The organism is uncultured Turicimonas sp. (assembly GCF_902477955.1).
Taxonomy (GTDB): domain Bacteria; phylum Pseudomonadota; class Gammaproteobacteria; order Burkholderiales; family Burkholderiaceae_F; genus Turicimonas.
The window spans coordinates 1-57671 of the sequence record NZ_CABSJB010000010.1 but is presented as its reverse complement, the minus strand read 5'-3'; the positions used below and the strand labels follow the sequence as shown (position 1 = coordinate 57671).

The window sequence follows — 57671 nt, the reverse complement described above, 5'->3', positions numbered from 1 at the left end:
TTGTGCTGTAAGGCGCGAAAAAGTCCTTGTGCACGTCCATTCTGGAATTCTTTAGGAAGGCAGATCCTTTTAACTTCCGAAGGTAGGAAGTACTCCTGCTTCTTATCAATAATCTCTGTAATCAAAAAAAATTTCGAAACCGTTCTCTATTAATAGCGGAATTTGGTGGAAGATAACTTTTTCAGTGCCGCCATTAAAGTAGCGATGATAAAAGATCCCTACTCTTTTTATTTTCTTTGGTTTGCCTTCAAAGATTCTGCTTTCGGAAATTTTTTCTGCAAGTTCGAGTTGGTTTGTTTGATATCGTCGGATTAATTGTTCAATAACTTCTTTTATTAATGACGGATTGAGAAGAAGTAAATCAAAAGCACTATTTGAATCAGGATATTGGACGAGGTCGAACCGGCTAATGGTGGCATCAATAAGGCGGAAGCTCAATGCAGATAACATAGCTTCGTATTTTGAAAGTTGTTGTTCTTTGGTCAGAAAATCTCGGAGGTAATTTGGAATAAAGAGTATCTTAGCTTGTTCTTTAAATTTGTCGAGATTTGTTTCAGAAGTGGAGATGCCTGAGCCGATCCTATAACTGTATAGGGGTTCAGTTTTGATGGACTTGAAGGTTGAGGAAAAATAAGAAATAAGAAACAGCTGATAACAATCAGTTCCGCAACAAAGAAAAGGTTCTTCAAGAAATGGGAGTGTTTTGTGGACCGTAGCCGTGCGATAGATTTTGTCAGCCATTCCCCAGCCAATTTGAGCTTTGTTGTAAATTGCGTCCAATATCAGATATGGAGAATGAATAGAACCTTGCCATTCTTTTCTAAAATTCAAATAATTTTTAATTTTTTCTGGAGTTGCTCCGAAACACTCCATGTCAAAACGAAGTATATCCACGTCATGATGGTTAGCTAACTTAACTTCAATTTCAAGAACTCTATTAAACGGCAGCTTATCATCAGCATCCAGACAGATGCACCATTTTCCCGTAGCGAGGGCGAAAGCTCTTTTTCGAGTTACTAAGGTTCCGGCTGGTTTCTGATGTATGACGACAAACCTTTTGTCGACCGCGGCGAAAGCATCGCAAATGGCACCGCTTTTGTCATCGCTGCCGTCGTCTATAACGATAAACTCTGCTGCTTGATGTGTTTGTTCATGGAGAGTTTTTAAGCAAGCTTCTAAATATATCTCACTGTTATGAACCGGAACAATAACTGAAATATCCATAATATTTGTAATAAGAAAGATGATTTCTGATATGTTAGAGCTCGAAGATAAAAAAATTTTCTTTACGCCCTAAATTACGTGCAAATACTTAAGTTTCCCATATGCAGGACTTGTTAAACTAACTCCTGCACGATCAGTAAAGTGTCTTAATATTCAAAATTCATCAATTAAAATCTGCCTCTTCTAGGTGCTATGAGAAAAACTGTTCTCTGGGAAAATTTCCGATTAAGTTGGTTAAGCCCAGCCGGAGGCTTGGAAAAGGACAAACATGGCAAGCAATGAGTTTATATTAGTTGGAGCCGCAGGTTATATTGCTCCCAGGCATATGGCAGCAATTCAGTCTACAGGAAGTGAGCTTATTTATGCATGCGATACTTCAGATAGTGTAGGGGTTTTGGATCGTTACTTTCCTAATTGCAAATTTGTTTTATCGATGGAAGAGCTTGATAAGGCATTACAGGATCCTACCCTTTGTAACGTCAAAAATAGTTCTCTTGGATCGCGTTTTTTAACTATCTGTACACCTAATTATCTTCATGTTCCTCATATTTCATTTGGATTGTCCCATGGATTCAATGTGATTTGCGAAAAGCCTCTTGCGCTGACAACTAACGATTTGCTGGAGATAGAACGGTTGGAGAGAAAGTATGCACGTAAAGTCTATTGCATTCTCCAGCTTCGTCTTCATCCGCACATCCAAGAATTAAAGAAGAAATTAGATGGGCAATTTGCAGACGAGGAACTAAAGGAGAAGCTCAAGGTTTCTCTTAAATATGTTACCTCCAGGGGACCCTGGTATAAAAAAAGTTGGAAATATGATGTAAGAAAAGCCGGGGGAATAGAAACTAATATAGGAATTCACTTCTTCGATATGCTCATTGAGCTCTTCGGCTTTCCGTCTTCTTACTCTATCGGGGAGAAAACGTCCGAAAGATTGCAGGGTTCGTTGATAACGCCTCGGGCGGAAGTTGATTTTTTTCTAAGCATTAAAAAAGAGGATCTTCCGGAGAAAACCAGAGAAGCCGGAGAAGTTTCTTATAGAGAAATGACGTTAAATGGTCATTCTGTGGACTTCACAAAAGGTTTTACAGACTTGCATACGAAAAGCTATGAAGAAATACTTGCAGGGCGCGGTTTCGGCTTGGAAGATGCTTGGGCAACGGTAAGTTTATGTGAAAGTATCCGTCTTGGTCATAATCTTGGGGAAATTTACGAAAAATGAATGTCCCCATATTTCGACCTGAGTGCGTATGTCACGGAGTGTCTGAAAAATTTAGACAACGTCTTGACAGTCTCATTTCTCGAGGAGCTTTTATACGAGGAGAGGAGGTGCATGAGTTAGAAAATACTCTCACGAACTATCTCGAAACTTATTCGGTACTGACAACGGCAAATGGGACGGATGCTCTAATGGCATCCTTGATGGCCCTAGATTTGAAGCCGGGGGATGAAGTTATCACGCCGGCATTTGGTTTTCCTGCAGCGGTTGAAATGATGTGCATCCTTAACATTAGACCAGTTCTTATTGATGTTAATTGGAACACATGCAATATGGAGCCAGCACTTTTAGCTGGCGCTTTATCTTCGAGGACAAAGGCGATACTTCCAATTCATCTATTTGGCTCGGCAGCTTCGATGAATGAAATTATGCAGTTTGCTGAGGCGAATGACTTGCCTGTGATCGAGGATGCAGCACAATCTTTCGGCAGTGAATGTTTCGTTGGAGGGAAAAGAAAAAAATTGGGGACGATAGGCGATCTTGGATGTACTTCGTTCTTTCCAACGAAAAATCTAGGATGCTGGGGCGATGGAGGGGCTATTTTTGTCAACAGAGAGGAAGATGAATTGGTTCTTAAAATTCGTCGTATTTTGAGTCACGGTCAGAGTAGAAAATATTTTCATGATGAAATTGGATTCAACTCTCGTCTTGACACTATTCAAGCATTGGTTTTGCTTCAGAATATGTCCACTCTAAATGCTGCATTCACAAAAAGAAAGGAGATCGCCCAACGTTACCTGTCGGAATTTCAAAAAATCTCAGAAATCGAATTGCTTTTAGATAGCGGAGGATTGGAAGTTCTTAACTTGTTCACAATAAAGGTTGACCAAAAACAGAGGGATGCTCTCAAAGATTACTTATTGTCTCATGGAATCAGCGCTCGGGTTTATTACCCGCAGGCAATTCATCGTCAATCGGCATATTCTTCTTTTATTAGAAAGGGCTCGGATCTGCATGTTTCTGAACAATTAGCTAATGTTGTTTTGTCGCTTCCATGTTTTCCTTCAATGACAGAGCTTGAACAGGAGAAAGTGATAGATACTGTCAAACATTTTTTTAGGTGTTAATGTGGCCTATGTAAAAATTCATCCTTCATCAGTTGTAGATAGGGGAGCAGAGATCGGGGAGGGGACTGTTATTTGGCATTTCTGTCATATATCAACAGGTTCAAAAATTGGTACGAACTGTTCATTAGGACAAAATGTCTTCGTGGCCCCAAATGTAAAAGTTGGCAATGGAGTAAAAATTCAGAACAATGTTTCACTTTTTTCGGGAGTTGAAATAGAAGACAATGTTTTTTTGGGTCCTTCTTGTGTTTTTACCAATATTCTTATCCCTCGTTCTGAGATTAATCGGAAACATGAGTTTAAAAAGACTCTTATCAAAACTGGAGCCTCGATAGGTGCGAATGCCGTAATTTTGTGTAATAACGAAATCGGGCGATATGCTCTTGTGGGTGCCGGTTCTGTAGTAACAAGATCTGTTAAAGATTTTGAGCTTGTTGCCGGAAATCCTGCCCGGCATAGAGGATGGGTAGATCGATTCGGCAATAAATTAGAATTTGATAATAACGGCTGGGCAAACTATCCAGATTGCACTCATAAGTATTTCTTAAAAGATAATTCAGTAGAAGAATATGCGAACTGAAGAGTTGATGTTAAAGACTAAGTGTTCTCCCAAAATAGCTGTAATAGGTTGTGGTTATGTTGGTCTTCCTTTGTTCATCGAATTTTCAAAAGTTTTAGATGACGTTGTGGGTTTCGATGTTGATCAGGGAAGAATAACAGCGTTACGGGGGGGGGTAGACTGTAATAGTGAGTTTGGTGACAAAATTCTTTTGAACCTGACTGGACGGCTAGAGTCAGATGTGAGTGAGCTTATGGATAGGGACGTTTATATCATTACTGTTCCGACTCCGGTGAATGAGAATAATAAGCCAGATTTGTCTTGTCTTTTATCTGCAACTAGGTTAGTCGGTGAAGTGATGAAAACCGGAACCTGCGTTGTTTATGAGTCAACGGTATATCCCGGATGCATTAGAGAAGTTTGTCTTCCTTTGTTAGAGCAGGTCTCGGGATTAAAAGTCGGAAGTGATTTTCTTCTTGGGTTTTCACCTGAACGGATCAACCCCGGAGATAAGCAGCATACGCTATCTACCATCGTAAAGGTAGTTTCGGGCATTGACGAAAAAAGTCTTGTCAACATATCAAATCTCTACAAATTAATTGTTCGGGATGTATGTCTTTCATCATCAATAGAGGTAGCCGAAGCGGCTAAGCTGTTGGAAAATATTCAAAGGGATGTCAATATAGCCCTAATGAACGAGATATGGTCTTGCTTAACAAGACTGGATATTTCAACAGACGAAGTACTTCGTGTCGCTTCAACAAAATGGAACTTTATAAAATTTCATCCGGGGTTAGTTGGTGGACATTGTATAGCTGTTGATCCCTATTATCTAATAGAGAAAGCACAAGAGAAAGGTATTGTTCTTCCTTTAGTAAAACAGGCTCGCGTTACTAACGAAAGTATCATTTTCTCTCTCTATCGGAGAATTTTGCAAATTCTCCAATTTCCCTATGAAGGTAAAAGAGTTTTGATAAAAGGACTCTCCTTTAAACCGAACGTTACAGATTTGAGGAACAGTAAAGTTCCGGCTTTAAAAATTCTCCTTGAAGAAGTAGGGGTTCTAGTTGACGTTTACGATCCTCTAGTTTCTCGTGAACAAGCAAAAGAAGCTTTCAATATTGATCTATCGAGAATTGAAGAAGTATCTTCAGTTGATTATAACCTCGTCGTTTCTCCGTACGACCTGTCAATTACGACTAACCCATAAAAGACTTGATAAAAGGCCAAAAGCCAAAAAGTATAGGTATGCAACAATCTAATATGAATCACTAATGTCCAAAGTAAAATTGTAAGGTTCCCATGACTGTGATGAAGAGTTTTTGATGAAGGTGACAATAGGCTCATCAATCATTCACAAAGAATCTGCCATGAGCCAACCAGACTGTACTCTTCGCTTTCCCTCTACGACCATTGAGGCAGATCCCTGAGCCTTCAGCACTGCCATCGGTTGAAGAGTCCGTAATTCAACCAGATTTCTAGGGTTAGAATTGAAGGAGACAAAAACACCAATTTCGGCCGTTTAAGTGTCTCAAAAAAGGTGTGTTCATTTTGAGGGTAATTTACGTAGTCGCATAACATGCATTGAAAAAGGTGAATACTCAATAGCTTCAGAAATAAAATTTAAGCCGTTTTCGTTTGCTAGTACATGATTCTAAAAATTCGTTATCAATTACGTAAAGGCGTGCTCAATATCTTCTAGATTCCACTTCCACCTGTACACAATGGGATCATTGTTGATGTGTTCAAGCCATCTGGTTATATGTTCAGTCAGCTCCTCCTTTGACTTAACTCTAAGCCCTTTCAAACAGGTTCGAGCCATTTTCCCAAAGAAGGCCTCTACAAGGTTGAGCCACGAGGCGTGTTTGGGCGTAAATGTAAATTTAAATCTGTTGGGAACGGTCGCTAAATAAGCTAATGTTTCTTTCGAACGGTGAGCTGAATGATTATCTAGTATGATATTAATGGTTTGAGCCTCAGGATAACGGGCGTCCATGGCCTTGAGGAAATCTATAAAATCCGATGATTTGTGAGATTCTTTAACCAGTCCATGCACCGTTCCGGTAATTAAGTCTATCCCTGCCAATAATGAGATTGTGCCGTGTCTAACGTATTCATAGTCTCGGCGAACAAAGCCATTATTTTTATGTGGACTGCGGTCCGGATGCAAATTTTCAATGGCCTGAATTCCCGACTTTTCGTCGTAAGAAATAAAAACCTCAGAACTCAAGAGTTCGCACTGCTCAGCGTGTCCATATCTTTTCGATAATTGCGTTATCCATTCGATTCTTTTATAGAGCAACAGAACCTTCTGAGCTTTATATTCAAATTCTTGGTCTTTCTTTTCAAGGTAGTATCTGATGTTATGCGGCTTTAATTCATTGGCATTTAACAAATACCAGATCGTTGAATCGGCGACAGTACGTAAACGGGGAAAGTTCATTTGTTCGCAGTGCTCCCGGACGTATTGAGACAATGCCGAATTTGACCATAGCTGCATGACCGGGCCGTCCGGTAAATCTTTAGGGTTAGTGCAGGCCAATCCCAAAATCCAAGCGCGCTCTTCTCGGCTGAGCTCTTTAGGGCGTCCGCTGCGTGCCGCATCACTAAGAGCTGCGTCGAGACCGGCTGAGGAAAAACGTTTAATAATTTTATTGACGACAGGACGGGTCACTTTCAGTTCTTCGCTAATTTGGGTGTTGCTCTTGCCTTCTGCGGCTAAAAAAATCATTTGAGCCCTCTGGTAGGCTCTGAGTTCCTGTTTGCGGGAAGAAAGAATTTCACTCAAAGTTTTCCTGTCCAAGTCGCTTAGGGAGGGAACGTACTTTCGTCTTCTGCCAGCCATAAATAAACTCCATATTTATGACCAATTATAATCCATCGCCTAAAATAGATAACAGATTTTTAGAATTATGTATTAGATTAGCAATTTCTCCGCAATCCAAACGGCACTCCTTTCTTTTCTCCTCTTCAACTCGCTCTCTCCAGTAAGACTGTCCGTCATCTCCAATTAGCCGTTCAATATCAAGGTTCAACTTCTTTGACTCAAGATAGAGTTCAAGAATGCCTTTAGATAATCCTTTGAAAAAGTAAACAACGCTTAATGCCTGATGAACTGCTATATTCTGTTTATTCTCCTTACGGTTCTTCGTAATAATAAGATTGCTCGATTCCTTTAAAAATCATTTCCCGATCTTCCACATCTTCAGTTAACGCCTGTTGAAGAAGGAACCGAAGTTCCAAGTCATTAATCGGGCTTCGTTCCATCGCTTGAAGATAAAGTGTTTTATCAACCTTCTGCCAATCAACAACTTTTCCCAGACGCTTTTTCAAAATTTGGTCAAGCCATATGCGGGTTGATCGACCATTTCCCTCCATGAAGGGATGAGCAACATTCATTTCTACATACTTTGAAACTATCTCTTCAAATGACCCTTCCGGCATTGTTTCGATCTTTGACAAAGCTTCTACAAGGTACAAAGCATTAGCAAACCTGAACCCACCTTTAGAAATGTTCTGTTGTCTCACCTCTCCGGCAAAGTCGTATAGGCCTTCAAACAGATATTTATGGATCTCTTGCAAACCTTTGAAGGTTCCTACTTCTATTGTTTTTATTGCGCCCGTAGAAAACAGCAATTTAGCTTTCTCGAGACTGTTTCTATCAATTTCTCTCACGTAAATCCTCCAATTGGTGATGAGCCGCACTTTGAATCATTGCAGGAATTGCCGTTTTTAAAGTTTCTCTGGCTTCTTCTGCTATTTTCTTGCCTCTTCTGCACAGTGATACAAAGAAACGATCGCCTTTTACGTCTCGATCGGGGGAAGGGGGATTTTCACTCGGTACATGTCCTCGAAAGTGAAGCTTTCTCTGACACTTCTCCATGAATTAAACCTTGCGTAGCGATCAAACTCAGGCCGCTTAAATTACAGGAAAAGGTATTCGGGAAGAAGTCGAGTCCCTTTCTTTACCTTAAAAGTATAAATAAAAAATCCGAGCTTTCTACTCTCGGATTAAATCGGTTCTGGTGGAGGCGGCGAGAATCGAACTCGCGTCCAGAAGTTATCAACAACAGCCTCTACGTGCGTGTCTAATTCATTTTAGTTCTCACTGTTATCTCTGCAAATTAGCGATGCCGGACAACAGCCAGTTGCTGAACTTCGCCAGCTTCGTCACAACTCCAAAACTGACTAGCTTTTATAGTATGTCGCTGCCGCTGCTTTCGCAGCCCGATCTAAAAGCGAACCGGTTGCAGCGTCTCGCCTAATTAAGCGGCGAGAGCGAAACGCTCATCGTTGGCGTTTAATTTTTCGTAAGTGGTTTAGCGAGGGACTCACACCTCGGCACGCGTCCAATCATCTCATGACCCCTGTCGAAACCAGGTCGCCCCCACGTGCTAATATTTCAGTATATTTTATGTGGGGGTATCTGTCAAGTTATTTTTATTGCTGGAGTTCGAGTTTAACGCCAGCAGTATTTCCGGCATTGTCAATGACATCACCGGCCACCACGAACAGACGGTCAGGTTTGATCTTTTCTTTGTTAATCAGATAATTTCTGACGGCTTCTGCTCTTCTTGTTGCTAATTCCTGCAGATCTTGCGTCGGTACTCTGATGTTCTGCATTAAGAAGTCCATCATTTCCTGAGGTTTATCTGTCTTCGGCTTATTCGGAGCATCACTTTCTTTGAAAAGATTCCTAATGGCTTGGTTCATTTGAACCGGCGTCAATTTCTTCGCATCCGTAGAACTTGTACTGTCACGGTAAATTGAGAAGATCATTTGTCTCATTAAGCGTTTTTCTTTGAGACCTTTTTCATCCAGAGCAGTATTGCCGATGCCGGTAATTTGAATCTTGATGCCTGGTCTTTCAGTCATGGCTTTGCCGACAACGGCAAGAGCTTTTTCAGTCTGATCGTTCAAACGGGCTGAGCCGGTTACGAAGACAAGATTATTCAAATCAAGATTTTCTCCTCCGAACATCGAGCCGATAAGAGCAAACGGGGCCGTTACAGCTTTCGTAATTAAGTTGACGATTACCTTGACGATAATGCCGCCAACAGAGAATTCAGGATCATTCAACGAACCAGTGACCGGAAGGTTCAAATCAATTTGCCCGGATCTGTCCTGAAGCAGAGAGACTGCTAAGCCCACCGGCAAAGTTTCTTTTGCTTTCGGGCTGACGGCTCCGAATTCAAGTTTGTTAATTACGATGTTATTGGTGGATGTCAGTTCTCCATTGTCAATTTTATACGCCCCTTTGTATGTCACCTGGCCTTGTTTAATCGGATAGCCGGTAAATTCAACTGAGTAAGGCGAGAGGATCGGCATATTCAGAGAAGTGACCGAACCGTCTAAGTTTAGAGATAACGATTTAGCAAACGGAGCAATGGAGCCTTTCGCACTCATCGGCGTTCCGTTAAGGTTACCGGTGACATCTAGATTAGCCGGTGTTCCTTTAGCAGTCGTAAAGTCTGTGAGACTTCCTTTAAGAGCTGATAAGTGAAGAGTGAATTCAGGTTCCATTGCGCTGTCTTTGTAGAAGACAGATCCATTGTTAATGGATATCTTGTCCAGGGTAATGCTGGGAAGTCCGGACGAAGTGCCTGAGGCTTTAGAATTGCTTGTCTTAATCGTCGCTTTTGCGGAAGACGCTGTTTTCACAGGAGCTTTGCTCTCTGACTTAACCAGAGTCTCGATATTGAATTTGCCCTTGGCACTCTTTGCAATATAGAAAGAAGGAGAAGATAAGGCAATGTTCTTAACGACAAGGGATAGCTTTGAGTCACTTGAGAAATTAATTCCCGTTACTTTTAGATCTTGCCACTTAGCAAAGGGTGTTCCTTGTGCATCCGTCAGGTTAATGGAAGTTGCTTCAGAATTTCCATTGAAGGTAATCTCTGGAGCTGATCCTCCTAATTTCACCGCAACATCACCTTGACTTGTCAATTGACCGTTGACGACGTGGGCATTTGTAAACTGCTTGATATAAGGAGTTAACTCAGCGAGATGGAGTCCTTTAACCGATTCCTTCAGGTTAAGTTTGAACGGAGATAGGTTGAAGGATCCGGATGCATTCAAGCTTCCGCTAAGAGCACCGAAAGATGCTGTAAAGGCTGAGGACGTGCCCGGCTGACTAGACAGTCCCGAAACCGTAGCTGCAAGGTTAGAAATGGTCTTGCTGAAGTTAACGGTCTGATCATTAAATTGAATCTGGCCGTTGGAGACCGTGGTTTTGCCAATATTCCAAGAAACCGCGGGAGCCGGTTCGGCTTTAGCCGCAGTCTTAGGATCGGCGGCGTGTGCGGTTGAGGGCGTGCTCTTAGTCAGCTTGTCAAAATTAAACGTACCGTCGGAGAACCTAATAACGTTCACAGATGGCCCTGCCAGTGCGATATCTCCCAAAGCAACGGAAATATTCTTTCCGCTCTTCACATCGATATTGCTGACATTCAAGGAATTCCACTTAGCGACCTGAACATTGTTAGCATCGGCAACGGCGACGGAAGACGCCCCCGCGCTTCCTGTAAACCCAATGTTAGGGATTGCCTGACTCAAATCAAGAGTAATCTTGCCTTGATTAGAAAGTTTGCCGTCATTAATCTTGGCAGCCACGAAGGGACTGATGTACGGCATTACTTTAGGAATATTCAGATCTTTTGTGGTTTCTTCAATGTTGATTACCAATGGCGTGAGACTTACGTCACCTTTTGCTTCAACATTTCCGTCAAGAACATTCAAATTAGCTTCAAAGTTAGCTTTGCTTCCTTTTTCTCCGTTAAGTGAAGAAACGGTTGCATTGATATTAGAAAGGTTCTGTTGGAATTTAACCGTATTGTCAGTGAAGTTAACTGTTCCGTTTACAACGGAAATCTTATCGAAATTCCAATACCAGCCGGGAGCGGCGTTTTCAGAAGTTTGAGTGTTTGCCTGAGGCTCAGAAGCAAGTTGTTCGGTTGCTTCAGCCGAGGACGCCGGCTGATCGGAAGCAGATGGCGTTCCTGAGTCAGTAGATTGTGCAGCAGGAACTGATTGTCCAACGCTTGTCTTGACGTCGGATTCTGCATTTGATTGAGTTTGCTGAGGAGTCGAGACGACTTCTTCAGCCTTCTGAGCCGCGGTGTCCGCCCGAACATCAGAAGACTGAACCGCAGGCTGATCTGTCTGAGGAGCCGGGCCCGCAGCCTGAGGTTCTGCAGAAACCTTTGGTCCAGCTTCAGCGGCCTGAGGGGCTGGCAGCGCAGAGCTGTTCGATTCTGTGGTTTCCGCAGCTGCCGACGCTGTCGGAGAAGTTTCTGCCTTTGCCTCGGCAGGTTCAAGTCCAGTTGGGGCCACCGCTTCAGTAGTATTAGGTGCCTCTGAAACTTTTGAAGTCCCTTCCGCTGCCGCAGGGTCAGCCTTATCCGTTGTTTGAGCTGAAGCAGGACTCAACAGATAGTTAACAAGGTTTACAGCGGCAGAAGTGCTAGTCACGGAGCCGTGTGATGCCTGAACCGATGCAATTCTGGCATATGAAGGAGTTGCCTCAAGCTGAGAAAGCGGTGTGACAGTTTCTCTTATTTCTCCCGGCGGAATAAACGTTGCTCCGGGAACAACCGTTTCTTGTGCCGGTTCGGAAGGCGTTGCTGCAGGTGTCTTAGGAGCCGGCTGAACCGGCTGCTGCGTTTGAACGGAAGAAGAGGTTCCCGGTAGAGCAGACTGCGGAATGTACTCGATTGTTTCTCTTATGACGTTGCTCTGAGGAGCGGGGACCGCGGATTCTGCCGCACTAACAACAGGATGCGTCGGAGCTGTCTGCTTGGACACAGCCTTCGGAGCGGGTTTGGGCTCTTTCTTAGGTGAAGTCTTTACGGCAGGTTTTGGAGCCGATTTAATTGTTTTGTTTTGAACTGCAGAGTGGTCGGTCTTTGCGGCAGCTTCTGCTTTTTGTGTTGCCGGTTGGGTCGATGTGGCAGAGTCAGCTGCAGCAGGTTCCTTAGCTGTCGGGACGGAAGTTTTACTCTTCACAGGTTCCGCTGCCTTTGTATCCTGCTTGGTTTCGGTCTTGGCTACATCATTGGAAGCAGGCTTAGGTTCCGCATCGGAAATAGCTTTTTGCTGGTCTTCAGGACTTGCTTTTTCGTCAGCTTTGACAGCAGGTTCTGCCTTTTCTTGCGCTTCCGGTGTGGCTTTAGGAGTAGGTTGAGTTCCACCGGATTCATTACCGACAATAGCCGAGGTTTCGGTCTTTTCTGCCTCAGAAGTTGGCTTAGTCTCCGGTTTGCTTTCCGGCTTTGCGGTATTCTCGGAAGCTGGTTTAGCTGTTAGATCGGAAGTAGGTGTTTCGTCAGCTTTTGCTGCTGGCTCTGCCTTCTCATTTGCATTGGCAGAAGCAGGAGAAGTTGCAGTTTCTGCAGTTTGTTTTGCTGTAGAAACGTCAGCAGCTTTCATTGGGGCTGCAGCAACAGGTTTATCTTCCGGCTTAGCTTCAGTCTTGATGGTATCTGCGGCCTGGGTATCGGACTTATCTTGGGAAATCTTCGTTTCTGACTGAGCAGCAGGCTCCGGTTTTTGTTTTGTTCCTTCGAAAGCAGCTTCAACATTTTCTTTAGTTTGAACTTTAGCTTCCGAAGTTGGTTTTGATGCTTCGGCGGCCTTTGCAGCAGGGGCTGTTTCATTATTCTCGGTTGCTGCCGCAGAAGCCGTGGATTCCGGTTTAGCTTCAGCCGTGACAGCCTCTTCGGCAGAAACCTTGGATTCGGGCTTATCAGTTTGGGCAGAAGTTGTTTCTTGGGCTTCTTTCGCTGTTTCTTCGGTTGCGGCAGGAGCCTGATCTTGAGATTTAGCCTTGGAAGAATCATCTTCCTTGATAATGTTCTGAGCCAAAATCGCGAGATTTAATCCGTCGGTATTTCTTGTCACGACAACGTCAGGATCCGTAACTCTGATTTCGCCGAAATCGAGACGTTGGGCAAAAAGCGCAAATTCTTTCAGATTTGCATCAATCCTCTTAACCTTCAAGACGTCATACGGTTTATTGACATCGTCCTGAACAACAAGATTATTGATTGTGATTTGACCCTTGAGACGCAAATGCTTAACTTCATGGATCTTGGCGTCTTCATTCGCAAAAGCTAAGTTAAGTTTTGCATCTGCCGTGCCGCCGACGATGTGAGCATTCAGCGGAACTGGGTTAAAGGAAGCGGCATTGGAAAGATTCAGCGACTTCAGCTCAAAATCAACCCCCGTCTTCTTCGAAATCGAGAAGGGAAGGCTCTGAGCATCAATAGATAAAGGTTCGCCGTCAAATCTAAGAGACAGTTTCGGAGTAATCGGATTTTCCGCCTGAGTCTCAAAGTTAGAAATCAAAGGAAGCGCGAATTGAAGATCCGTTATCTCGTCTACTTTTCCTCTGAATTTATCGTCAAGTTTGACGCCGGAATTAATAATCTCGAAGTTGTCAATACTGAACTTCTGAGGACTTTTGTCCTTGTCCTCTTCTTTTGGCTCTTCGGGCTGATTAACAAACTTATCAATAATGTCCGAGAAATTAAATGTTGCTAATCCGGTGCGAACGATGTTGGCTTGAAGCTGGTCAACTTTGAAATGCTGAACCAGAGGAGCAAGCTTGAAAAGTGAGGTCCATTTCAGCTTTGTATCGATTTCTTTGATGTGGAGAAGGGCGTCAGGGGTACCTGATTTCTGAACATTCAGTCCTTTGACGTTTAAATGCAGAGTAAACGGATTAAATTCCACTTTCTCCGTTGTGACCTCACGATCAAGCAAAGGATCAACGTATTTTTTGAGTGCCCAGTTAGTGCTCGCTGGGATGGCCCAGAAACCGCCGGCTGCATAAACCAAAACTAAGCCGGCTGCTATACCCCCGGTAATATACAGTTTCTTGCCCATGACAACCCCTTATTATTTTTCTAACAAAAGATTGTCTTAAGTATGGCAAATTAGGGGATCTGAAAACGAATTAGCTCGCTCGGATTGCGCATGATTAAATCGGCTCCCCACTCTTCAATCGGATAGGTTTTTCCGAGATATCCCCATTGGGCCGCAATGCTAAAGCACTCAGCAGAGTTGGCTGCCGTAATATCGCGTTTATCGTCGCCGCAATAAATACCCTTGGTGATGTCTTTACCGACTTTTTCTGTCGCGTAAATCAAGGGCAGAGGAGAGGGTTTTCTTTCCGGAAGCGTGTCTCCGCACACGACCACATGAGGATGGATTCTCAATGCCTCGATAAGCGGATAAGTAAAACGTTCATGTTTGTTGGTAACAACACCCCAAACGATCGAATTATCGTCAAACCAGTTCAAAACTTCTTGCACTCCGGGGAAGAGGCCGCTGTGGTCAGCTAAATGATCCTGGTAGTAATCTAAAAACTCCTTGACTATCTCTTCATAACCCGGAGAGCCTGGATCCATGTCAAAGGCGGCTTTAATCAAACCTCTGGCTCCGCTGGAGGCGGTCACCTTGAGTTTATCGTAGGGGACGGGAGGGAGGTTTCTTACCAGACGTAAATGATTGGCCGCTGCTGCAAGGTCAGGAGCAGAATCAACCAACGTACCGTCAAAGTCAAAAAGAAAGATTTCTGGAGTCATAAAAATAAAGGGACCCGGAGGTCCCTGTACGCATTAGTTATGCATTACTTTGCTGGACGTGTACCAACAACTTCGATAACAGCGCGGCGGTTAGGCTGCAAGCAGTTGATCAACTGTTGGAATGTCTTGATTTCGCCAGCCTTGGATGGGTTCGGGCAATCAACAACCGGATCAGCCTGACCTTTACCTTCAGCGTGGATGCGGGCAGCTGGAACACCGTTTTCAGCCAAGAAAGCCTTAACAGCGTTAGCACGGCGATCAGAGAGCTTCAAGTTGTAAGCAGCACCGCCGATACGGTCAGCATAGCCGTTGATCATAACAACGTCGAGGTTCAAACCAGCCATACGGCTTGTGAGTTCCTTGAGCATTGCCTTGCCTTCAGGTTTAAGAACAGCTTTGTCGAAAGCGAAGAGTGTGTCAGCAGAAAGGACAACTTTTTCAGCGCCGGCTTCACATTTGATGATGTCTGTATCGCAGTCGCAGTTCTGGCCGAGAGCGCCCTGAGCTTCAGCAAGAGCAGGTGTCCAGTAACCAGTGCGAACGCACAAACCGTAGGCTGTCTTCAATGTCTTGCCAGCGGCCTGAACGTAAGGATTTGCAGGCGCATCAGCTGAACAAACTACGCCGGAAGCAGCCATTGCGAGGGAAGCAATAAGCATTCCGATTTTTGTCTTTGTATTCATCATTTTCCTCTTTGATGCAGATAAAACAACATGATACGGCATTTTTATAGGGAACGGCCGTAATCAATATCGAGTGTACCAAACGGCGCACTAAATTAGCCGCCCATAGTATCTCACACTCACTATTTTGCCACGACATAGCGTTTCTTTCCGAGAGTCGTGCCTCCGTTCCGTGAATTTCGAAAATTACTGTTGTTTCTAAACAACAGTAAAATTTTTCCATCCAAAACATCTTGTTTGTAATTGTGTACTAACGAAACATTTTGGATCTGCCTCGACCTCCAAAACGGGCAACGCTTGAGAAGCACCTATGCCGAAAACAAAAGAGTCAGCACTTTTTTTGATGCCAACTAACGGAAACGGATTGTAACGCTTTTGGAAATTAAAAGTAGCAATTATGTTTGTTGGCAAATAGGAAGAAAAGTGATATTAGAGTCTTAATTCCTTGAATAGGAAGAAGATTCTTTTACAAAGAGCGGTTGTTGTGCCTAGTAAAGTTTTGCTTCCGAAAAACTGTTTCAAAACTCTTATTGCGAATAATTCTCACTTTATAAAAATGCCCGAATTGACGGAATTCGATTCAATATTTGAAATCATTTAGGCGTCATAAGGCCGAATCTTTTCTATCTCTTCTTCCAATTTCTCTTTTGCTTTTTGAATGTCGTAGATCATTTGAGCTTGCAGCCAAAATGAGTCATCAAGTCGAAAGAATTTGGAAAGCCTTAAGCCTGTGTCTATAGAGATAGCTCTTTTGCCTTGAATAATCTCGCTGATTCTTGTTTGACTGATTTTTGTCTCTTTAGCTAATCGGTAAGCCGTGATTTTGAGCGGATCTAAGAAAGACTGCTTCAAAATAATTCCTGGGTGAACAATTCGACCATTCATAAATACTTACTCATAACGATACTATCGCAAGACGATATTATAAAAACAAAATAATGCTATTTTTGAGCGATTTAAAGGCTTATCTAAATTAAAATCTACGGATTCACTATATCTGTATATAAGTAAGAAGGAATATTTAGATGGCCAAGTCACCTAAAGATAAAGACGATATCCGCGACATTCTCGAGACTCATTACGAGAAAGTAAATCTGACCGACGAGATGCAGACCTCTTATTTGGATTACGCCATGAGCGTGATCATGGGACGTGCTCTGCCGGATGTCAGAGACGGTTTAAAGCCGGTGCACCGCCGTGTGCTTTATGCCATGAGCGAACTCGGCAATACTTACCGCAGTCCGTATAAAAAGTCAGCTCGTGTGGTCGGTGACGTCATCGGTAAATACCATCCTCACGGCGACGCAGCTGCGTACGAAACTATCGTCCGTATGGCCCAAGACTTCTCCATGCGTTACTGCACAGTCGACGGGCAAGGAAACTTCGGTTCGGTTGATGGTGACAGCCCGGCTGCTCAGCGTTATACCGAAGTCAGAATGACCCGTATCGCTTCCGATATGCTTGCCGGCATTGATCAAGAGACCGTTGACTTCGTGCCGAACTACGATGCCAGCGAAGTGGAGCCGACCGTTCTTCCGACCCGAGTGCCTACACTCTTGATTAACGGTTCTGCCGGTATTGCCGTGGGTATGGCTACTAACGTTCCTCCTCATAATATTGTTGAAGCCATTAATGCTTGTCTTTTAGTACTTGACCGTCCTGACTGCACTATCGATGAAATCATGGAACTGCTTCCGGCTCCTGACTTCCCGACAGGCGGCATCATTTACGGTTTAGGAGGCATTCGCGAAGCCTACAGAACCGGCCGCGGCAAAGCTATTATCCGTGCTAAGACGGAAATTGAAGAAATCGAAGGCACCGATAGAGAAGCCATCATCGTTAAAGAAATTCCGTACCAGGTTAATAAGAGCCAGATGCTGGAAAAAATCGCCCAGCTCGGTTCAGAAAAGAAGATTGAAGGCATTTCTTTCGTTCGTGATGAATCCGATAAAGACGGTATCCGCGGTGTTATCGAATTAAAGAGAGGCGCTAATACGGAAGTTGTTCTTAACAACCTCTACAAACTGACGGAATTGGAAAGCAGCTTCGGCATTAACTTAGTTGCCTTGGTAGACGGCCAGCCTAAGCTTCTTAATATCAAAGAAATCATCGAGGCCTTCATCAACCACCGCTGGGAAGTCACGACCCGTGCAGCCTTGTTCCAGTTGAAGACAGCTCGCTCCAAGATTTATCTCTTGGAAGGTCAGGCCGTAGCACTGGCCAACATCGATGAATTTATCGAAGTGATTAAGACCAGTGCTAACGGAGCCGAAGCTGAAGAAAGATTGTTGGCCAGATCCTGGCCGTCTGCTTTGGTCGGAGAGCTTATTTCCAGAACCAAACTCGAGCCGAAGTATTTCCGTCCGGAAGGAGAAGACTTAACCAAAGGCTTGCAGCCTGACGGTACCTACTACTTGACCAGTGCGCAGGCCAAGAACATTCTGCAGTTAAGACTGCAGACATTAACCGGCTTGGAGCATGAACGCATCGAAAAAGATTATGCAGACTTGGCTGAGGAGATTCATCAGTTGGTCACCTTGCTCAACAACCGCGATTTGATGCAGCAGAAGATTGCTGCTGATTTGCGTGAAGTTCAAGAAAGCTACGGCGATGCCCGCAGAAGCGAAATCGTTGCCGACGCCAAAGACTTCAAGACTAAAGATTTGATTCCGCTTCGCGAAATGGTTGTTACCATGACCGATACCGGCTACATCAAGAGTCAGGCTTCCGCTGAATACCGTGCTCAAAAGAGAGGCGGTCAAGGCAGAAAAGCGACAGAAGTTAAAGAAGGCGATATCATCAGCAAGCTCTTCGTTGCTACGACCCACGACGTTCTTCTTTGCTTTACCGATAAGGGCAGAATGTTCTGGCTTAACGTTTGGGATTTGCCGGAAGGTTCTTCCAATTCTAAGGGCCGTCCTATCGTCAACCTTCTCGAACTTAACGACGAAAAAGTTTCCGTGGTTCTTCCGATCTCCGACGAGGACTTCCAAAAAGACTTGTACGTCTTTATGGCAACAGCCAACGGTACAGTTAAGAAGACACCGATCAGCGATTTCAAGAATCAGAGAAAGGCCGGCATTATCGCCGTTAACCTTGTTGAAGGCGACTATCTGATCGGCGCCGCTATCACCGATGGTGTTCATGACGTTATGCTCTTTAACGATGAAGGCAAAGCTGTCCGTTTCGCCGAGGAAGATGTCCGCAGCATGGGCAGAACCGCAACAGGCGTTCGAGGCATGAGATTGGAAGGCGACTCCAAGGTCATCGCGATGCTTGTCGCCCAGGATGAAGACGTAACCGTCCTGACCGTTACTGAAAACGGTTACGGCAAACGTACTCTTATCAATGACTACACTCGTCACGGCCGCGGTACCAAGGGCATGATTTCCATTCAAACCAGCGAAAGAAACGGTAAAGTCGTTTCCGCCTTGCTCGTCAATGACAATGATGAAATCATTCTGCTCAACTCTGCCGGCAAACTGGTAAGAACCCGAGTCAATGAAATCCGTGTGCTGGGCAGAAATACTCAAGGCGTTCGTTTAATTTCCATGGATCCGGGCGTCACAGTCATCGGTGTAGAACGCGTTACGGAAAACGATGACGGCTCTGCTGAAGACCAAATTAAGCAGCTCGAAGGCGAAGCCATCGCAGAAGAAAAAGAAAAGCAGGAAGAAATCCAAAAACGCGATGATGAGATCATCGCCGGTGAAATCATCGAAGAAATCGATGACGAGGAGAAAAAGGATGAATAGAGTTCTGAATTTCGCACCGGGACCATCCCCGCTGCCTCTTGAAGTTTTACTGGAAGTTCAAAAGGAACTTCCCGACTGGAACGGGACGGGCATTTCCGTTCTGGAGATGAGCCACCGAAGCAAAGACTTTATGGGCATCTATTATGAAACCGTAAAGAACCTGCGTGAACTCTACGGTATCTCTGAAGACTACGAAGTTTTATTTGTACAGGGCGGAGGTCACATGGAATTTGCCATGGTTCCTCTTAATTTCAACTTCTACGGCACAGGCAACTATCTGGTCAACGGCGTTTGGTCGCAAAAGGCTTTCAAAGAAGCGGTAAAACTCGGTGGTGCAGCTGAAGCCGCCCGAGTTGTCAACAGGGTTCCGAGACAAGATGAAATCGCAATGTCCGACGGGGCAGGCTATCTGTATTACTGCTCCAACGAAACCGTCAACGGCATTCAGTACCACTATGTGCCGCAGTCCGATGCTATTTTAGTGAGCGATATGTCCAGCGACTTTTTGTCCAAACCTGTCGATGTTTCTAAGTACGGCTTGATTTATGCCGGTGCACAAAAGAATTTCGGGCCGGCGGGACTTACCGTTGTCATCGTCAAGAAAGATTTGTTGGGCAATTGTTCTCCGACAACGCCTTCCATGCTGGATTATTTGACATATGCCAATTCGGAGTCGATGTACAACACACCGCCGACATTTGCGATTTATGTTTCCTGCTTGGTTTCCAGATGGCTTCTAGCCCAGGGAGGCGTCCAAGAAATGCACCGCCGCTCTGTAGTTAAGAGTTCCATGCTTTACGACGTGATCGACGGCTCAGACGGTTTCTATACAAATCAGGTCGAAAAAGACAGCCGCTCTTTGATGAATGTCGTGTTTAATTTGGCTAATGAATCTCTCAATGATGAATTCCTCGCTAAAGCCAGAGAAAGAAACATCGTCAACATCAAAGGACACCGCATTGTCGGAGGCATGAGAGCTTCCTTGTACAACGCCGTGACGATTGAAGCGACTGAGAAATTGGCCGAGTTTATGAAAGATTTCAAGGCTTCTCACTGAAGAGGACCCAATGTCTCAAGAATCCCATTCCACAGATAAAGAAATCCAGCCTCTGAGAGAAGAAATCAATCAGATTGACGCTCAGATCGTTGAACTGCTGGATAAAAGAGCGAAGAACGCCAGAAAAATCGGAGAAATTAAAGGCAAAACCGATTCTCCCGTCTATCGTCCCGAGCGAGAAAACGAAGTTATTTTGATGGCTGTAAACCACAGCGACGGGACACTCAAGCCCGAAGGGATCTCCAGCATCTTCAAGGAGATTATGAGTGCCTGCCGTTCCTTAGAGAAAAAGACGACCGTCGCTTTCTTGGGGCCTCGCGGAACTTTCAGCGAGATGGCGATGTTCAAGCAGTTCGGCCGATCCATTCAAGGGATTGCCTGCGACCAGATTGAAGAAGTCTTCCGCGCAGTTGAAGCCGGCACCGCGCAGTTCGGCATCGTGCCGATGGAAAACTCCACGGAAGGTTCGGTAAACCGTACCCTCGATGCTCTGCTCAGAACCAGCTTGTCGATTATCGCCGAAGTATCCGTTCCGGTTCATCATAATCTGCTGACAAAGTCCGGCACGCTTGAAGGCATCACGAGAATTTATTCTCATCCTCAGTCTTTAGGTCAATGCGTCGGATGGCTCAACAGCAATGTCCCGGATTTGCCGAGAATGTCTGCAGCAAGCAACGGAGACGCCGCCAGAAAGGCATCTGAAGATCCGACCATCGCGGCCATTGCAGGTGAAACCGCTGCCGAAGCATTCGGGTTGAAGCCGGTATTTGAGCATATTCAGGACGACGCGGGCAACCGTACGCGTTTTGTGGTGCTGGCAAAGCAGGGCACCGAGCCTTCCAAAGCCCCAGCCAAAGACAAAACTTCGCTGATTATTTCCGTTCCTCATAAGGCCGGTGCGATTTATCACGCGTTAAAACCGCTTGACTATCACAATGTCTCGATGACCAAGTTTGAGAGCCGTCCGGCAAGAAGCGGGACCTGGGAGTACTACTTCTACATTGATATTGAAGGGCATTGCAAATCCCCGGACATCAGCCGCGCCTTGAACGATTTGAAAGACGAATGCGCATTTTTTAAAAATTTAGGGTCTTATCCCGTTGAAGAGGATTTCGGACCGAAACACAATACCGGAGCAAAACTGTGACCAATATTGCAACTTCTACTCCTGCATGGGTTCAAGCTTTAGATAAATACGTTGCCAGCAAGCCGATTGAAGAATTGGCTGCTGAGTTAGGTCTGAAACCTAGTGAAATTATCATGCTCGTGGCCAATGAAAATCCCTACGGCATGTCTCAAAAGGTCAAAGATAAGATTGCTCACGCAGCATTGAACTTAAACCGCTACCCGGATGCAGACTCCTGCTATCTGCAGAAGGCTTTGTCCGAGAAATACGGTCTGCCGCAAGACTGGTTTGTGATTACCAGCGGTTCGAGTGAATTGTTGGGTTTAACTGCCCAAACCGTTTTATCCGAAGGCAAAAATGCGATTATCCCGCAGTACAGCTTTTCCTTATATCCGATGGTTGCTAAGCTCTGCGGTGCAGAGACCAGAGAGGTTCCGGCAACTGACGACTACAATGCCGACCTGCTGGGAATTCTTGAACAGATCGACGAAAATACTCGTTTAATCTTCTTAACTAACCCGAACAATCCGACAGGAACTTATTTGTCGGAAAAAGAAATCATCGAGTTCTTAGAAAAAGTTTCCTCTAACGTCGTTGTGCTCTTTGATGAAGCCTATGTTGAATTCTTGGAGAAAGAACTCCAGCCGGATTCATTGGAAATCGTTAAACGCTTCCCGAACGTTATTATTGCCAGGACCTTCTCCAAGGCTTATGGCCTGGCCGGCTGCCGCGTCGGTTACGGCATTGCTCAGCCGGAGCTGCTTGAGCTTATCAACCGTGTACGCCATCCGTTCAACGTGAACGATTTGTCACAGCTTGCTGCTATCGCAGCCTTAGGAGATCAGGAGTTTTTGGAAACAACGCTCAAAAACAATAGAGAAGGCATTGCACAGCTTGCTAAAGCTTTTGATGAATTGGGACTCCCCTACATGGGACTTCATTCAAATTTCATCACGGTCAAAGTCGGAGACGGGGCTAAGATTGTGGGAGAACTTCTAAAGAAGGGCATTATTGTCCGCAAGATGAATTCTTACGATTTGCCTGAATGGATCCGAGTGACAGTTGGTACCAAAGAGCAAAACGAAAGATTTTTAGAAGAGTTGAAAGAGCTTCTGTAAGCAAGGAATCAGAAAGAATGACAAAAATGGCAGTTATCGGCTTCGGTCTGATTGGCGGCTCAATGGCTTTGAGCTGGAAGCAGGCCGGGTTGGTCGATGAAGTTATCGCCTGCGGACACCGGGAGGAAAGTCTGAAGCTGGCTAAGGAAATGGGAGCGGCAGACAGCTGGACCACTTCCATTCCGGAAGCCGTAAAAGACGCAGATATTGTTGTCGTGGCCGTGCCGGTTCAAGCGATGGAAAAGGTATTTTCTGATTTAGCAGACTATCTCAAGCCGGACGCAGTCGTCACCGATGTCGGGTCAACGCGCATGACGGTAATTGAGGCGGCCAGAAAAGGGCTCAAAGAGAAATTCCGCCAATATGCGCCGGGTCATCCTATTGCCGGCGGAGAACTGCCCGGCGTTGCTTACGCCACGAAGGATTTATTCAACGACAAGTGGGTCATTTCTACGCCGACCGATGAAATGGATCCGGAGAAGGTTAAATTTATTGAAGATGCATGGACCAAAGCCGGCGCGAAGATCAAAGTGATGTCTCCTGAGATGCACGATGCTATCTTTGCTTCGGTCAGCCATTTACCGCACGTTCTTGCCTACGCATTGGTAGATATGATTACCAAAGAAAAATATGCGAAGGAAAAGCTCGGTATGGCCGGGGCCGGATTCCGTGACTTCACCAGAATCGCGGCCAGTTCTCCGGCAATGTGGCGTGATATTTGCCTGAGCAACCGCGCGGCGATATCTAAAGAGCTGAAGCGGTATAGACAGGAGCTTGAAGAACTTCAAGAAGCCATTGACAACTCAGATGCGCAAAAGCTTGAAGCCTGCTTTGAAAACGCCATGAAAAACCGCAGAGGACTCGTGTTTTCTGCCAGTAAACAAGATCCAGGAAAAGACGATGGAAGAAGTAAGAGTCATTAAACCCATTAAGAAAGTCGGGGGGACGGTGAGCCTTCCCGGCTCAAAAAGCATTTCTAATCGTGCTCTTCTTTTAGCGGCGTTGTCCAGAGGGACAACGCATTTAAAGAATCTGCTTGTTGCTGAAGACACCGACATGATGATCGGCGCGCTCAAAGAATTGGGAGTAAAGCTTGAACAAAACGGCGATGAAGTCATCGTTGAAGGCTGCGACGGCAACTTCCCGGTTAAAAGAGCCGATTTGTTCTTAGGCAATTCCGGAACTTCCATGCGGCCGCTGGCTTCTGTCCTGGCATTCTCCGGCGGAGAGTACGTTTTAGACGGCGTTCAAAGAATGCGTGAAAGACCGATGGGACATTTGGTTGAAGCACTGAACTCCATCGGCGCACAAATCGTTTGTTTGGGAGAGCAGGGATTTCCGCCGTTAAAGATTTATCCGAGTACACGAATTACGAGCGATGTCGTGCACGTTAAAGGAAACGTTTCAAGTCAGTTTGCCTCGGGCCTCTTAATGGCTGCTCCGCTGGTGGCACCTGCTCAAGGCCTCAATATCGTGATTGACGGCGAGTTGGTTAGCTCTCCCTATGTGTCTCTGACATGCAAGCTGATGGCACGTTTCGGCGTCATCGTCACAATCGATGTAGAAACCTACGTTGTTCCGTCTCATCCGTACATTTCTCCGGGAGAAATGATGGTTGAGGCAGATGCCTCGAGTGCATCTTACTTCCTTGCTTTAGGTGCTCTTGTCGGTCCGCTTACTGTCAAAGGCGTAGGCCGAGACAGTCTGCAGGGGGACGCGGCGTTTGTTGAGTATTTAGCAAAAACCGGTGCTTCGGTTACCCGCGGAGAAAACTGGATTAAGACCGCTCCTTCCATCTACGGTCCGAAGCTGCAAGGAATTGATGAAGATTTCCGGCAGATTCCGGATGCCGCGATGACCATTGCCGCTATCGCACCCATGTGCGAAGGCCCGACAACTTTGAGAGGAATCGGCAGCTGGCGCGTTAAAGAAACCGATCGCATCGAGGCGATGGCAAAAGAGCTGAGAAAAGTGGGCTGTCAAGTAACTTCGGGCCCTGACTGGCTGAGAATTGTCCCGCCTGAAAAACTGCAGGGCGCTACATTTGATACCTATAAAGATCACCGCATGGCGATGTGCATGTCTTTGATTGCAGCCGGCGGCGTTGAAGTAGAAATCCGTGACCCGGGCTGCGTGGCCAAGACATTCCCGGATTATTTTGAAAGACTGGCTTCGGTCATTAAGGAGTAAGCATGGATCAGAACATTCCGATTATTACGATTGACGGGCCGGTTGCTTCGGGCAAAGGCAGTGTCTCTGCCGGTGTTGCCAAAGTTTTAGGATTTAACGTTCTCGACAGCGGCTCACTTTATCGCTTGACGGCTTATGCGGCCTTAAAACAGCAGAAACATCTCGACGATGAAGAGCAGATTGAACAGACCGCCGTCAATTTGAAAGCGGTTTTCAATGACGGAAAGATTTTGCTCGAAGGAGAGGATGTCACAGATGCTATCCGTCAGGAAGAAGTAGGTTTAGCCGCAAGCAAAGTGGCAGTGCACCCCAAGGTGAGAAAAGCATTGTTCAAGCTTCAGAGAGATTATGCGCAGGCTCCGGGGCTAGTTGCCGACGGCCGAGACATGGGAAGCGTGGTGTTCCCGGAAGCAACATTGAAAATTTTCCTCACAGCTTCTGCCGAGGCTAGAGCAAAAAGACGCTATAACCAGTTGAAAGAGAAAGGAATTCATAGTAATATTGCTGACCTTGTGAAGGATTTGAAAGAGCGAGACGAGCGTGATTTGAAGCGATCTGTTGCTCCTTTAGTTCCTGCACCCGGCGCGAGAATCCTTGATTCATCGGACTTGACGCTGGAAGAAACGATTAACCAGGTTCTGGAGTGGTACCGCGGAACCGAGGCTTAAGCCTTTGAAGTGTGCCCCTGTATTTCGCGTTGGAATATGGGAATTTAACTAACCCGTTTTAAAGAAATTGTCTCTTTAAAACAACTTATTTATTTACATGACAGATAAACAAAACCAACCCGTAAAAGAATCCTTTGCCGATCTTTTTGAACAGAGCCTTGCTAAACAAGAAATGAAACAAGGCGAAGTCATCACAGCTGAAGTTGTTCGTGTTGACTATAACTTCGTTGTTGTTAACGCAGGCTTGAAGAGCGAATCCTTCATTCCTATCGAAGAGTTCAAAGACGACCGCGGTGAAGTTGACGTTCAACCGGGTGACTTCGTTTCCGTTGCTATCGAAAGTCTCGAAAACGGCTACGGCGACACAATTCTTTCCCGTGACAAAGCCAAGAGACTTGCTGCTTGGATGAATCTTGAAAAAGCTCTTGAATCCGGCGAACTCGTTTCCGGTACAGTTACCGGCAAGGTTAAGGGCGGCTTGACTGTTATGACAAACGGCATCCGTGCTTTCCTTCCAGGTTCCTTGGTTGACACACGCCCGGTTAAGGACACTACTCCTTACGAAGGCAAGACAATGGAATTCAAGGTTATCAAACTTGATCGCAAGCGCAACAACGTTGTTGTCAGCCGCCGTGCCGTTGTTGAAGCCAACATGGGCGAAGAAAGAGCCAAACTTCTTGAAAACCTTCAGGAAGGTGCAGTTGTTAAGGGTATCGTCAAGAACATTACCGACTACGGTGCATTCGTTGACCTCGGCGGTATCGACGGTCTTCTTCACATCACCGACTTGGCCTGGAGACGCGTACGTCATCCGAGCGAAGTTCTTGAACAAGGTCAGGAAATCACAGCCAAGGTTCTCAAGTTCGATCAGGACAAGAACCGTGTTTCCCTCGGTATCAAGCAGCTTGGTGAAGATCCATGGCTCGGTATTGCACGCCGCTACCCACAGAACACACGTTTGTTCGGTAAAGTTACCAACATCACTGAATACGGTGCTTTCGTTGAAATCGAAACAGGCATCGAAGGTCTTGTCCACGTTTCCGAAATGGATTGGACAAACAAGAATGTTGATCCGAAGAAAGTTGTTCAGCTCGGCGACGAAGTTGAAGTCATGGTTCTCGAAATCGACGAAGAACGCCGTCGTATTTCCCTTGGCATGAAACAGTGCAAACCAAATCCATGGGAAGAATTCGCAGCTTCTCACCAGAAGGGCGACAAAGTCAGCGGCCAGATCAAGTCCATCACTGATTTCGGTGTATTCATCGGCTTGCCAGGCGGCATCGACGGTTTGGTTCACCTCTCTGACCTTTCTTGGACAGAACCGGGCGAAGAAGCCAAGCGCAACTACAAGAAGGGCGACGAACTCGAAGCTACAGTTCTCTCCATCGACGTAGAACGCGAACGTATTTCTCTCGGCGTCAAACAGATGACAGGCGACCCGTTCTCCAACTACACATCCACTCATGAAAAGGGTGCTGTTGTAACAGGTAAGGTTAAATCTGTTGATGCAAGAGGTGCCGTTATCGATCTCGGCAACGAAGCTGAAGGCTACCTCCGCGCCAGCGAAATCTCTCCGGACAGAGTTGAAGACGCCAGAAACGTTTTGAAGGAAGGCGACGAAGTAACAGCTGCCATTACTAACATTGACCGCAAGGCTCGCACAATCCAGCTTTCCATCAAGGCTAAGGATCAGGCTGAAACTCGCGAAGCAATGGAAAAGATGACTGCTGATGCACAGTCCGGCACCACAAATCTCGGCGCTTTGTTGAAAGCAAAATTGGACCAATCCAAGTAAGAGGCACCTCACGTGGCAATGACTAAATCTGAATTGATAGCATTGCTTGCAGAGGATCCGCTTCTTGTCCAGGATCGCATGTCAGCAAAGGAAGTTGATGAAGCTGTAAATAAGATCATTAACGTGATGGCAGCGACCCTGGCGGAAGGGAACAGGATTGAGATTCGCGGATTTGGGAGCTTTGCTTTAAATTACAGACCTCCAAGAAAGGGACGTAACCCAAAAACCGGCGCCTCAGTTGAAGTTCCGGCCAAATATGCCCCTCACTTCAAAGCAGGCAAAGAGATGCGTGAAAGAGTAGATTCCGACGCTTGTAAATCTATTCCGTTATCTCAATAACTTTGCGATAAAAACACAAAAACCCGCTTTCGAGCGGGTTTTAGTGTTTGGAGACCCGAAAATTTCTGAGGAATGTATTCTGGCTTGTCAAGAGTTGACCCTTTTAACTTTTTCATTATCACGAAATTCAGCTATCACAGTTTTTACGAAGCCTTGATCTGAACAAAGGAAAAGACATAAAAAATGAGTAAGCGATAACAAGAAAGACAGGCAGGGAAGACGGGGGGGGGTGAATTAATTCTAGCAAAATAGCCTGCCACTCTAACTTCGTTGCCAATAATCTTTTAACTGGTTACTGGGAAATCATCGTGAAAAATGCGAGTGACGATGGCGCTGGAACCAATGACGACTCGAGCGAGAAATCCACAATTTTTCGAAAAACAACAAGCGAGAGTCCTTTTCAGTTTAAAAGGAAACTAACTCGGAGGGAGCGCTGGATTGAGAGAAGGAAGTTACTTTGGTCCCGGTAATAGGGATAGGGTGAATATAAAATTTTTCGAAAATTATGGAACTTTTCGTGCAATTTGAAGTGTTTCGAAGAAATCCTCAGCTAACACAAAATAAAATTTATATATTTCATAGCATTAGCTGAGGGTTTCAATTGTACAAACTTACATCCTTCAACTGAAACTCTGTAGCATGCTGAGCAAAAGCACTGATTTGCTGTGTTTCAATTGTACAAACTTACATCCTTCAACTGAAACGTCGGTAAGTTTTTACCGCTTCTAATTGTTTGACGGTGTTTCAATTGTACAAACTTACATCCTTCAACTGAAACCTCAATACTGTGATAATTGAATTTCGCGACAATGAGTTTTAATTGTACAAACTTACATCCTTCAACTGAAACAAAGCACTCTTCCGCAAAAAATTGCTGTTTTTCTGTTTCAATTATACAAACTTACATCCTTCAACGGAAACTCAACTGAAATACCGTGTTGGCGAGGGCTACAATTATTTTTTCACTCAGAGTGAAATTCTAAATTGAAGGGTTCAAAATTCAGAATAGCAAACCTCGTTTTCTAACGCGCTATTCTAATAAAAATCGACATATTCTAACATTCTATCAATTCGAATGTTAGAATAAATGAACAGCATTTTTTTGGTAGAGAGCTTTCGGCATTTTTGTCTAGCACTCAATCAAGATTGATAGAGCCAAGGAATTAGCTGTGTTAGATCTCTTTTGAACTGTCCGTTCAAGAATTCTATTGATTTCTGCTTGACCTCTTCATAGCCAAATATATGGCTGTTCTTTTTATGAATCAGCACGATTTTTCTTGTGATTACAGGAGAGGGCATCGGCAAAATATTAAGGCTGTTAACAAACTCTGAATGCTGAAGCAAGGTTGCAGGTCTTAAAAAACTCCATCCAATGCCTTTCTGAATAAGTCTCACCATTACACCACCTGTGTCGACCTGAAGCCGGTAAGGTAAATGGAGAGAAAGTGAGTTCAGCATAGATTCTGTTATCACATCTCCTCCGGATGAGCGGTTGTATCGTAAGAACGGAAGGCCGCAATATTTAAGGTTATCCCAGGTAGGATGGTCTGTTGGAAATTTCAAAGATTTCGGCGTTGCTAAAACGGAAGGTTCTTCAAAAAGAACAGTCTTTGCGAACTTAAGAGCATCTGGAGTCCGGCTTGTAATAGCCCAATCGAGTTCATTATTCTCCAATTGCTGAATAAGCCTCTCTGAAGTTCCGGAAACCATCTTCACATGTTGGCTTTTTGAAAAAAAACTTTGTATCAGGTCAGTACCCAAATTGTAAGAAAGACTTTCGATGATGCCGAAGCGAATAACAGGTGCATGCAAGTTTCTTTGCTGCAGCTTTGATAAAAACTCCGTCAGGTGTCTTTGTTCGTAACTCAGCTCATCAAATAGCAATTTTCCTTCTGGTGTCAATGAAATCGGTTTTGTTCTCCGATCCAGCAGAGGAACGTTCAGCTCTTTTTCCAATTGGTTTAAGTGGTATGAGATGCTGGATTGTTTTATGCCAAGAACATCTGCGGCTTTCACTACAGAAAGGTGTTCTGCCACTGTCAAAAAGACTTGACCGTGCTGACTAAAAACGGTTGTTTTGTTCATGGCACCGCTCATTTGGATATGTTAGGTAAAAGCTTAATCCAAATACTTAAAAAATTATAAAAATTTATAAAAAATCAAACTAATAAATCTAATTATTTGAACTTTGTTGAGTCTTATTGTCCAGGGCTTATAGTTGGTTCTATCTCATTCTCAAACCAACAAGGAGATCCAAAATGGACGAAAAGCATCGCGGCAAAATTTCTAAAAAACCTTCACCTGAGGTTGTGAAGTACTTAATCAATCCAGCAATTAAGCAAGATTTAGAAAGAAGTTATCAGACGATTTTGGACATCAACAAAGCTCACGTCATTATGCTTGTTGAAGAAGGGATCATTACTAAAGAAGTCGGAGCAAAGATTCTCGCCTGTACTCAGGAAATTTCAAAAATGCAGGATCATCCGGTTTTCGAAATCAATCCCAATGTTGAAGATTTGTATTTCAATTTAGAGAGATATCTCATTGAACAAACCGGCCCCGAAGTAGGAGGACAACAGCACACAGCTCGATCCCGTAATGATCTGTTTGCCACAGAACAAAGAATGGATATTCGCGGATATTTTCTCAAACTTTGCGAATCTTTCAATGGACTGCGCCAATCCATTCTTGAACTAGGGCAGAGCTGTCCTGATGCCGTCATGAGCGGATATACGCATCTTCAGCCTTCTGAGCCGATTACTTTTGCTCATTACTGTGCCGGCATGCTTGAGGCGTTAGAAAGGAGTTACTGGAGAATTGAACGCTGCTGGGACGCCTTGAATCTTTGTCCGTTGGGTGGCGGCTCCATGGGTTCTACGACCTTCATGATCAATAGAAACCGCACAAGCGAGCTCTTAGGTTTCAATAAACCTCTTCAAAATTCTATTGACTGTACCGCTAGCCGTGACTATTGCCTGGAAATCATCGCTGCTTTATCTATTGCTGCATGTACATTATCTAGATTTTGCTTTGACTTGTATGTTTGGAGCACGCCGGAATACGGATATCTGGAAGTCGATGATTCCGTTGCCGGATGTTCTTCCATCATGCCTCAAAAGAAAAATGCGCTGACTTTGGAATGCTGTAAGGCTAAGGCAGCTCACTTAGAAGGCTTCTTTGTTTCCGTTTTCAGTTCATTGAAGAATATTCCATTTACTCACTGCCGTGACTCTTCAACAGAAGCCATGAGATTTGTTTGGACGGCATTGAATGAATTTGAAGCACTTATTGCCTTGCTTGACGTTACTGTTAAGACCTTGACTCTCAAGAAAGAGAGAATGCTTCAAGCGGCTGTCGGGAATTATTGCACCGTTACTGAATTGGCGAACTACTTCGTTCGTCATGACGGCATCTCCTTCAGAAGTGCTCATAACGTTGTTGCCCGTCTGGTCGGATATATGCAGGATCATGGCAAACTCGCCAATGAGATCACCCGAGAGGAAGTAGATCTCATTTGTCTTGAAGTTCTCGGCAAGTCAACGACTCTCACGGATGAATTGATTAAGCAAGCTTTAGATCCTGAACTCAATGCTCAAAGCAAACGGACAATCGGCGGCTCAAACAAAGAAGAAGTGCTTCGTCAGTTAACAGAATTGAAGAATCAGTTAGGAAAAGACGAACGAGTGCTCGCCGGTAGAGTTGAGCAAATCAATAACGCAAAAGCGTTGCTTGAGGAAACCACGAACTGCCTGGCTCAAGGTAAATAGGAGCTGATTATGTTCTTTGCAGAATTTCTAATTGTCATCTTGGCCATGGTAGTTGGCGCTCACTGGGGCGGCATCTTTTTTGGTATGGCCGGCGGTATCGGGCTTGGTATCTTAGTAGTTTTCTTCGGACTCGCTCCGGCAAATCCTCCGATTAACGTCATGTTAATCATGATGGCGGTTGTGTTGGCCGCTTCTACCTTGCAGACGGCTGGAGGTATGGATGTTTTGGTTCGCTGGGCAGAAAAGCTTCTTAGACGAAATCCTAAAAATATTGTTTTTGTTGCACCTGTCATTGCGTGGCTCTTTACCTTCATGGCAGGAACAGGCAACGTGCTCTATAACCTGCTTCCTGTGATTGCAGAGGTGTCAAGAGAGACGGGGATTCGACCGGAAAGACCGATTTCTATTTCCGTGATTGCGTCTCAGCATGCAGTCCCGTCGAGCCCGATTTCTGCGGCTACCGTAGCTTTAGTCGCTTTCTTAGCCCCGTTGAATGTCAGCTATTTTCAGATCTTGGCAATTGTAGTTCCCGCAACTTTGATCGGTTTGTTCTTCGGTGCATTGTCGGTCTATAAAAAAGGCTTGGAACTATCAGAAGATCCTGTCTATCTTGAAAAAGTAAAAGCCGGTTTGTTTAAAGATATGGATGCCGGTAAGAAGGAAGCTTTAGGCGGGCATAACTTTTCCGGCTATGCTAAAGCATCAGTGGCAATCTTCTTGATATCTGCCGTTGTCGTCGTTTTGGTTGGTACTTTCCCATCGTTACGTCCAGAAGTGACGAATGCAGCTGGAAAGGTTCTTAAGGTCAATATGACGCAAATGATCGAAATGGTGATGCTGATTTCGGCCGCCTTTATGGTTATGTTCTGCAAAGCCGATCCAGGCAAAATTACTTCGAGCTCAGTATTTAAGGCAGGCATGATGGGCGTTGTGACAATTTTTGGCTTAGCATGGATGTCCGATACCTGGATTGCAAACAATCTTCCGCTTATCAAGTCTGAAATTGCTAGCTTAGTTCAGGGACAGCCTTATTTATTTGCTCTCGGGTTATTCGTTGTTTCTGCTTTAACTCATAGTCAAGGCGCAACGGTTGGAGCCATGATTCCGTTAGGTGTGGCCTTGGGAATTGATGGATTGACTTTGACCGCAATGTATCCGGCAGTCTGCGGCTATTTCATTATTCCGAGTACTGGAGTTTTGCTTGCCGGCGTAGCTTTCGATGATACCGGCACGACAAAAATTGGTCGTTGGGTGGTTAACCATAGCTACATCGTTCCAGGTCTTGTGACTACGATTGCTGCTGTAACAGCTGGTTTCGCCATAAGATATATCTTCTTCTAACATCTAGGGGGCGGCGTTTAGCCGCCTTTCCAAAATGACAGCAACAGATTTTTTCGCACTTTTTGTTAAGTTCTTCTTTCTGCTGACTCCACCGTTTGTTATATCGGTTTTTTTAGCTGTAGCGCAGAATTATTCTCCTCAAGAAAAAGCTTCTTTGGCTTTACGTATTACGGTTGCGACTCTGTTGGTCAGTACCGTCTTGCTTCTTTGCGGAGGCTATATCTTTTCAGTGTTCGGCATCACTATTAATGCTTTCAGAATAGGAACAGGGGCAATCCTCTTTTTGACATCAGTGAGTCTGGTCAGAGGAGAGGATTCTGCTTTGAAAGTAAAAGGTTCACTTCAATCAATCGCAGTAGTACCTATGGCGATTCCTATCACCATTGGTCCGGCAACTGTCGGCGCACTAGTTGTATACGGCGGTGAAATCCACGGCTTTGTTGAATGGATTGCGTCATTTTGTTCTATCGCTTTGGCGATTTTATGCGTCGGTTTCCTTTTGTGGTCTTCAGCTTACATTGAAAAAGCCATTGGAAAGAACGGTCTTGTGGTTATGAGCAAACTTACCGGGCTTATTCTTGCGGCTCTCTCCTCACAAATGATATTTGATGGAGCGAAAGCGCTTCTGTTTACCTAGAACTCGCTCCTGTAGCATGTGAAGACCGGAAACAATAATGATTTTGTTCCCGCTTATCGATGTTTACAGATCTGAGAAGTTAAGAGGTAATTGAGGTGGGGCAGTCGGCTTTTTCCTAACCTCCGAATCTAACAAAAATCTGTTTAATTTTCCGGATCTGGAAAAAGCTAGGCCTCCTTTTCTAAACAAAAAGGAGGCATACTCAGACTGAGGCTAACTACAAACCGAAAGAAACATGAAACATCCGGCTTGAATTGACCCAACTGCTCCTGTTCTTGTAGACATACTACAGACAGGAAGAAATTGGAGGAAAAATCTGCCCAAACCTTTTAAGAAGCAGTGTTGCCGGGTGCCTTAGGAATCTCCGGACTGTCCTTAACCGGATTCGAACATAGCGCTTCATCCTTACGAATTGAAATGGTATGGCGCTTCTTGCGTAACGGAAGAACAATGATTTGCAGAGCATTGCTGTACGTGAGATAACTCAAGAACCAGTCCATAAATATAACAATTCGATTCTTTACACCAAGAATATAAAAGAGGTGTAAACCCAGCCATAAGAGCCAACCTAGTATTCCTCCGAAGCAGAAACTGCCTATTTCTACAACGGCGTGGCTCTTGCCAATAGTTGCCATCTGACCCTTATCAAAGTATTTAAACTCTTTGAGAGGTTCGCTATTAATCATTTTCTTTAAGTTGTAGGCAATATTAGTTGCCTGCTGCATCGCCGGCTGAGCAACCTGTGGCAGCCCATTAGGGTATTTTTGAGTCGGAAAGTATGCTGTGTCGCCGATGGCATAAATTCGATCAAACCCTTTAACTCTATTAAATTGGTCAACGATAAGGCGATTGCCCGGACCATAGAGCTCTTTATCAAAGCCTTCCAGAGAATTAGCACGTACGCCTGCCGCCCAAAAGACGTTATAGGTATGAATGTCTCCATTCTTTAACTTCAGGATGCCGTTCGAAAAATCTTCAACTCTGGTATTAAACAAAAGTTCGACTTTTCGAGAAGTCAGGTAATCTGCAGCCTCTTTAGAAGATTTTTCTTTAAAGGCCGGAAGCAGACAGCTGCTGGAGCTGACAACGACAATCCGCATGAGATTAGCGTCTAAGTCGGGGTAGTCTCGCGGAAGCACGAATTTCTTCATTTCCGCTAATGCCCCAGCAAGTTCCACACCGGTTGCACCGCCACCGACAACCACAAAAGTCATGAGTCTTTGTCTTTCTTCTGCACTGTTGGTAGAAAGAGCTAGTTCAAAACTTTCTAGGATCTGATTGCGGTTATAAAGAGCTTCGGACGTTTTCTTCAGAGCCATTGTATAGAGGGCCAAGTTTTTATTGCCGAAGTAGTTTGTGTCCGCGCCGGTTGCTATGACCAAATGATCAAAGGTAAGTTTTCCGATAGTGGTGTAAAGAATGTTTTCTTCCGGGTCTACACGCAACGCTTCGCATGCACGGATGTGAAAACATTCTCTTCCGCGGAAGATGTTTCGAAAAGGAAACGAAATAGTACTCGGTTCAATAGCGGCGGTAGAGACTTGATAAAGCAGCGGCTGAAAAACATGATGGTTGCTTTTATCAATTAAAACGATCTGGAAGTTTTCATCCTTGAGCTTGCGAGCCAGAGTTAATCCGCCGAACCCGCCTCCGATAATGACGACGCGCTGGCGCCCTCGTTTATCGGGAATGTTCATCCAAACATGTTCGTCCTTGTATGTTTCTTCGCAAGCGCAATCTTCAGATTCAATAAATTCACTCACTTTTCGCACCTCATATACCGTTTGTGGTGGTATATCACACTGTGTTTCCTATGGTCTTTTTCAATCCAAAGCTTGAGCCTGCTCAGTTCGGTATCGAAAAAAGACATTCTTTCCTTTTGAGAAGGTGGAAAATCTTAGAAGTGGTAGAAAACGGAGGCAATAAGAAGTATGAAAAAATTAGTGAAATTTTCATCCGTTTTATATAAAAAATCATCCGTTTGTTCGAAATACTTCTTGCTCAAAATGGTGCGGCGGAAAGCCGGCCATTTTTGTAGTAACAGCCGGCATGTTGTCTAAACGCTAAGAAGTTTCAAAATTTCTTCCTTACTGAGCTTGCCCGACATATCTGCGCCTTCTAATAAGGCGTCAGCTAAAGAACGTTTGGTTAAGTGAAGGTCGATAATTTTTTATTCAATGGTGTTCTTTGTAATGAGCCTGTAAATTGTGACGGATCTTTCTTGGCCAATGCGATATGCGCGATCGGAAGTTTTATATTCAACAGTAGGATTACATCTCGGATTAAGGCGGATTTTAGATACAGACCGGGTCCGTGACTTTTTGGCTAAATAAATTCTCTTTTCTCTTCTAATCTCAGATGATGGCTCAGAAAATCTTTGAATTTTTTCTAAACCCACACTCTTACCCACCGTGTGATGAGTCCTTATAAGAAGGAATAGATGGCACAAGACGAAAGAATACTTAAGCAGTTGAGCAGTTGCTTTGAAATTTCTTGTCTTTTTCTGTTTCAGCCATCCATTTGAACTGAGATACAAAACTCAGCTTAGTTTGAGCAAGTTCCGAATTACGGTCTTTAAGTGCATTGGGGCAGTCTTGGATCCGAGCTAACTGTCATAACCTGATAAAGGCCAAGTTCATGAGTTCAACTTATTTAAAGATATGACGTAGCCCGAAGTTGTTGCCTCAGCAGATATCCTCAAATTCTTTATTTTGATTAAATTCATTGAAAAGTTCCGGAGACACGAGTCCTTGAATTTTGCATAGTAGCCGGTAGTGATATGGGATATCCGGGCGGATAGCCTGCACTTGAACCGTGAAAGATTCGGGAGATTTTTCTTGGAGAAGAAGAAGTTCTCGTGACATGTAACGCGGAAGATAGCCTACACGTTGCTTTGGATTGGTAGCAGTTACTAAAGCCGCATATGGATCTTTCGGGTTATCCTTCTCATGGACGATCTCAAGTTTTTCCCCCTGGAACAACTTTGAAACTCTTTCATCTGCCTTGTCTGTCAAGTGAGATAGACCATGAGCGAAGAAATATGCGGCTAATTTTCCATCTTTTTCCGGCAGGAGTCTCTTGAAAATCTGAAGAGAATCAGTAGCTCTTCTTCCTCCCGAGCGAGAAAGAATATCCACAGGAGAGGAAGTTTCTTTGGGAAGCTCTAGCCACTCAATGAAAGCACTATACTCAGGCCTAGTATCTCTAATCAGACGATTAGAAAACAGAGGAAATAATGTAGTTGAAAAATATTTTCTATATAGATCGTCGAAACCTGGAAATGGGACAAAATTCTTCGCTTTGATGGCACCTTTTGTGTATGCGAACTCATAACCATCTTGTTTTTCGGTTAATCGGCCTACTACATACCAAGCATGACTGCCTGGGTCTTTCCAGGATACATAAGCGGTATTAAGCATTTTGTTTAATTCTTTCCAAATTCACTTCTATTAATTTTTTTGCAAATGTCTTATCAAGATCTGCCATCCATATGGATGGTATCGAGCTGATTATCTGAGAAATCTTTTGTTGTTCACATATCCTGATAAGCGCTTCCAATCTTTGTTTCAGTGATGGATCCAACTCTAAAAAAGAAAATAAAACCTCTACAGCGTCCAATCTCCTACCAATTGTACTTTCATAAAAAGGAGTTTTAGCTTTTTTTGAATAGGCAAGAACTGAGTAGTTCTTATCCTTAGTCTCTAGGCGGTCTTTTTTCCGTTTTTCTGTTAACTCTCTCCCAAGAGAAGAGGCATGATCAAACGTAACGGCAAGACTTTTTGTTTTATCTAGAGAATTAACGACGATGCCCCAATTTTCATGGTGCCGGTCAACATTGCCAACTAAAGCGTCTAGAAAAAGGTAGTCAAAAAAAATATTTGTGGGAGACTCACCCTTCCATTGAAAAGGTTCAAGAGCTTGAAATTTTTTTAAACAATCGAAAACTTCTTTAGGAGTGTACGCTTTTGGGGCTTTCTCTTCCGAGGAAGACGAGGGGTAATAAGGATCATAGTCTTTTAAGATTTCATTGCCCATTACTAAATATTCGTTTTTTTCTACAAAACTTGGAGTAACAACGCCAATTTTTCCCTCCCAACGAGAAAAGTAATATTCCGCATGAGCTATTCCTAGTTTATTAGCAATAAGTGCTGCACAAACTTCAGACCAGTGTTCACCTGTCCCTGGCCGAGAGAACTTGAAGAGCCAATTAACTCCCTTGGGTGATACTAACCAAAATTTTTCTTTGGTCCCTAATTGTTCGATATCCAACTTTTTGAAATCAGAAGTTTCGATATAAATTTCCATACATTCCGGCATGTTTTCTCAAAGCGTGGGTGATCATAAACCATCCTACCCAAAGTTTTAAATTAAGGAGGGACCATTTCTCATGACGGAAAAAGGGAAGCCGGCCGTTTTTGTAGTGACAGCCGGCATGTTGTCTAAACGCTAAGAAGTTTCAAAATTTCTTCCTTACTGAGCTTACTCGACATATCTGCGCCTTCCAATAAGGCGTCAGCTAGAGAGCGTTTTGTTAAATGAAGGTCGATAATTTTTTCTTCAATTGTGTTCTCAGTAATGAGCCTGTAAATCGTAACGGCTCTTTCTTGACCAATGCGGTAAGCTCGATCGGAAGCCTGATCTTCAATGGCAGGATTCCACCATGGATCCAGATGGATAACGTAGTCCGCTCCTGTCAAATTCAAACCAAGTCCTCCTGCCTTAAGGCTAATCAAAAAGATTGGCGTTAAGCCGGTTTGAAATTTCTCTACCAAGCCCTTTCTTTCACTGGTTGGTGTTGAACCGTCTAAATACAAGTATTCGATTTTTGCCTCATCAAGAACTTGTTTAATCAAAGCAAGATGAGAAGTGAACTGACTGAATACCAAGGCGCGGTGGTTATTTGCAATCAAATCTTTAACCAACTCCAGGAATACGGAAGCTTTGGATGAGGGAATGTCCAGTTTGGCATCAACGAGCTTGGGATTACAGGCGGCCTGACGCAGTTTGGTCAAAGCTGCCATAGCCTGAATAGAGTTGATTTCACCGGAAGCAAGGTTCTCCAGAGTGTTGTTTCTGAGATTTTCGTAAAGCGCGGTTTCTTCCGGAGACATCGAGACTTTAATAGTGATTTCCGTTTTTTGCGGCAGCTCTTCCAATACCTCCGCCTTCGTTCTTCTCAACAGGAACGGAGAAATCATTTTTTTTAGAAGGCGTTGTTGTTCTTTATCCTGATATTTCTCAATAGGAATGATGAATCGTTCGCTGAAATCCGGCAATGAACCGAGCAGACCCGGGTTGGCAAAATCAAATAAGTTCCAAATTTCACTTAAATGATTTTGGATCGGAGTACCAGTCAGCAAGACACGGGCTTTGCTCTTTAAAGAATGAACATTCTTTGATATCTGGGATGTTCTGTTTTTGATGGCGTGAGCTTCATCAAGCACTACCACATTCCATACGGTCTTAGACATGTTTTCAATTTCTGAGCTAAGAACGCCGTAGGTACAAAGCACGACATCGTTGTTGCCCGCGGTTTCTAAGATCTTTTTACGGTCTCCCGAATTAAAGATGTGAATATTCAGCGACGGGGCAAAGCGGGAGATTTCATCACGCCAGTTATAAAGAACGGAGCTCGGCGTCACGACAAGACTTGGGCCTTGCGAGGCTCTAAATAACAACAGTGTGATGGTTTGAATCGTTTTACCCAGGCCCATGTCATCAGCCAAAATGGCACCTGCACCCCAGTGGGCCAATCTAGCCAACCACTCGAACCCATCGATCTGGTAACTTCTTAGTTCTGCTTGTAAAGACGGCGGGACAGAGACTTTCAGATCGTTTGCGGAATCAATCCGAGAGAGAAGATCTCGATATTCTTGGTCTGCATTTAAGCTCACCCCGGCATCTTCTAACTCTTTCAAAGAGCCGGCGTTAAAAGCAGAGATTTCCAGTTCTTTCTTCTTTTTATGAGTGACTTTGGCGATCTGCGAGAGAACTTTTTTGAGCTTATCGCTGATTGCTACGTACTCTGTGTCATTGAGTTTAATGAACCGGCCTTTAGCTTCGCGGATTTTATCGAGGAGCTCATCCATTTCTAAGGCCGTTTTGCCGTCAAGCTGAACTTTTCCTTGCATTGTCAGCCACGAGCCGATGCTGCGAATATTGAGATTTATGGAGTCAAATGTGATTGGCGGTTTATCTACTTTGAATTTGACTTCCTGAGGCCAAGCGATGTCGCAAATCCCCTTGTTTTCTCTTAATACTTCCATGAATTCCAAGACTTGCTCGGTATTGAGTATCCAGGTGTCGGAATTTTCTTGGTAGTCAGAAAAGCCCAGAAGTTTATTTTCGATTTCTTCCCAATTTGTCTTTTCTTTCTTCAAATCTCGGCTGACCGAGACAGGCTCTTTATTGACGTTAACCGTGACAAATTGCAGGCCATGACCCGGCTCAAAAGCCATGGTTGAGCCCGGTACCGGCCGTACGACGGCGTGAACTGAATAACAGTTGTAATCTGCCGGTGAGAATTGAAAAGTAATTTTGCTTACAGCTTTAGCCGTCGGCTTCATCTCCTTATCGCTGACAAGATTAGAGAGTACCGGAATGTCCGTACTAATCTCTTTGATCATTTGGGTCAGCGGCTTTACGCTTCTTGCCGGAAATGATTTGACTTTATTGAGCTGACCTAGGATCTGCTGTTCTTCATGGGAGAGATGGTAGATTTTTAATACTTCGGGAGACTCCCAAACGGACAGATAATCATATGTCAGCAGGGCGGCCTGCGAAAACTCTTCCAAATTATGATGAGGAACGATTTCTCCGTTCTTATTTTTAGTAAATGATAGCTCCAACGAACCTTTACATACCTCTATCCTCTGCGATAGATCTGTGTCCAAACGGTAGACGTAGGGATAGCCTATGAGGTGAGACATGGCCTCCGCGCCTCCCAGTCTGGAAGAGACAAAGCGTTCGCCTCCTTCGACCAAATTTCTAAGTGCATTTTCAACCGGGCCTGACGGGGAAGTTGATTTCTTAAAAGCAGAAAGAGTTAAAGATTTGCCTGATGTCCAGGATCCATTTTTAGTTCTTTTCTGAAGTCTTGGCCAAATCTCGAGCGTATCCTTATCAACCTCATAGACAAAACGCTCAGAATCTTCAGTATCCGGTCTTCGGGTTCTGCTGTTTTGTATCTGGATAATCCGCTCTATTACCCGTTCCCATTCCGCTTGAACTTTGATGAGAGACATTAAGGGAGGAACGCCAAAATCGCAGGTCTTGTTGTCATAACTGAAAGTGGTTTCTCCGTTTTCATATTTTTCCGGGTTGAGGACAGCATCAGCTTCTCTTCGGAAGAACATGGGAAGTTCCGGAGCGTCTGCGTAAGATTTTAGCTTGTCTCTCTGGGTGGACTCGGGCCTCAGTTTAGTGCAAAGGAGTGCCCACCAAAAGCTAAAAGATTCGGGATTGAAACCTTGCAAATAATATCTGACTGCGTTGTCCCATTCGGAGGATTCCGTATCTGTAATCCGACTGCAGAGTTCAAACAGAATTCCGCCGTCTCTTGGGATTTTTGTTTGTTTAAGTGATGCTAAAGAAACGGCTTTTTTAAATAAAGAAGGATCTTGCTTTCCAAGCAAAAGATAGATTCCCAAAAAAGTATTGAGGAAAGGATCATCTACCACACGCTTATTAGAAATTTCCTTGCATGCCTTCTGAATTGTAGCGACAGCTTCTTTGTAGTGTCCTTCAAAAGTATAAAAAAGAGATAAAAAGAAATAGGCCGGGATCCGGGCTACAACTTCGGCCGATATCTTGTGAAGATTTGCGCCGTTGAAGCAATCAATATAGAAAAGGAAGAATTGACTTGGTGTAATTTCAGCGGCATCCAATACTCCTTCTTTTTCTTTGTCTAACAGGAAACTCTTGAGGTTTTCTCGTAAATTTGCTGCCAAAACTATCGGTTCACGTCGAAAAACGGCTACAAATTGATCCCAAAAAGCCTCTAACACATCAGAAGGAAGAGAGCTCAAAAAGTTGGTTTTGCCGCTTAAGAAAGCCATCCACACGAGAACCGCCTGGATGTACCGAGACTCAACCATTCTTTGGTATTCTCGCTCGGAGAAGGTATTGCCTTTGGAGAGATTCTTTTTGAAGCAGCGAACGACTTTTGCGAGTAGGAGTGCTCCGCTTTTATCCGTAAAACAATACTTTTGGGAGATTTGGTCCGCAAATCCGGTGATCATTGTTTGAGAAACGTGCAGAAACAAAGAAGCCGCAAACAAAGGATTTACGCAAATGTCGTCCACGTCAGAATCCTTTGCAAGTTTGTACCAATAATCTTCGTCAAACATCCAAGCAGGCACCGAAGAATCTACGAGGTACCAAGGCAGCCCGAGTATGCTCCGCATTCCCTGAATCGCATACGGATCTCCATCGCCGTTGGTAAGACAGACCAGTAAGCAAAACTCAATACTATCTGAAGTTTTTTCGTCGATAAAGTCTTGGATGCTTGGTAGGAGAAACATGATGTTCGGTTTCAACTCTTTAAAAATATTGATTTTAATTGCCCGTTAGGACAAAATCTAAAAATTCAAGAGAGGAAAGGAAGAGATGCAGAATTTTGCGGCGATTGACTTTGAAACGGCCAATATGTACAGAACCAGTGTATGCAGCGTTGGTTTAGTCATTGTGCGAGACGGCATCATTGCGGATAAGTTCTACAGTCTTATTCGGCCTACACCTCACTTTTACACGTCTTTTAATACAAAGATTCACGGTATTTGCAAAGAAGATACTTTGAATGCACCGTTATTTCCGGATGTCTGGATGCAAGCTGCCCCGCTTGTAGAAGGTCTGACGCTGGTTGCTCATAACAGTCCGTTTGACGAAGGATGTTTAAAGGCTGTGTTTGCTCATTATGAGATGCCGTATCCGGAATACCATTTTCTTTGTACTTGCCGTGCCTCCCGAAGAGTCATTGGAAATATCCTTCCAAACCATAAACTTCATACGGTCGCCCGCTATTGCGGCTACAACTTACTTAATCATCACCATGCACTAGCAGATGCCGAGGCATGCGCCGAAATTGCTTTGAAGATCCTTTAATAATTCGGTGGAAAGCAAAACGAATACACCGCAACGCGATAAAAAGAGATCTTGATTTAGAGGAATTTATTCACTGTTGCATAAGATTCAACATAAGGCTATGCTGTTGCATATTGGTAAACGGAAAAAGACGATTAAAAGCTGGTCTCACAAAGGTTTGAAGAAGTTTTTTTGAAACGGGCTTTAAAGCCGGAATACAAGCGAAATACTCAGATCGGCTAAGTGAACTTCTGTTGACCTGGGACTCTATAACAGAGTACAACAGCTTCGTCATCCTGGTTATCGCCTCCATAACTTATCAGGAGATCGACAAGGTACCTGGTCTTTGACTGTCTCTGGAGGATGGCGCATCACCTCTGAATTTCGAATGGGTGATGCCTATATTACAAATTACGAGGACTATCATTAATGTCAAAAATGTTCAATCCGCCCCATCCGGGACATATCGTTAAGTCAGTAATGGAAAGTCTGGGACTGAGTGCTCGTAAGTTTGCAGCTAATCTTGGTGTCTCTCCGGCTACTGTTACAAGGCTCGTTAAAGGAGAGATAGCTATTTCTCCGGAAATGGCTGTTAAGCTCAGTGCGGCAATTCCGGGACCTGATGCTGCTATGTGGCTGCGTATGCAGGCAACCTATTCAGCTTGGCAGGCTGAACAGCGGATAGATGTGAGCTATATTCAGCGCTATTCCATCGACGAGACTGCCGCGCAGAATTTGCTTAACCAAGATAGTTAACGAGGACTTCCGCTGACCTTAGTCCGCGAAAGTCCTAATCCCTTCCTGATTTCAAGGAAGCATTTGTTCCATGTCAGTTATTTGGCTTTGGCAATGTCGTCTGCTGCTGAATCGGCAGCCAGCTTGCCTAAGATAACGCCAATTGAAACACCTTGGCCGTATTGAGCCGCAGCTTCTCCGCTGGCGTAAAGTCCCGGGATGACCTTGCCTTCAGGAGTCAATGCTCTTCCTTTCAGGTCAATTTTGATGCCGCCGTATGTAGTCTGGCTTGCCGGGCTGATCTTGGCACCGTAATACGGAGCTTTGTCGATTCGCGAGAAGCGAGAATCTTTACGTCCGAACTCTTCATCTACGCCTTTGTCCATTCCTTGGCGGTAACTTTCTACGGTTTTTTCTAAATTTGCAGCGGAAATGCCAAGTTTTTCCGCTAATTCAGGAACAGTAGCTGCTTCCACGAAATATCCGGCTTCCTTGTATTTTTTCATCAAGGCAGCTCTATCGATAGAAGCCTGATCAAAAATCAGATAAGCATGTCCGCCTTGTTGGTCTTTGATAGCTTTGCCAAGAACCGGAGTAAGGGCTAATTCATTAACGAAACGCTTTCCATCTGTATTAACAAGAATGGCACCGTTGTATCTGACATTGGTTAATGACACAGCTCCATGGCCTGTGTCATAAGCCACTGTTTGAGGTCCGGATTTTTCCATCTGAGCCAGACCTGCACCGACTTTTTGCGCCATCTCTAAACCGTCGCCTGTGGCGCCTCTGCTGGCCGTGGAAGGATAACCGGCCCACATAGGTGTGTATTTCTCAACAAGTTTCGGATTGGAGGCAAATCCGCCGGTAGCTAAAACGACTGCTTTCGCATAAATTGTATAAGTGCCGTTATCGTTTTTAACTTTAACGCCCGCGACGCGGCCGTCTTTGACATACAGTTCTTCGGCTTTCGTGGACACTCTCGGTTCTATTCCAAGACTATCCATCTTCTTTTTCATTACCGGAACAAGCATGGATCCAAGAGCGCCGCCATCTTTCGGCGTGTGCTGAGAGCCGTTAATAACACGGCCAAGATCAGCTCCCATGTTAACGAGCCAGTCTGTGGTTGGCCCCGAGAGTTCTGCCAAATTCTTCAAGGAAGCATCATCCGGTCCTTTACCTTTTAGTTTTTTGTAATAGTCTTCGGCGGTGTATGGTTTCTCAAGCGCCATCTGAACCTTGCTGCCACCGGCGTTAAAGGCGGTAGAGGACAATGCCGTTGTACCGCCAATCATCGGAAGCTTTTCTACAAGAATAACGTTAAGACCTCTTTCTTTTCCTTGGATGGCGGCTGCCATACCGCTGCCGCCGGCACCAACCACTACCAAATCCGTAGATTCATCTTTGTTTGGCACAGCATCTTGTTTCTTTAGCGCAACCGGCTTTAAGTCTTTTTCACTTCCGCCGGCTTTGACTAAAGCTTCTTTAACTGCGTTTTTGAGAGCGTTGCTGGTGTTGGTTGCTCCGCTTAAGCCGTCAATGGTCAAGGATTGTGAAGCAATGATTTTGGACGGCAGCTGCTGAATAGCTGTTTCGCCGATCATGGGCGTTTCGGAATTCTTAAGAACCTTGATGTCTTTGATTTGAGAATTTTCAATGGTTGTTTGAACGACAACCGGACCGTTATTTCCTTTTCCTGTTGTTTCATAAGTGCCGGCGGTTAGGGCACCGACGGCGGCAGAACTGGAAGTGAGGACGACAATAAGCGCAGCTGCTTTGTTTAATCTGAAAACTTTCATTTTTTCTCCTTGGGAATCAACTTATTTTTTTCAGAATAAACCTTGGTGTAACACACAGGTCAAGTGAGTTAATCGGTATTCTTTTCTATTCTCACTCGAATCAAAATGAAGAATTCAGTCTCTTTATCGTTTTCCTCAATAGCCAGCAGGCGTCCGGATGATTGATGAGAAAAGCAGACTCCAAGCTCTTCAGCTTTTTTGAATAAGGGCAAAAGGTCTTGTCTTGTGAGATTGAATATGTCAGAAACTTTCAGATAAATAATCAGAAAACGACCCGGCGGAATGGTTTCGACAGGCGGTGCAATCTTAAGCTGAAATTGTTTGGCGTATTTGTTGATTATGCCGAGGCCGAGACTGACAGAGTAGGGGCCGGAAAAAGCAGGATTTTGGAGCTCTTCCTTTGGTATTTTGATGGAGATGTGCGTGAAAGGGAAATGCTCAGCCCACAGCTTCGCAATTTGTTTTATCTCTTTGGAGGGAGCTGCAGAGCCGAAGGTATAGATGCCGTGAATTGAATCTCTCTCCACCACTTCTACGGTAGGCATGCAGCGGTTTGTTTTCTCCAAGTATCCTTGGACCTCGTGCAAACGCAGTTCCAGTTCTTGTAATTTCTCTATTTGTGCTCTTACTTGACGGGACTTCTCCGACAATATTTCTTTCTGATGAATAACTGAAGAATTGTTGTATTCCAGTACTTCAGGCAATGGAAGGCCGAGGCTGCGCAGGATTCTGGCGTTGGCGAGCTGAAGAAAGTCAAATTCGTCGTAGTATTTATATTTGTTCTCAGAATTCGTTACAGGCGTAACGAGTTTGCATTCCGTATAGTGTCTTACAACATCTGATGTCACACCGAGAGCGTCTGCGATGGCTTTAACAGTTTGCATAGTTAATTATCCTGCCGAACTTGACGGTTCTTTTTAAGTCTGGAAATGATGAAATAGCTGCTTACGGCACTTCCAACGATGAAAACTATCCCGAGTATTTGGAAGGCTGTGGGCATTTCATTAAGAAACAACCAGCCTAAGATTACAACAAATGGCGCACCTAGGAATAAATAAATGGAGTTCAGAGCGCTGTCGCCGTATTGCCAGGAAAAGGTCTTTGCTATTTGGAAAAGCAGCGTCAAAAGAACAGCTAAAAGCAAGAAAGGATCTGCAAAGAGACTCAATAGATTTTTGTCGTCGGTACAAAGGCTTCCTATCAGACCAACCGTTGCGGAGGCCAGTGAAAAGTAGAAGGTTGTCACCAGTGTGGCTTCATGTTTCTCTCCAAGTTTTCTTAGAACCAACATTCCTAAGGCTGCCAGAAGACCGTATGCAACACAAATAGGAGTTAAAGGATTTGTCAAAATTTCGCCGTTCATTTGAGGATTCAGAACAAGGAGAATTCCGCCGAAGCCTAGAAAGAGAGGAAAGAGCACGGCGATGCTGAAACTGCGGGAAGAAAAGCAAAGCGCCAAGACCACCCAAAAGGAGGCCGTGTAATTGAAGCTTTGCGCTACCGCGGCCGGCATATTGAAAATGAGAATGATGTTGGCGAGCACGGTCAGGACGCCAAAAAGACAGCGGAGAAAAATTAAGCCGGGATTTTTCGGTATGAAGCTTTGATGTTTGACGGTTAACAGTGCAGCTGTCAGCAGTGTTACCAACAGGTATTTTGCGAACATGAATTCGTAAAAAGAAAAAGTTTGTCCGCAAAGTTTGGTAGCAATGGTCAGACATGAAAAGAAAAATGCTGAGGCAATCAACCACAAGGAATTGGTAATTTTCAAAGCTCTCCTCCTATAGGACTTGAGGTTAAGGCGGTTTGAAAAACCTGTAAATGCGAGTTAATTCTTACGGCTTCAGCCGCTCTCTGAATTTCTCTTAAGCCGCATGTGTCTTTTACGACACTTGTAAGTAGTTGTTATTGACCAAGTGTAAGGCAGCAAGTAGGATAGACGCGTCACTTTAATTTTCCTAAGGAGGTGTACACATGAAAGTAAAACTTTTGGCTGTTTTGGTCTCCAGCGCCGTTTGCTCTTCACTGGCTTTGGCTGCTGTACCAAACGTTTCTGAAGCGACCAAAGCTTCAGCGGAAGCTATTAATTCTGATCCGGTAATGCAGAAAATCAAAAAAGAATTAGAAACACCGGAAGCTCAGAAATGGAGATTCAATACTCACATGGAAGTCGTCAGAATCGCTTCTCCTTCTCGTTCTGAATTGAGAAGACAAGAAGAGCTGATGAGAAGATTTGTTCAAGAATGGGGTATTGACGAAAAGAACGTCATGTCCAGAGTCGGCGGAGACCTGCCCGGAGCAGGACTCCAAAAAGTTGACGGACTTCCAGTTTACAACGACTGCGTAAGAATTCCCGGAACTTATTCTCAGACTGCCGGCGCTCAAGCTTATGCCGGTCAGGGTCCGAAAGTTTTGTTAGAAGGTCATATCGATACTGTTAATCCTCCGGTTCTTCCTCCGAAGGATAAACCCTACATGCCGATCAAGCTTCAAAAAGCCGAATCTCCTTTGGTTAAAACACCTCAGGAATTAGCTGCTATTCCGGATGAACTGCATTTCGATAAGAACGGCAAAATCATTGAAGACGAAAACTATAAAAAAGCCTATAAGAGATATGACAGCCTAGACGATGCCATTGCTAAAGGCGGCTATCGTCTCTACGTTCCGGGCTACAACGATGCAATGATTAATACTGCTGCGGTTATGCAGATCGCTCAGATCTTAACGAAATACAAAGTTAAGCCGGTTTATGACTTGTGGGTATGCGGGACCGCCGGTGAAGAAGGAAAAGGCAACTTGGCAGGTATGAAACAGTTATACGGCTACAGCCAAGACACGGGCAAAGGCAACAATGCATTGAACTTCGTGGCCAATATTTCCGCCGACAGTACACGTCCCGGTTCCGGTGCCGTTAACTATCTCGGCTCTTATCGTTTTGAAATTAAGTACATCGACCCCAAAGGCGTGAAAGCCGGAGCACAGCAGCCGTCCGCTTTGATGGCAATGAACCGTGCAGTCGCTGCGATTGCCGATCTCAAGACTCCTTACGATCTTGACAAGAAAGCTGAAAGAACAACATATACCGTTGGCGTCGGCGAATGTACAAAGGCTCCTGAAGGCGGCAGAAGCGAAGAGTGCACTTTGATGGTTGATATGAGAAGCCCGACACCGGAACCACTCTTAGCGATCAGATCGAAGATCGAACCTAAGTTCCAAGAAGCGATGGATGCCGAAAATGCAAAATTCGGTCTCAAGAAAGGCGATCCTAAAGCAGTTAAGATGGAATTGGTTTGGTTCGGCGACAGACCAGCTCACCGCAGAACTAACTACGACGATCCGGTAGTTCAGATTCATTGGCAGGCTGCAGATACAGTCGGCATTGACCAAAGAAAAGCACTTGCTGAAGGAGCTTCTTCTTTGAACGACAATGTTCCTGCTGCCGTTGGTGTTCCGACTATCAATATCAATGTAGGAACTCCTGCTGCGGGCGGCGGGGGACACACATGGTATGAATGGGGCATTCCGGGTGACGGAAAAGCCGAAGGAAACCGTGTATACCGCATGATTCTTATGGGCTTGATGGCCGCAGGCTACAACACCGCTGACGGTAAAGTCGTTAAACCGCTGCTTGACCCGATGGGCAAGAGAACCACTGAAGAAGTTTATAAGTAGGAGGCAGAAATGAAGAAATTACTTTTAATTGGTTTGTTCGGTCTTTGTTCTGCCGCTAATGCAGCTGTTTTTGAAGTTGAAATGACCGGTCCGGGAGGCCACTCCAACGGCAACTACGGCAACGTTAATGCCGTTCATGCCGGAGCTCGTGCCATTCTTGCATTGGAAAAAGCACTTCCTTGTGCTTCCGCCTATAACTTCAAGGGCGGCGCAACGGTAAATGCTATTGCCGGCGATGCCAGATTCTTGGTTAACACCGGCGTGTGCAAAGAAGATGCTGCTGCTCTTCAAGAAAAGATCACTGCGGCGGTAAAGCAGGGAGCTGATGAAGAAAACGCATTCCGCTCCGTGAAAGCTGGGGACCTTGTCAAAGGTTTTCCGGCCGAGATTCGTTTTTCTGTAAAACAAGTCGGCAAATAAACTTGGAACCACTCAGCTTTTTAAGAAAAGGCTGAGGCCTAAAAACGAAGACATCCTTCCTCTTTGAATCTAGAGGAAGGATGTCAAATTTTTAGTTTAGGAACCTTTTTTCTTATTTTTCGAAGAAAAGCGAGGATTGGAAGTTCCTCGCTTATTTAGATTACGTTAGAAGACACTAGACCTTTCTGTAATTTTGATATTTGGCGAATAAAGCTTCCATCTTTTCAGGTTCGACCAAATTGTTGATATCAAAAAGTTCGTCAATGACTTCGTCAGGAAGGACTCCGGCCTTTTTGGCGGCTTCTTTGCAGGTGATATCTTCGTCGATGGCGATGTGGGCAATCTTAGTACCAACTTCATATCCAAAGAGAGCTGAGACCATCGTCGCTAATGAGGTGGATTTCTCAGTCATTGCTAAGCAATGCTCTTTATTCGCAGTAATGCCTTTGATGCATTTGTCGGCGAAAACTCTCATTGTTCTACTCAGCAAGTCGCTGCTTTCAATGAAACTTTTGATTGGAACGCCTGAAGAAGTTCCGAGTTCCAGCCAGCCGGAAAGAACGCCAGCAACTAAGCCTGCATGATTAGAACAGACTCGGTCTGTTGAAAGGAATACCATTTCCGGAATAACAGGATTGACTTTGCCTGGCATGATAGAGGACCCCGGAGCTACGGCAGGCAGATTGATTTCTCCGAAGCCTGCTCTAGGTCCTGAACCGAGAAGTCGAATATCTCGGGCAACTTTCCATACTAAAGTTGCTAAGGCCTGAAGGTGAGCATGAGCTATGACCAAGCCATCTGTTGCCATCATTCCGTCAAACAAATCTTCTTCCGTATGGATTGGGCGACCACAAACGTCGGACAGGTGTTTGTCAATAACTGCTCTAAACCCTGGCATGCATCCCATACCTGTGCCAACACAAGTTCCGCCGATGCAGGATTGGTTCCATCTTGCTTGTTCCACGGCTATTCGCTTGGCCAATCGTTCAGCGGCGTGAGCAAAAGCTCCAAATTCCTGGCCGAGAGTCATGGGAACAGCATCTTGCAGGCAAGTGCGTCCCATCTTGATGACATCCTTGAACTCTTCTTGTTTTTGGCGAAGAACTTGAGCAAAGTACTTCGTAGCTTCAATAACTTTTCCAAGTTCATCATGGACAACAATTTCTTTGGCCGTTGGAATCAGGTCATTGGTTGACTGACACATGTTGACGTGAGTGTTCGGATGAATGCCGCCTTTACTTTTATCTCCGGAAATTAATTCATTAGCTCTGTGGGCAATGACTTCATTGACAATCATGTTAGCCGGGGTGCCCGAGCCTCTGTAAATGTTGACAACGAAATTGCCTTTTAGTTTCCCCTCGACGATTTCCCAAGCGGCTTTCTCAATGTATTTTGCTTTTTCGGGATCCAAAGCACCAATTTCTGCATTTGCACGTGCACATGCGATTTTGCAAAGAGCAACTGCACGCATGTAAGGCGCATAATCATCCAATGTCAGCGGTCCCACATCAAAAGCTTCTTTATTTCTTTCAGAAACGATGCCCCAGTAAGCTTCGTCCGGAAGCTCCATTGTGCCTAATCCGTCATGTTCTTGTCTCATTTGGTTTCTCCTAGTCGATTTTTCTGAGGCTCTTAAACTTATTGAACATTTCAATTGTGGCTTTTCTATCGGCCAGCTTTCTGACATCAAAGAGTTCTTCAGCTACTTCAGGCGGAATCAATCCTTCCTCCAAGGCAACTTCTTTGCACGATTTTCCTTCGTTCCAGGCTTTGTGGGCAATCTTTGTACCGGTCGGATAGCCGTAAAGAGCAGAAACCATCGTTGCTAAAGAGGTACTCATTTCTGCATTCTGTCGTGCTTTTTCTGCGTTGACCTTTATACCTTTAATGCATCTGTCTGCTACAAGGCGGAAGCCTTTGTCAATGAGTTCAAGAGACTCCATTGCTCCTAAGAAACTGCCGCAAGTTGAAGAGCAAAGATCCAAGTCGGATTCGTTCACCGTCAAGGTTGCCATCATGTCATGCGAAATAATTTGCTGCATAATCTGGAGGAGTAACTCAGGCATGTAAGGATTGATTTTGCCCGGCATGATGGAGGATCCGGGAGCAATCGACGGAAGGATAATTTCGCCAATTCCTGTTCTTGGACCGGAACTGAATACATAGAGGTCATTGCCGATGCGGCCGCCTGCACATGCGATAGCCTTCAAGACACCCATCAAGTAGATGAATGAATCATTGTTCTGAGAGCCGTCAAACAGAGCAGAGTCCTCGATAACTTCTTCAGCAAACTTAGCTTGCTTCATCTCAAAGCCAACGACTTTAGACAAATGCTTATAAACTGTTTCGTTATATCCCGGAAGTTCGCCCATGCCGCTGCCGAGTACAGTTGCGCCAAGGATAGTTTCTTGATATTCCGGCAGCAGATTCTCCAGCCGTTTTCTATTTCTGGCGATGAGGCTATGCCAAGCACCGAAGACTTGACCAAACGTCATCGGCACTGCATCTTGCATACAGGTTCTGCCTAAACGGGGAACATCTTTAAGCTCCTTGGCTTTTTCCGCGAGAGAATCTTCAAAATACTTCACGGATTTCAATGTTTTGGTAATCATTCGGTACAGAACGATTGCTTCGGCTGCAGGATAGATATCGTTTGAGGACTGACACATGTTCACGTGAGTGTTCGGGTGAACGGCATCATATCCTTTCTTCCCAGTAAGAATTTCATTGGCTCGGTTGGCAATGACTTCGTTAACGTTCATATTGACGCCCGTGCCGTGGCTTCTCCAAATGTTTACCGGGAACTGATCAGAGAATTTTCCGTCAATGATTTCCTGACAAGCCTGCACAATGGCTTTTGCTTTTTCCGGCTCAAGGGCGCCGATCTCTTCATTGGCAAGGGCAGCGGCCATTTTGACTTCAGCAACAGCTTTAATTACATGAGGTAATTCATTGAAGGTATGGTCGGTGACGTCATAATTCTGGGCACAGCGGACAGTTTGGATGCCGAAGTAGGCATCATCCGGAACCGGCAAAGAGCCTAATGAATCTTTTTCAATACGCATTTTTAGTTCCTTTTAGAAAACAAAGTAAGAGATAACAAGACCGATCAAGATTGAGCTAATGCAGGTGACAAATCCCGGAAGTTGGAAGCTGTGGTTGAGAACATAGCTGCCGATCTTTGTAGTCCCCGAACGGTCGAATGTGATCGCAGAAATTGCACTGCCGGTTGCGGGGAAGAAGAAGAGACCATTGACTGCGGGTGCAAAAGCTACTAAAGAGCCGAGCGGCAAACCAAGGGAGACGCCTAGAGGCATAATTGAACGGGTTGTAGCACCTTGGCTGAGGAGCAAAGCAGACATAACAAAAATCATGACCGCGAAAAGGATCGGGAATTCGCGAACGATTCCGCCGAGATTATCGATAATCATGGCTTTATGGGCCAGGAAAAAAGTATCCGTCATCCATGCGATACCGAAGATTGCGATAACACCGGTTATACCTGCAGAAAACACGCTGCTCTTAGCGATATTTGAAGGTTTGAGGCCGCAGGCGAAGACAATTAAGAAGGAAGTGAAGAAAGCAATGATTTCAATTGCATTGGGAATCGAAAGGTATGTATCTTTGCCGTTAATCATCCAATGAGGCATTAAGGATTTAACGCTGCCGAGAAGAACGATGGAAGCAACACCGAGAGCAAACAGGGTAACGGAAATTAAGGCTTCTTTTGTTGGTTTGTATTCCCGAGAGGCTCCTTTTCCTAAAGTAATTTCACCCGAATCAATAAGCTTTTTGAATTCCGGATCGTTTTCCAGTTCGAGACCTTTCTTGTAAACACTTACCGCTCCAATCATGATGCCTAGGAAAATGGCAGGCACTAAAACAAGCATTATCTGTCCAAGAGAAACGCCTTGAGCTGCAAGAACAGCAAGGAGGGCAGCGGTGGAAGCTGAAACCGGAGAGGCAGAAATACCGTGTTGACTAGCAATCAAAGCGATTGACATGGGTCTTTCAACTCTGATCTTGGCTTCTAAAGCAACTTCGCAAATAACCGGATAAACAGCCAGCGCAACGTAACTAGTTCCGGTGAATACCGTGAAGAGAAAAGTGACAATTGGTGCCATAAAGGTGATTCGGTTGGGATTTCTTCTGAGAAGCTTTTCCGCCAAATGTACCAATAAGTCAAGACCCCCGGCTACTTGCAGACAAGCGGCCATGGCCGATACTGCAATAATGATAAGTAAGACATTAACAGGAGGCGAGGCGGGTCTTAGACCGAAAATAAAAACGAGTATGATAAGACCAACACAGCCTGCAAAACCCATGGCGACGCCGCTCTTTCTCGCGCCGATCATAATACACGCCAATATGACTAAAGCTTGAATCCAAAACATAGACAGCTCCTTATCAGGTTGAGGTTTGTTCTTGTATAACTTTGCAGCAATGGTGGTAAAGTGTTAAAGAACATGCTTCCAAAGAATGAAAAACATTCCTGTGCAAACTCATAGCACAAAGGAATATTGACGGAAAGACCTTTGCCGACGGAGGTTCTGACAATATGACTGATATTTCTAACGCATCCGATTTGTTTCTGAATAAAGCAGCTCAAATTTTTTTGAAGGCAGCCCAAACGTGCAGTTTTACAGAGGCCGGAGAGATGTTCGGAATGACTCAGAGCGCGGTTTCCCGAATAATCAAGCATTGGGAAGACGAGTGGAGAGTGCCTCTCTTTGAAAGGAACAGCCGGCCGGTAAGACTAACCCCAGAGGGCCAGGTGCTTAAGCAAGAATTGGAAAGGTATGTGCTTTCTTTCGGAAATTTAGCTCAAAACATCCGACAAGAAAACAAATTGAAGCCGTTAATCAGAATTGGATGCATTGAAAGTCTGAGTGTTGATCTGTTACCGAAACTCATCATTCGGCTCCGGAATAAAACCAGACAGTTGGTATCAGTAGTCGGTACTTCAGATGTCCTCCATCAAAAGCTCTTAAGCGGAGAGCTTGACGTGATTTTCTCGAGTGATTCAACGGTGGATTTAGCAAATTTGAAGCGGCAGAAGATTTTTCAGGAAGGAAGTTTGCTGGTTTTTCCAAAAAAGATGGAAAACTCAAAATGTTGGAAGTCTTGGGACTCTCTTAAATTTTGCGGTTTGCCTTTCCTCAAATACCATCACTCCAGCGGGGGAGGAAAACTTAATGAAGTTTTCTTAGATACCTCAGGGATATCTCTTCCTCATCAACTTGAGGTTGATAGCAACAGTACAATGCTCGCTTTGATCAGTGAAGGAGTCGGCTGGACAGTGTCGAGGGCGTCGACGATTCTTCAAAATAAAAATTTCATGGATAAGGTGAGCTATCGACCAATGCCGGCGCCTCTTCTATCTAGAAAAGTATATGTGCTTGCAAGAAGAAATGAGCCTGAGATTCTTATGAACACTTTTATTGAAGAGGCGTGCCGAATTCTCCGTGAGGATATCTTGAAAGAGCTGGTTGATATTGCTCCATGGATGAAACAAGAAATCTTTGTGTTGGATCCTGAGACAAAGTTGTTGAAAAACATTCAGGGAAAACCTCTGAAGGATTCGTAGATGGAATGTTAGGCATTCTGTTTGCTCACTTCTGTTAGCAAAAAATATAACGATAAAAGAGAATTCCTTCCTAAGAGAAGAAGGAAGAATTCCAAGGGAAAGGAAGAAAATGAGATTATCAGGCCCTCTTTTTGTTTTGATTGGTGCCTTGTGCTTTAGTTTTTCGGGAACGATCCAGAGTTTTGCGCCAGAGGGAGCAACACCATTTACTGTAACTGAAGCAAGAATGGTTATTGGCACTTTAGGTCTAGCTGCTTTCTGCTGGGCTGCAAAAAAATTTCCGAGCTCTTGGTCCTCTTTTAATTTTAAATTTCTCGTGTTGGTGGCTTTGTGTTTATATGGCTTCCAACTATTGTTCTTTTCGTCACTTCCAAAGACGGGCGTAGCCGTTGGAACCATTGCAGCCATTGGTTCAACGCCTATCTGGACGGCGATCATTGAGAAGATCGTTTACGGTAAAAATCCCTCAAAGATTTGGTATTTCTCGACTGTGACAGCGATTGTCGGCATTGTTTTATTGAATTTAGAGAATTTTAATTCAACCATCCATTGGATTTATTTGCTCCTTCCTCTGTTGGCCGGGCTATGTTATGCCGGCGAAATTGTAGCCGCACCGAAGGCGATGGAAGGCGTCTCTTCAGAATCCGCCATGGTAGTTGTCATGGGGTTGGTGGCTATCATCAATGCACCCATGCTGATGTTTTTCCCGATATCTTGGATCGCTACGGCACAAGGCCTTAGCTGTGCAGTCGCACTTGGCTTAGTAACGGCATCTCTAGCGTTTGCCTTTTTCTTTACCGGTGTTCGACACACTAAAGCAAGCGTAGCTTCTACTCTAGGTCTGGCGGAGCCGATGGGAGCCGCTTGCTGGGGAATCTTCCTTCTTCATGAGCCTTATTCTGCTTGGACTTTGATGGGTATCGGATTAATTCTGGTTTCTATTTTGGCGTTGAGTTTGAAGAGCGAATAATTGCCAGAAGGACTTGAGTTGGAATTATATGGACAACCATTAAAAAGTGAGCAAGCCACAAGGCGTGCAAGACCACAGGGAATGGTCTTTTACGATGAAAGTGTTTTGATGAAATTCGTTTGCATTGTAGAGGGGACCTTTATTTAGATGGTCTTCTCTGCCATAAGAGGTCTCCTCAAGCGCTTCCGTATTTAAGGTTGTCTTTTTAAAAGTATTGAATCAAACCGAAAACAACAAATCATTCAATATTGCATCGGCCGTTTGCAGAGACACCAAAGAACAATTTGTTCTTACACGAGCGCCATCAAAAGTAATGTCTGGTCCCTCCGAGCGGCATTGGAGGGGGAAGTCTCGGACGCTTTTCTTGTTGCCTTTCCCCAGATTTAATTGAAAAAAAGATGCCGGATTCCGATGGGATTAGAGGGATTTGTTTTGGTTTGTTCTCTTCTCCCTTTGTACGACCACAGATTCCATTGCATAAAGGCTACTGTTCTGTGAATGGCGACTAAGATGAGACTCCGTGAAAAGAAAGGCACCATCCAAATGTAAATTCATAGGAGGGCTTTTTTTAAAAGTTGGATTATGTTCCAATAATTTAAAATTTTGACTAAAAAATGGAGCGTAGTCCAAAAAAGTGGACTTCTCATGTGCCATTAGGAAAAGGACTGCAATGGAAAGAGAGGCATATCTTTCAGAGTTAGATAAGTGGAAAGAACTTCCATTCATTAAGATTGTTACTGGAGTGCGCTGGTGCGGTAAGTCTGCTTTATTGGAAAGCTTTGGCCGACGCCTTCTTAAAAGCGGAGTCAATCCTGACCAGATTATTGAAATTAATTTAGAAGATCCTGATAATCAAAACCTCAGTGACTGTGGAGAGCTCCACCGTTATATTCTTGCGCATGCTGTAAGTCCTTGTAAATACTATTTGTTTTTCGATGAGATTCATCATGTTAGGAATTTTGAAAAGACAATCGCAACTCTTTTTCTTCATGAAAATTTCGACATTTATCTCACCTGCTCAAACAATCAAATAATTTCCAGTGAGCTGGCTACGCTTGTATCCGGCCGGAACGTCCAAATTGAAGTGTTGCCGCTCTCTTTGAAAGAATTCAGAGAAGCTTTTCCAGAGAAAAGCCCAGAGGAGCTATTGGCGCTCTATCTTTCGACAACTTCTTTTCCGTTCTATTTAGAAGTTCCCGGCAAAACCGAATTTGTGGACAAAGTTCTTGAAGGAATTTTCAGCACGGTTATTATTAAAGATATCCTCTCATCAGGAAAGATTCGCGAACCATTAACATTGGTAAAAGCAGCCAAGGTTTGTTGTGAATTCATAGGTGATCGAATTTCGATTGCAAGAGTCTCAAAGTTAATGAGGTCTGGTGGTTATCAGCCGGATAACAAAACAACAGAGAAATATCTTCGTAGCTTATTAGATTCTTTCGTTTTGTACGAGGTTCACCGGTGGGATATTAAAGAGAAAAGACTTCTGAAGAACTCTGTTAAGTATTACGCCGTGGACTTAGGTCTGGTAAGAACGCTGTTGGGAAGTCGCTCTCTGGCTGACATAGGCCACCTCTTGGAAAACGTAGTATTTCTGGAATTGAAGCGGAGAGGCTATAAGGTCTTCACGGGAAAACTTGAAGAATTTGAAGTTGATTTTGTATGTACTAACGGTCAAGAAAAAATTTACATTCAAGTTGCAGCTTCGGTGAGAGACGAAGAGGTTTTGCATCGAGAATTGCGTCCTTTGCTTCGAATTCAAGATAATTTTCCCAAGTATCTTTTAACATTAGACAATGATCCGAAGGCAAGTATCGATGGTGTTCACAAAATTAACGCTCTGGACTGGCTCCTTTCCGGGTAATCAGTTATACGTAAGATTGAAAAAAGTTCGGATGATGAATCCAGCCAGCAGAGTTTTTAAAGAAGTTTAAGAAAATCAGAAATACTCAACCGGATTAATGCTGTTCATATTTATTTTTCTTTAGGTTATACTTAGCAATATAGCTAAATATAAAATTAGCTAATTTCTAATCTCTTTCCCCAAGGAGAACCTCTTATGAAACTTACAAGAAGAGTATTTATGCAGCTTACCGGCAGCGCTGCTTTGATGGTTTCTGCACCAACAGTGCTGGCACAAGGCCTCTCAGTAAAAAGACTCCCGCTTCCGTGCAGTCCAGCTGAAGGCAAATGGATTGGATCGGCTTGTCAGGGATGCA

The 57671-nt window shown here is 44.4% G+C and carries 43 protein-coding genes, 1 other RNA gene and 1 CRISPR repeat array (1 of these 45 running past the window's edge); of the genes, 24 read left to right on the top strand and 20 right to left on the bottom strand.

Going from position 1 to position 57671, the window contains the following annotated elements; genetic code table 11:
• Positions 1-125, bottom strand: partial view of a glycosyltransferase gene (locus RDK53_RS04530; RefSeq protein ID WP_308513489.1) — the 5' portion only. The gene continues 1147 nt to the left of window position 1, outside the view; the window shows 125 of its 1272 coding nt (coding positions 1-125); it begins with the start codon at positions 123-125; its stop codon lies beyond the left edge, outside the window.
• Complete coding sequence (locus RDK53_RS04525) at positions 106-1224, bottom strand: glycosyltransferase family A protein (protein ID WP_308513488.1); 1119 nt, start codon at positions 1222-1224, stop codon at positions 106-108. The genes RDK53_RS04530 and RDK53_RS04525 overlap by 20 nt, the downstream gene beginning before the upstream one ends.
• Positions 1225-1492: 268 nt before the next feature.
• Between RDK53_RS04525 and RDK53_RS04520 the strand changes: the two genes are divergently transcribed.
• Genes RDK53_RS04520 through RDK53_RS04505 form a run of 4 tightly spaced genes read left to right on the top strand, consistent with a single transcriptional unit; the run spans position 1493 to position 5339 of the window.
• Positions 1493-2446 carry a Gfo/Idh/MocA family protein gene (locus tag RDK53_RS04520; protein ID WP_277041564.1) on the top strand — a complete coding sequence of 318 codons (954 nt, stop codon included), beginning with the start codon at positions 1493-1495 and terminating at the stop codon, positions 2444-2446.
• The gene (locus tag RDK53_RS04515) at positions 2443-3570 is read left to right on the top strand and encodes a DegT/DnrJ/EryC1/StrS aminotransferase family protein (RefSeq protein WP_066591009.1); all 1128 of its coding nucleotides are present in this window, start codon (positions 2443-2445) and stop codon (positions 3568-3570) included. Before RDK53_RS04520 ends, RDK53_RS04515 begins: the two co-directional genes overlap by 4 nt.
• Position 3571: 1 nt before the next feature.
• On the top strand, positions 3572-4150 hold the full coding sequence (locus RDK53_RS04510) for an acyltransferase (RefSeq protein ID WP_066591011.1): 579 nt from the start codon (positions 3572-3574) through the stop codon (positions 4148-4150).
• Positions 4140-5339, top strand: a complete 1200-nt coding sequence (locus RDK53_RS04505; RefSeq protein WP_308513487.1) for a nucleotide sugar dehydrogenase — start codon at positions 4140-4142, stop codon at positions 5337-5339. The genes RDK53_RS04510 and RDK53_RS04505 overlap by 11 nt, the downstream gene beginning before the upstream one ends.
• Before the next feature lie 462 nt (positions 5340-5801).
• Here RDK53_RS04505 and RDK53_RS04500 read toward each other — a convergent pair whose 3' ends face one another.
• The 7 genes from RDK53_RS04500 to RDK53_RS04470 form a co-directional block, all read right to left on the bottom strand.
• Complete coding sequence (locus RDK53_RS04500; RefSeq protein ID WP_308513486.1) at positions 5802-6974, bottom strand: IS630 family transposase; 1173 nt, start codon at positions 6972-6974, stop codon at positions 5802-5804.
• Positions 6975-7267: 293 nt separating this feature from the next.
• Complete coding sequence (gene fic, locus RDK53_RS04495; RefSeq protein WP_374041561.1) at positions 7268-7834, bottom strand: protein adenylyltransferase Fic; 567 nt, start codon at positions 7832-7834, stop codon at positions 7268-7270.
• A gap of 318 nt (positions 7835-8152) precedes the next feature.
• Positions 8153-8518: a transfer-messenger RNA gene (ssrA, locus tag RDK53_RS04490) on the bottom strand.
• Between the two features lie 51 nt (positions 8519-8569).
• Positions 8570-14014 carry a DUF748 domain-containing protein gene (locus RDK53_RS04485; RefSeq protein ID WP_308513485.1) on the bottom strand — a complete coding sequence of 1815 codons (5445 nt, stop codon included), beginning with the start codon at positions 14012-14014 and terminating at the stop codon, positions 8570-8572.
• Between the two features lie 50 nt (positions 14015-14064).
• On the bottom strand, positions 14065-14715 hold the full coding sequence (locus RDK53_RS04480; RefSeq protein WP_277030331.1) for an HAD-IA family hydrolase: 651 nt from the start codon (positions 14713-14715) through the stop codon (positions 14065-14067).
• A 44-nt stretch (positions 14716-14759) separates the two neighbouring features.
• Complete coding sequence (locus RDK53_RS04475) at positions 14760-15401, bottom strand: OmpA family protein (protein ID WP_084081398.1); 642 nt, start codon at positions 15399-15401, stop codon at positions 14760-14762.
• 594 nt (positions 15402-15995) lie between these two features.
• A complete protein-coding gene (locus RDK53_RS04470) occupies positions 15996-16283 on the bottom strand; it encodes a HigA family addiction module antitoxin (RefSeq protein ID WP_308513484.1) in 288 nt (95 codons plus the stop codon).
• Positions 16284-16504: 221 nt separating this feature from the next.
• On the opposite strand from RDK53_RS04470, the gene gyrA reads away from it, so the two are divergent.
• The 9 genes from gyrA (at position 16505) to RDK53_RS04425 (ending at position 27446) form a co-directional block, all read left to right on the top strand.
• Positions 16505-19153, top strand: a complete 2649-nt coding sequence (gene gyrA, locus RDK53_RS04465; RefSeq protein WP_374041562.1) for a DNA gyrase subunit A — start codon at positions 16505-16507, stop codon at positions 19151-19153.
• Complete coding sequence (gene serC / locus RDK53_RS04460; RefSeq protein ID WP_308513482.1) at positions 19146-20210, top strand: 3-phosphoserine/phosphohydroxythreonine transaminase; 1065 nt, start codon at positions 19146-19148, stop codon at positions 20208-20210. The genes gyrA and serC overlap by 8 nt, the downstream gene beginning before the upstream one ends.
• A gap of 10 nt (positions 20211-20220) precedes the next feature.
• A complete protein-coding gene (gene pheA / locus RDK53_RS04455; protein ID WP_308513481.1) occupies positions 20221-21357 on the top strand; it encodes a prephenate dehydratase in 1137 nt (378 codons plus the stop codon).
• Entirely contained in the window at positions 21354-22454 is a 1101-nt protein-coding gene (gene hisC / locus RDK53_RS04450; RefSeq protein ID WP_308513480.1) for a histidinol-phosphate transaminase, read from the top strand. Before pheA ends, hisC begins: the two co-directional genes overlap by 4 nt.
• A 17-nt stretch (positions 22455-22471) precedes the next feature.
• On the top strand, positions 22472-23377 hold the full coding sequence (locus tag RDK53_RS04445; protein ID WP_308513479.1) for a prephenate dehydrogenase/arogenate dehydrogenase family protein: 906 nt from the start codon (positions 22472-22474) through the stop codon (positions 23375-23377).
• Positions 23355-24644 (top strand): 3-phosphoshikimate 1-carboxyvinyltransferase, encoded by a 1290-nt coding sequence (gene aroA / locus RDK53_RS04440; protein WP_308513478.1) that lies wholly within the window; start codon positions 23355-23357, stop codon positions 24642-24644. Before RDK53_RS04445 ends, aroA begins: the two co-directional genes overlap by 23 nt.
• A gap of 2 nt (positions 24645-24646) precedes the next feature.
• Positions 24647-25312, top strand: coding sequence for a (d)CMP kinase (gene cmk / locus RDK53_RS04435; protein ID WP_308513477.1), 666 nt, complete (start codon positions 24647-24649; stop codon positions 25310-25312).
• Between the two features lie 97 nt (positions 25313-25409).
• On the top strand, positions 25410-27107 hold the full coding sequence (rpsA, locus tag RDK53_RS04430) for a 30S ribosomal protein S1 (protein ID WP_308513476.1): 1698 nt from the start codon (positions 25410-25412) through the stop codon (positions 27105-27107).
• Between the two features lie 18 nt (positions 27108-27125).
• Complete coding sequence (locus tag RDK53_RS04425) at positions 27126-27446, top strand: integration host factor subunit beta (RefSeq protein ID WP_066595594.1); 321 nt, start codon at positions 27126-27128, stop codon at positions 27444-27446.
• Between the two features lie 594 nt (positions 27447-28040).
• Positions 28041-28378: a CRISPR direct-repeat array (repeat unit 32 nt; unit sequence AATTGTACAAACTTACATCCTTCAACTGAAAC).
• 208 nt (positions 28379-28586) lie between these two features.
• Here RDK53_RS04425 and RDK53_RS04420 read toward each other — a convergent pair.
• Positions 28587-29531, bottom strand: a complete 945-nt coding sequence (locus tag RDK53_RS04420) for a LysR family transcriptional regulator (protein ID WP_308513475.1) — start codon at positions 29529-29531, stop codon at positions 28587-28589.
• A 173-nt stretch (positions 29532-29704) separates the two neighbouring features.
• Between RDK53_RS04420 and argH the strand changes: the two genes are divergently transcribed.
• The 3 genes from argH to RDK53_RS04405 are packed head-to-tail and all read left to right on the top strand — an operon-like array spanning position 29705 to position 33191.
• Entirely contained in the window at positions 29705-31213 is a 1509-nt protein-coding gene (gene argH, locus RDK53_RS04415) for an argininosuccinate lyase (protein WP_308513474.1), read from the top strand.
• Between the two features lie 9 nt (positions 31214-31222).
• Positions 31223-32554 carry an anaerobic C4-dicarboxylate transporter gene (locus RDK53_RS04410; RefSeq protein WP_282164181.1) on the top strand — a complete coding sequence of 444 codons (1332 nt, stop codon included), beginning with the start codon at positions 31223-31225 and terminating at the stop codon, positions 32552-32554.
• Between the two features lie 34 nt (positions 32555-32588).
• Positions 32589-33191 carry a MarC family protein gene (locus tag RDK53_RS04405; protein ID WP_308513473.1) on the top strand — a complete coding sequence of 201 codons (603 nt, stop codon included), beginning with the start codon at positions 32589-32591 and terminating at the stop codon, positions 33189-33191.
• Between the two features lie 329 nt (positions 33192-33520).
• Here RDK53_RS04405 and RDK53_RS04400 read toward each other — a convergent pair whose 3' ends face one another.
• From RDK53_RS04400 to RDK53_RS04385, 4 genes are all read right to left on the bottom strand, one after another.
• Positions 33521-34954 carry an FAD-dependent oxidoreductase gene (locus RDK53_RS04400; protein ID WP_308513472.1) on the bottom strand — a complete coding sequence of 478 codons (1434 nt, stop codon included), beginning with the start codon at positions 34952-34954 and terminating at the stop codon, positions 33521-33523.
• A gap of 921 nt (positions 34955-35875) precedes the next feature.
• Positions 35876-36610, bottom strand: coding sequence for an HIRAN domain-containing protein (locus RDK53_RS04395; RefSeq protein WP_308513471.1), 735 nt, complete (start codon positions 36608-36610; stop codon positions 35876-35878).
• Positions 36603-37496: a hypothetical protein gene (locus RDK53_RS04390; protein WP_308513470.1), complete on the bottom strand. Its 894-nt coding sequence runs from the start codon at positions 37494-37496 to the stop codon at positions 36603-36605. The genes RDK53_RS04395 and RDK53_RS04390 overlap by 8 nt, the downstream gene beginning before the upstream one ends.
• 134 nt (positions 37497-37630) lie before the next feature.
• The gene (locus RDK53_RS04385; protein ID WP_308513469.1) at positions 37631-41713 is read right to left on the bottom strand and encodes a DEAD/DEAH box helicase; all 4083 of its coding nucleotides are present in this window, start codon (positions 41711-41713) and stop codon (positions 37631-37633) included.
• An 85-nt stretch (positions 41714-41798) separates the two neighbouring features.
• Between RDK53_RS04385 and RDK53_RS04380 the strand changes: the two genes are divergently transcribed.
• From RDK53_RS04380 to RDK53_RS04370, 3 genes are all read left to right on the top strand, one after another.
• The gene (locus RDK53_RS04380) at positions 41799-42293 is read left to right on the top strand and encodes a 3'-5' exonuclease (RefSeq protein ID WP_308513468.1); all 495 of its coding nucleotides are present in this window, start codon (positions 41799-41801) and stop codon (positions 42291-42293) included.
• Positions 42294-42531: 238 nt separating this feature from the next.
• A complete protein-coding gene (locus tag RDK53_RS04375; RefSeq protein ID WP_308513503.1) occupies positions 42532-42702 on the top strand; it encodes a type II toxin-antitoxin system RelE/ParE family toxin in 171 nt (56 codons plus the stop codon).
• Entirely contained in the window at positions 42702-43028 is a 327-nt protein-coding gene (locus tag RDK53_RS04370; protein ID WP_308513467.1) for a HigA family addiction module antitoxin, read from the top strand. The genes RDK53_RS04375 and RDK53_RS04370 overlap by 1 nt, the downstream gene beginning before the upstream one ends.
• A 77-nt stretch (positions 43029-43105) precedes the next feature.
• On the opposite strand, the gene RDK53_RS04365 is transcribed toward RDK53_RS04370, so the two are convergent.
• The 3 genes from RDK53_RS04365 to RDK53_RS04355 all read right to left on the bottom strand — a co-directional run bounded on the left by RDK53_RS04365 (position 43106) and on the right by RDK53_RS04355 (position 46574).
• Entirely contained in the window at positions 43106-44803 is a 1698-nt protein-coding gene (locus RDK53_RS04365) for an FAD-dependent oxidoreductase (RefSeq protein ID WP_308513466.1), read from the bottom strand.
• Positions 44804-44871: 68 nt separating this feature from the next.
• Positions 44872-45687 carry a MerR family transcriptional regulator gene (locus tag RDK53_RS04360; RefSeq protein WP_308513465.1) on the bottom strand — a complete coding sequence of 272 codons (816 nt, stop codon included), beginning with the start codon at positions 45685-45687 and terminating at the stop codon, positions 44872-44874.
• A gap of 2 nt (positions 45688-45689) precedes the next feature.
• The gene (locus RDK53_RS04355) at positions 45690-46574 is read right to left on the bottom strand and encodes a DMT family transporter (protein ID WP_308513464.1); all 885 of its coding nucleotides are present in this window, start codon (positions 46572-46574) and stop codon (positions 45690-45692) included.
• Positions 46575-46777: 203 nt separating this feature from the next.
• Here RDK53_RS04355 and RDK53_RS04350 point away from each other — a divergent pair, with 203 nt between their 5' ends.
• Both RDK53_RS04350 and RDK53_RS04345 read left to right on the top strand, forming a co-directional pair.
• On the top strand, positions 46778-48475 hold the full coding sequence (locus tag RDK53_RS04350; protein WP_308513463.1) for a peptidase M20: 1698 nt from the start codon (positions 46778-46780) through the stop codon (positions 48473-48475).
• Between the two features lie 9 nt (positions 48476-48484).
• A complete protein-coding gene (locus tag RDK53_RS04345; RefSeq protein ID WP_066591099.1) occupies positions 48485-48895 on the top strand; it encodes a peptidase dimerization domain-containing protein in 411 nt (136 codons plus the stop codon).
• Positions 48896-49070: 175 nt separating this feature from the next.
• Here RDK53_RS04345 and RDK53_RS04340 read toward each other — a convergent pair whose 3' ends face one another.
• The 3 genes from RDK53_RS04340 to RDK53_RS04330 are packed head-to-tail and all read right to left on the bottom strand — an operon-like array spanning position 49071 to position 53289.
• The gene (locus tag RDK53_RS04340) at positions 49071-50495 is read right to left on the bottom strand and encodes a lyase family protein (RefSeq protein WP_308513462.1); all 1425 of its coding nucleotides are present in this window, start codon (positions 50493-50495) and stop codon (positions 49071-49073) included.
• A 10-nt stretch (positions 50496-50505) separates the two neighbouring features.
• Positions 50506-51960: a lyase family protein gene (locus tag RDK53_RS04335; protein ID WP_308513461.1), complete on the bottom strand. Its 1455-nt coding sequence runs from the start codon at positions 51958-51960 to the stop codon at positions 50506-50508.
• Positions 51961-51972: 12 nt separating this feature from the next.
• Positions 51973-53289 carry an anaerobic C4-dicarboxylate transporter family protein gene (locus RDK53_RS04330; RefSeq protein WP_308513460.1) on the bottom strand — a complete coding sequence of 439 codons (1317 nt, stop codon included), beginning with the start codon at positions 53287-53289 and terminating at the stop codon, positions 51973-51975.
• Between the two features lie 164 nt (positions 53290-53453).
• Here RDK53_RS04330 and RDK53_RS04325 point away from each other — a divergent pair, with 164 nt between their 5' ends.
• The 3 genes from RDK53_RS04325 to RDK53_RS04315 all read left to right on the top strand — a co-directional run bounded on the left by RDK53_RS04325 (position 53454) and on the right by RDK53_RS04315 (position 57316).
• Complete coding sequence (locus tag RDK53_RS04325) at positions 53454-54482, top strand: LysR family transcriptional regulator (protein ID WP_308513459.1); 1029 nt, start codon at positions 53454-53456, stop codon at positions 54480-54482.
• A 109-nt stretch (positions 54483-54591) separates the two neighbouring features.
• Entirely contained in the window at positions 54592-55452 is an 861-nt protein-coding gene (locus RDK53_RS04320; protein ID WP_308513458.1) for a DMT family transporter, read from the top strand.
• 670 nt (positions 55453-56122) lie between these two features.
• Positions 56123-57316, top strand: a complete 1194-nt coding sequence (locus tag RDK53_RS04315) for an ATP-binding protein (protein WP_308513457.1) — start codon at positions 56123-56125, stop codon at positions 57314-57316.
• The last annotated feature ends 355 nt before the right edge of the window (positions 57317-57671 follow it).

Bases quoted from the DNA above. Each gene is read 5' to 3' on its own strand.
- RDK53_RS04350 (WP_308513463.1), top strand. From the start codon at position 46,778: ATGAAAGTAAAACTTTTGGCTGTTTTGGTCTCCAGCGCCGTTTGCTCT.
- rpsA (WP_308513476.1), top strand. From the start codon at position 25,410: ATGACAGATAAACAAAACCAACCCGTAAAAGAATCCTTTGCCGATCTT.
- pheA (WP_308513481.1), top strand. From the start codon at position 20,221: ATGTCTCAAGAATCCCATTCCACAGATAAAGAAATCCAGCCTCTGAGA.
- RDK53_RS04500 (WP_308513486.1), bottom strand. From the start codon at position 6,974: ATGGCTGGCAGAAGACGAAAGTACGTTCCCTCCCTAAGCGACTTGGAC.
- RDK53_RS04365 (WP_308513466.1), bottom strand. From the start codon at position 44,803: ATGAAAGTTTTCAGATTAAACAAAGCAGCTGCGCTTATTGTCGTCCTC.
- RDK53_RS04390 (WP_308513470.1), bottom strand. From the start codon at position 37,496: ATGGAAATTTATATCGAAACTTCTGATTTCAAAAAGTTGGATATCGAA.
- RDK53_RS04480 (WP_277030331.1), bottom strand. From the start codon at position 14,715: ATGACTCCAGAAATCTTTCTTTTTGACTTTGACGGTACGTTGGTTGAT.
- RDK53_RS04340 (WP_308513462.1), bottom strand. From the start codon at position 50,495: ATGAGACAAGAACATGACGGATTAGGCACAATGGAGCTTCCGGACGAA.
- serC (WP_308513482.1), top strand. From the start codon at position 19,146: ATGAATAGAGTTCTGAATTTCGCACCGGGACCATCCCCGCTGCCTCTT.
- RDK53_RS04395 (WP_308513471.1), bottom strand. From the start codon at position 36,610: ATGCTTAATACCGCTTATGTATCCTGGAAAGACCCAGGCAGTCATGCT.
- RDK53_RS04515 (WP_066591009.1), top strand. From the start codon at position 2,443: ATGAATGTCCCCATATTTCGACCTGAGTGCGTATGTCACGGAGTGTCT.
- RDK53_RS04525 (WP_308513488.1), bottom strand. From the start codon at position 1,224: ATGGATATTTCAGTTATTGTTCCGGTTCATAACAGTGAGATATATTTA.
- RDK53_RS04475 (WP_084081398.1), bottom strand. From the start codon at position 15,401: ATGATGAATACAAAGACAAAAATCGGAATGCTTATTGCTTCCCTCGCA.
- RDK53_RS04320 (WP_308513458.1), top strand. From the start codon at position 54,592: ATGAGATTATCAGGCCCTCTTTTTGTTTTGATTGGTGCCTTGTGCTTT.
- RDK53_RS04380 (WP_308513468.1), top strand. From the start codon at position 41,799: ATGCAGAATTTTGCGGCGATTGACTTTGAAACGGCCAATATGTACAGA.
- gyrA (WP_374041562.1), top strand. From the start codon at position 16,505: ATGCAGACCTCTTATTTGGATTACGCCATGAGCGTGATCATGGGACGT.
- RDK53_RS04315 (WP_308513457.1), top strand. From the start codon at position 56,123: ATGGAAAGAGAGGCATATCTTTCAGAGTTAGATAAGTGGAAAGAACTT.
- RDK53_RS04410 (WP_282164181.1), top strand. From the start codon at position 31,223: ATGTTCTTTGCAGAATTTCTAATTGTCATCTTGGCCATGGTAGTTGGC.
- RDK53_RS04345 (WP_066591099.1), top strand. From the start codon at position 48,485: ATGAAGAAATTACTTTTAATTGGTTTGTTCGGTCTTTGTTCTGCCGCT.
- argH (WP_308513474.1), top strand. From the start codon at position 29,705: ATGGACGAAAAGCATCGCGGCAAAATTTCTAAAAAACCTTCACCTGAG.
- aroA (WP_308513478.1), top strand. From the start codon at position 23,355: ATGGAAGAAGTAAGAGTCATTAAACCCATTAAGAAAGTCGGGGGGACG.
- RDK53_RS04325 (WP_308513459.1), top strand. From the start codon at position 53,454: ATGACTGATATTTCTAACGCATCCGATTTGTTTCTGAATAAAGCAGCT.
- RDK53_RS04485 (WP_308513485.1), bottom strand. From the start codon at position 14,014: ATGGGCAAGAAACTGTATATTACCGGGGGTATAGCAGCCGGCTTAGTT.
- RDK53_RS04385 (WP_308513469.1), bottom strand. From the start codon at position 41,713: ATGTTTCTCCTACCAAGCATCCAAGACTTTATCGACGAAAAAACTTCA.
- cmk (WP_308513477.1), top strand. From the start codon at position 24,647: ATGGATCAGAACATTCCGATTATTACGATTGACGGGCCGGTTGCTTCG.
- RDK53_RS04470 (WP_308513484.1), bottom strand. From the start codon at position 16,283: ATGAATGGTCGAATTGTTCACCCAGGAATTATTTTGAAGCAGTCTTTC.
- RDK53_RS04330 (WP_308513460.1), bottom strand. From the start codon at position 53,289: ATGTTTTGGATTCAAGCTTTAGTCATATTGGCGTGTATTATGATCGGC.
- RDK53_RS04445 (WP_308513479.1), top strand. From the start codon at position 22,472: ATGACAAAAATGGCAGTTATCGGCTTCGGTCTGATTGGCGGCTCAATG.
- RDK53_RS04405 (WP_308513473.1), top strand. From the start codon at position 32,589: ATGACAGCAACAGATTTTTTCGCACTTTTTGTTAAGTTCTTCTTTCTG.
- RDK53_RS04505 (WP_308513487.1), top strand. From the start codon at position 4,140: ATGCGAACTGAAGAGTTGATGTTAAAGACTAAGTGTTCTCCCAAAATA.
- RDK53_RS04335 (WP_308513461.1), bottom strand. From the start codon at position 51,960: ATGCGTATTGAAAAAGATTCATTAGGCTCTTTGCCGGTTCCGGATGAT.
- RDK53_RS04520 (WP_277041564.1), top strand. From the start codon at position 1,493: ATGGCAAGCAATGAGTTTATATTAGTTGGAGCCGCAGGTTATATTGCT.
- RDK53_RS04425 (WP_066595594.1), top strand. From the start codon at position 27,126: ATGACTAAATCTGAATTGATAGCATTGCTTGCAGAGGATCCGCTTCTT.
- RDK53_RS04360 (WP_308513465.1), bottom strand. From the start codon at position 45,687: ATGCAAACTGTTAAAGCCATCGCAGACGCTCTCGGTGTGACATCAGAT.
- RDK53_RS04420 (WP_308513475.1), bottom strand. From the start codon at position 29,531: ATGAACAAAACAACCGTTTTTAGTCAGCACGGTCAAGTCTTTTTGACA.
- RDK53_RS04370 (WP_308513467.1), top strand. From the start codon at position 42,702: ATGTCAAAAATGTTCAATCCGCCCCATCCGGGACATATCGTTAAGTCA.